This window comes from Sporosarcina sp. JAI121 (genome assembly GCF_013408665.1).
GTDB lineage: Bacteria > Bacillota > Bacilli > Bacillales_A > Planococcaceae > Sporosarcina.
Map to the genome: position 1 here is coordinate 1 of NZ_JACCCL010000001.1, position 57671 is coordinate 57671.

General features: G+C 42.2%; 63 protein-coding genes and 1 rRNA gene (1 of these 64 running past the window's edge). 36 read left to right on the plus strand and 28 right to left on the minus strand.

From position 1 onward, the window contains the following. The 5 genes from rrf to HDC33_RS00025 all read left to right on the plus strand — a co-directional run. Positions 1 to 95: ribosomal RNA gene (rrf, locus tag HDC33_RS00005) — 5S ribosomal RNA — on the plus strand; the annotation flags it as partial. Between the two features lie 415 nt (positions 96 to 510). Next, the gene (locus HDC33_RS00010; protein WP_179390503.1) at positions 511 to 1338 is read left to right on the plus strand and encodes a YihY/virulence factor BrkB family protein; all 828 of its coding nucleotides are present in this window, start codon (positions 511 to 513) and stop codon (positions 1336 to 1338) included. After that, a complete protein-coding gene (locus tag HDC33_RS00015) occupies positions 1338 to 2009 on the plus strand; it encodes a response regulator transcription factor (RefSeq protein WP_179392549.1) in 672 nt (223 codons plus the stop codon). Before HDC33_RS00010 ends, HDC33_RS00015 begins: the two co-directional genes overlap by 1 nt. After that, the gene (locus HDC33_RS00020; protein ID WP_179390504.1) at positions 2006 to 3385 is read left to right on the plus strand and encodes a sensor histidine kinase; all 1380 of its coding nucleotides are present in this window, start codon (positions 2006 to 2008) and stop codon (positions 3383 to 3385) included. Before HDC33_RS00015 ends, HDC33_RS00020 begins: the two co-directional genes overlap by 4 nt. 75 nt (positions 3386 to 3460) lie before the next feature. Further along, complete coding sequence (locus HDC33_RS00025) at positions 3461 to 3859, plus strand: hypothetical protein (RefSeq protein WP_179390505.1); 399 nt, start codon at positions 3461 to 3463, stop codon at positions 3857 to 3859. A 79-nt stretch (positions 3860 to 3938) separates the two neighbouring features. Here HDC33_RS00025 and HDC33_RS00030 read toward each other — a convergent pair whose 3' ends face one another. The 9 genes from HDC33_RS00030 to HDC33_RS00070 all read right to left on the minus strand — a co-directional run bounded on the left by HDC33_RS00030 (position 3939) and on the right by HDC33_RS00070 (position 15465). After that, the gene (locus HDC33_RS00030) at positions 3939 to 4283 is read right to left on the minus strand and encodes a MaoC family dehydratase (RefSeq protein WP_179390506.1); all 345 of its coding nucleotides are present in this window, start codon (positions 4281 to 4283) and stop codon (positions 3939 to 3941) included. Beyond that, complete coding sequence (locus HDC33_RS00035) at positions 4280 to 4675, minus strand: FAS1-like dehydratase domain-containing protein (RefSeq protein WP_179390507.1); 396 nt, start codon at positions 4673 to 4675, stop codon at positions 4280 to 4282. The genes HDC33_RS00030 and HDC33_RS00035 overlap by 4 nt, the downstream gene beginning before the upstream one ends. After that, the gene (locus tag HDC33_RS00040) at positions 4672 to 5769 is read right to left on the minus strand and encodes an acetyl-CoA C-acyltransferase (protein ID WP_179392550.1); all 1098 of its coding nucleotides are present in this window, start codon (positions 5767 to 5769) and stop codon (positions 4672 to 4674) included. Before HDC33_RS00040 ends, HDC33_RS00035 begins: the two co-directional genes overlap by 4 nt. Further along, a complete protein-coding gene (locus HDC33_RS00045) occupies positions 5765 to 7231 on the minus strand; it encodes an AMP-binding protein (RefSeq protein WP_370457382.1) in 1467 nt (488 codons plus the stop codon). Before HDC33_RS00045 ends, HDC33_RS00040 begins: the two co-directional genes overlap by 5 nt. Before the next feature lie 158 nt (positions 7232 to 7389). Next, the gene (locus HDC33_RS00050; protein ID WP_179390508.1) at positions 7390 to 7941 is read right to left on the minus strand and encodes a biotin transporter BioY; all 552 of its coding nucleotides are present in this window, start codon (positions 7939 to 7941) and stop codon (positions 7390 to 7392) included. A gap of 164 nt (positions 7942 to 8105) precedes the next feature. Beyond that, a complete protein-coding gene (locus HDC33_RS00055; protein ID WP_179390509.1) occupies positions 8106 to 10247 on the minus strand; it encodes a type IA DNA topoisomerase in 2142 nt (713 codons plus the stop codon). A 209-nt stretch (positions 10248 to 10456) separates the two neighbouring features. Next, positions 10457 to 10873, minus strand: a complete 417-nt coding sequence (yiaA, locus tag HDC33_RS00060) for an inner membrane protein YiaA (RefSeq protein ID WP_370457443.1) — start codon at positions 10871 to 10873, stop codon at positions 10457 to 10459. A gap of 1049 nt (positions 10874 to 11922) precedes the next feature. Beyond that, the gene (locus HDC33_RS00065) at positions 11923 to 13407 is read right to left on the minus strand and encodes a DHA2 family efflux MFS transporter permease subunit (RefSeq protein ID WP_179390511.1); all 1485 of its coding nucleotides are present in this window, start codon (positions 13405 to 13407) and stop codon (positions 11923 to 11925) included. Between the two features lie 570 nt (positions 13408 to 13977). Further along, positions 13978 to 15465 (minus strand): peptide MFS transporter, encoded by a 1488-nt coding sequence (locus tag HDC33_RS00070; RefSeq protein ID WP_179390512.1) that lies wholly within the window; start codon positions 15463 to 15465, stop codon positions 13978 to 13980. 813 nt (positions 15466 to 16278) lie between these two features. Between HDC33_RS00070 and proS the strand changes: the two genes are divergently transcribed. From proS to HDC33_RS00085, 3 genes are all read left to right on the plus strand, one after another. Continuing rightward, on the plus strand, positions 16279 to 17718 hold the full coding sequence (gene proS / locus HDC33_RS00075; RefSeq protein WP_179390513.1) for a proline--tRNA ligase: 1440 nt from the start codon (positions 16279 to 16281) through the stop codon (positions 17716 to 17718). A 204-nt stretch (positions 17719 to 17922) separates the two neighbouring features. Further along, the gene (locus tag HDC33_RS00080) at positions 17923 to 18657 is read left to right on the plus strand and encodes a sulfite exporter TauE/SafE family protein (RefSeq protein WP_179390514.1); all 735 of its coding nucleotides are present in this window, start codon (positions 17923 to 17925) and stop codon (positions 18655 to 18657) included. A 127-nt stretch (positions 18658 to 18784) separates the two neighbouring features. Next, the gene (locus HDC33_RS00085) at positions 18785 to 19384 is read left to right on the plus strand and encodes a short chain dehydrogenase (RefSeq protein WP_179392552.1); all 600 of its coding nucleotides are present in this window, start codon (positions 18785 to 18787) and stop codon (positions 19382 to 19384) included. A gap of 252 nt (positions 19385 to 19636) precedes the next feature. Here HDC33_RS00085 and HDC33_RS00090 read toward each other — a convergent pair whose 3' ends face one another. The 6 genes from HDC33_RS00090 to HDC33_RS00110 form a co-directional block, all read right to left on the minus strand. Next, positions 19637 to 20455, minus strand: coding sequence for a purine-nucleoside phosphorylase (locus HDC33_RS00090; protein WP_179390515.1), 819 nt, complete (start codon positions 20453 to 20455; stop codon positions 19637 to 19639). A gap of 85 nt (positions 20456 to 20540) precedes the next feature. Further along, positions 20541 to 20804, minus strand: coding sequence for a hypothetical protein (locus tag HDC33_RS00095; RefSeq protein WP_179390516.1), 264 nt, complete (start codon positions 20802 to 20804; stop codon positions 20541 to 20543). Between the two features lie 17 nt (positions 20805 to 20821). Then, the gene (locus HDC33_RS16730; protein WP_370457383.1) at positions 20822 to 21331 is read right to left on the minus strand and encodes a DHHA1 domain-containing protein; all 510 of its coding nucleotides are present in this window, start codon (positions 21329 to 21331) and stop codon (positions 20822 to 20824) included. After that, a complete protein-coding gene (locus HDC33_RS16735; RefSeq protein WP_370457384.1) occupies positions 21295 to 22023 on the minus strand; it encodes an alanyl-tRNA editing protein in 729 nt (242 codons plus the stop codon). Before HDC33_RS16735 ends, HDC33_RS16730 begins: the two co-directional genes overlap by 37 nt. Before the next feature lie 89 nt (positions 22024 to 22112). Next, entirely contained in the window at positions 22113 to 23108 is a 996-nt protein-coding gene (locus HDC33_RS00105) for a bile acid:sodium symporter family protein (protein ID WP_179390517.1), read from the minus strand. Further along, positions 23105 to 24505, minus strand: coding sequence for an FAD-binding oxidoreductase (locus tag HDC33_RS00110; RefSeq protein ID WP_179390518.1), 1401 nt, complete (start codon positions 24503 to 24505; stop codon positions 23105 to 23107). Before HDC33_RS00110 ends, HDC33_RS00105 begins: the two co-directional genes overlap by 4 nt. A 189-nt stretch (positions 24506 to 24694) precedes the next feature. Between HDC33_RS00110 and HDC33_RS00115 the strand changes: the two genes are divergently transcribed. Then, a complete protein-coding gene (locus HDC33_RS00115; protein ID WP_179390519.1) occupies positions 24695 to 25408 on the plus strand; it encodes a FadR/GntR family transcriptional regulator in 714 nt (237 codons plus the stop codon). An 810-nt stretch (positions 25409 to 26218) separates the two neighbouring features. On the opposite strand, the gene HDC33_RS00120 is transcribed toward HDC33_RS00115, so the two are convergent. Both HDC33_RS00120 and HDC33_RS00125 read right to left on the minus strand, forming a co-directional pair. Beyond that, complete coding sequence (locus HDC33_RS00120; RefSeq protein ID WP_179390520.1) at positions 26219 to 26971, minus strand: hypothetical protein; 753 nt, start codon at positions 26969 to 26971, stop codon at positions 26219 to 26221. Beyond that, complete coding sequence (locus HDC33_RS00125; protein ID WP_370457385.1) at positions 26968 to 27504, minus strand: RNA polymerase sigma factor; 537 nt, start codon at positions 27502 to 27504, stop codon at positions 26968 to 26970. Before HDC33_RS00125 ends, HDC33_RS00120 begins: the two co-directional genes overlap by 4 nt. Positions 27505 to 27691: 187 nt before the next feature. Between HDC33_RS00125 and HDC33_RS00130 the strand changes: the two genes are divergently transcribed. After that, complete coding sequence (locus HDC33_RS00130; RefSeq protein WP_179392554.1) at positions 27692 to 28237, plus strand: NADPH-dependent FMN reductase; 546 nt, start codon at positions 27692 to 27694, stop codon at positions 28235 to 28237. Between the two features lie 56 nt (positions 28238 to 28293). On the opposite strand, the gene HDC33_RS00135 is transcribed toward HDC33_RS00130, so the two are convergent. Together HDC33_RS00135 and HDC33_RS00140 are read right to left on the minus strand one after the other, a co-directional pair. Further along, positions 28294 to 28857, minus strand: coding sequence for a GNAT family N-acetyltransferase (locus HDC33_RS00135; RefSeq protein WP_179390521.1), 564 nt, complete (start codon positions 28855 to 28857; stop codon positions 28294 to 28296). Between the two features lie 92 nt (positions 28858 to 28949). Then, entirely contained in the window at positions 28950 to 29837 is an 888-nt protein-coding gene (locus HDC33_RS00140) for an EamA family transporter (protein ID WP_179390522.1), read from the minus strand. Positions 29838 to 30042: 205 nt separating this feature from the next. Between HDC33_RS00140 and HDC33_RS00145 the strand changes: the two genes are divergently transcribed. From HDC33_RS00145 to HDC33_RS00160, 4 genes are all read left to right on the plus strand, one after another. After that, positions 30043 to 30981 (plus strand): carbohydrate kinase family protein, encoded by a 939-nt coding sequence (locus HDC33_RS00145; protein ID WP_179390523.1) that lies wholly within the window; start codon positions 30043 to 30045, stop codon positions 30979 to 30981. 184 nt (positions 30982 to 31165) lie between these two features. Beyond that, on the plus strand, positions 31166 to 31366 hold the full coding sequence (locus HDC33_RS00150; protein ID WP_179390524.1) for a PLDc N-terminal domain-containing protein: 201 nt from the start codon (positions 31166 to 31168) through the stop codon (positions 31364 to 31366). Beyond that, on the plus strand, positions 31363 to 32262 hold the full coding sequence (locus tag HDC33_RS00155; RefSeq protein ID WP_179390525.1) for an ABC transporter ATP-binding protein: 900 nt from the start codon (positions 31363 to 31365) through the stop codon (positions 32260 to 32262). The genes HDC33_RS00150 and HDC33_RS00155 overlap by 4 nt, the downstream gene beginning before the upstream one ends. Next, positions 32262 to 33044: an ABC transporter permease gene (locus tag HDC33_RS00160; RefSeq protein WP_179390526.1), complete on the plus strand. Its 783-nt coding sequence runs from the start codon at positions 32262 to 32264 to the stop codon at positions 33042 to 33044. The genes HDC33_RS00155 and HDC33_RS00160 overlap by 1 nt, the downstream gene beginning before the upstream one ends. A gap of 209 nt (positions 33045 to 33253) precedes the next feature. Here the strand turns inward: HDC33_RS00160 and HDC33_RS00165 are convergent, their stop codons facing one another. Continuing rightward, positions 33254 to 33502, minus strand: coding sequence for a hypothetical protein (locus tag HDC33_RS00165; protein WP_370457386.1), 249 nt, complete (start codon positions 33500 to 33502; stop codon positions 33254 to 33256). 157 nt (positions 33503 to 33659) lie between these two features. Between HDC33_RS00165 and HDC33_RS00170 the strand changes: the two genes are divergently transcribed. Beyond that, the gene (locus HDC33_RS00170; protein WP_179390527.1) at positions 33660 to 34127 is read left to right on the plus strand and encodes a YflT domain-containing protein; all 468 of its coding nucleotides are present in this window, start codon (positions 33660 to 33662) and stop codon (positions 34125 to 34127) included. A gap of 54 nt (positions 34128 to 34181) precedes the next feature. On the opposite strand, the gene HDC33_RS00175 is transcribed toward HDC33_RS00170, so the two are convergent. Next, on the minus strand, positions 34182 to 34373 hold the full coding sequence (locus HDC33_RS00175) for a CsbD family protein (protein ID WP_179390528.1): 192 nt from the start codon (positions 34371 to 34373) through the stop codon (positions 34182 to 34184). Positions 34374 to 34581: 208 nt separating this feature from the next. Between HDC33_RS00175 and HDC33_RS00180 the strand changes: the two genes are divergently transcribed. From HDC33_RS00180 to HDC33_RS00205, 6 genes are all read left to right on the plus strand, one after another. Beyond that, a complete protein-coding gene (locus tag HDC33_RS00180; RefSeq protein ID WP_179390529.1) occupies positions 34582 to 34989 on the plus strand; it encodes a hypothetical protein in 408 nt (135 codons plus the stop codon). Positions 34990 to 35210: 221 nt separating this feature from the next. After that, entirely contained in the window at positions 35211 to 36362 is a 1152-nt protein-coding gene (locus HDC33_RS00185) for a betaine/proline/choline family ABC transporter ATP-binding protein (protein ID WP_179390530.1), read from the plus strand. Between the two features lie 13 nt (positions 36363 to 36375). Continuing rightward, complete coding sequence (locus tag HDC33_RS00190) at positions 36376 to 37032, plus strand: ABC transporter permease (RefSeq protein WP_179390531.1); 657 nt, start codon at positions 36376 to 36378, stop codon at positions 37030 to 37032. Between the two features lie 13 nt (positions 37033 to 37045). After that, the gene (locus HDC33_RS00195; RefSeq protein WP_179390532.1) at positions 37046 to 37960 is read left to right on the plus strand and encodes an osmoprotectant ABC transporter substrate-binding protein; all 915 of its coding nucleotides are present in this window, start codon (positions 37046 to 37048) and stop codon (positions 37958 to 37960) included. 18 nt (positions 37961 to 37978) lie between these two features. Further along, complete coding sequence (locus HDC33_RS00200; RefSeq protein WP_179390533.1) at positions 37979 to 38665, plus strand: ABC transporter permease; 687 nt, start codon at positions 37979 to 37981, stop codon at positions 38663 to 38665. A 96-nt stretch (positions 38666 to 38761) separates the two neighbouring features. Beyond that, complete coding sequence (locus HDC33_RS00205) at positions 38762 to 38983, plus strand: hypothetical protein (protein WP_179390534.1); 222 nt, start codon at positions 38762 to 38764, stop codon at positions 38981 to 38983. 461 nt (positions 38984 to 39444) lie between these two features. Here the strand turns inward: HDC33_RS00205 and HDC33_RS00210 are convergent, their stop codons facing one another. Then, entirely contained in the window at positions 39445 to 40455 is a 1011-nt protein-coding gene (locus tag HDC33_RS00210; RefSeq protein ID WP_179390535.1) for a PQQ-dependent sugar dehydrogenase, read from the minus strand. A gap of 175 nt (positions 40456 to 40630) precedes the next feature. Here HDC33_RS00210 and HDC33_RS00215 point away from each other — a divergent pair, with 175 nt between their 5' ends. From HDC33_RS00215 to tatC, 4 genes are read left to right on the plus strand one after another with little or no spacing between them, the layout of a single operon-like run. After that, positions 40631 to 41389 (plus strand): gluconate 2-dehydrogenase subunit 3 family protein, encoded by a 759-nt coding sequence (locus HDC33_RS00215; protein WP_179390536.1) that lies wholly within the window; start codon positions 40631 to 40633, stop codon positions 41387 to 41389. A gap of 14 nt (positions 41390 to 41403) precedes the next feature. After that, positions 41404 to 43116 carry a GMC family oxidoreductase gene (locus HDC33_RS00220; protein WP_179390537.1) on the plus strand — a complete coding sequence of 571 codons (1713 nt, stop codon included), beginning with the start codon at positions 41404 to 41406 and terminating at the stop codon, positions 43114 to 43116. A 21-nt stretch (positions 43117 to 43137) separates the two neighbouring features. Next, positions 43138 to 43338, plus strand: coding sequence for a twin-arginine translocase TatA/TatE family subunit (gene tatA / locus HDC33_RS00225; RefSeq protein WP_179390538.1), 201 nt, complete (start codon positions 43138 to 43140; stop codon positions 43336 to 43338). Between the two features lie 12 nt (positions 43339 to 43350). Then, a complete protein-coding gene (gene tatC, locus HDC33_RS00230) occupies positions 43351 to 44193 on the plus strand; it encodes a twin-arginine translocase subunit TatC (protein WP_179390539.1) in 843 nt (280 codons plus the stop codon). Between the two features lie 78 nt (positions 44194 to 44271). Here tatC and HDC33_RS00235 read toward each other — a convergent pair whose 3' ends face one another. Together HDC33_RS00235 and HDC33_RS00240 are read right to left on the minus strand one after the other, a co-directional pair. After that, the gene (locus tag HDC33_RS00235; protein ID WP_179390501.1) at positions 44272 to 44478 is read right to left on the minus strand and encodes a hypothetical protein; all 207 of its coding nucleotides are present in this window, start codon (positions 44476 to 44478) and stop codon (positions 44272 to 44274) included. Positions 44479 to 44605: 127 nt separating this feature from the next. Further along, positions 44606 to 44749 (minus strand): hypothetical protein, encoded by a 144-nt coding sequence (locus HDC33_RS00240; protein ID WP_179390540.1) that lies wholly within the window; start codon positions 44747 to 44749, stop codon positions 44606 to 44608. 167 nt (positions 44750 to 44916) lie between these two features. Between HDC33_RS00240 and HDC33_RS00245 the strand changes: the two genes are divergently transcribed. The 7 genes from HDC33_RS00245 to HDC33_RS00275 all read left to right on the plus strand — a co-directional run bounded on the left by HDC33_RS00245 (position 44917) and on the right by HDC33_RS00275 (position 50968). Continuing rightward, complete coding sequence (locus tag HDC33_RS00245) at positions 44917 to 46497, plus strand: ABC transporter substrate-binding protein (protein ID WP_179390541.1); 1581 nt, start codon at positions 44917 to 44919, stop codon at positions 46495 to 46497. After that, the gene (locus HDC33_RS00250; protein ID WP_179390542.1) at positions 46487 to 47455 is read left to right on the plus strand and encodes an ABC transporter permease; all 969 of its coding nucleotides are present in this window, start codon (positions 46487 to 46489) and stop codon (positions 47453 to 47455) included. The genes HDC33_RS00245 and HDC33_RS00250 overlap by 11 nt, the downstream gene beginning before the upstream one ends. After that, a complete protein-coding gene (locus HDC33_RS00255) occupies positions 47456 to 48268 on the plus strand; it encodes an ABC transporter permease (protein ID WP_179390543.1) in 813 nt (270 codons plus the stop codon). Beyond that, positions 48261 to 49010 carry an ATP-binding cassette domain-containing protein gene (locus HDC33_RS00260; protein ID WP_179390544.1) on the plus strand — a complete coding sequence of 250 codons (750 nt, stop codon included), beginning with the start codon at positions 48261 to 48263 and terminating at the stop codon, positions 49008 to 49010. The genes HDC33_RS00255 and HDC33_RS00260 overlap by 8 nt, the downstream gene beginning before the upstream one ends. Before the next feature lie 18 nt (positions 49011 to 49028). Then, positions 49029 to 49760 (plus strand): ABC transporter ATP-binding protein, encoded by a 732-nt coding sequence (locus HDC33_RS00265; RefSeq protein WP_179390545.1) that lies wholly within the window; start codon positions 49029 to 49031, stop codon positions 49758 to 49760. A 237-nt stretch (positions 49761 to 49997) separates the two neighbouring features. Further along, complete coding sequence (locus HDC33_RS00270) at positions 49998 to 50333, plus strand: L,D-transpeptidase (RefSeq protein ID WP_179392556.1); 336 nt, start codon at positions 49998 to 50000, stop codon at positions 50331 to 50333. Between the two features lie 116 nt (positions 50334 to 50449). Next, positions 50450 to 50968, plus strand: a complete 519-nt coding sequence (locus tag HDC33_RS00275; protein WP_179390546.1) for a P-loop NTPase family protein — start codon at positions 50450 to 50452, stop codon at positions 50966 to 50968. A gap of 46 nt (positions 50969 to 51014) precedes the next feature. On the opposite strand, the gene HDC33_RS00280 is transcribed toward HDC33_RS00275, so the two are convergent. Next, the gene (locus tag HDC33_RS00280) at positions 51015 to 52448 is read right to left on the minus strand and encodes an MFS transporter (protein WP_179390547.1); all 1434 of its coding nucleotides are present in this window, start codon (positions 52446 to 52448) and stop codon (positions 51015 to 51017) included. 169 nt (positions 52449 to 52617) lie between these two features. After that, positions 52618 to 52950, minus strand: a complete 333-nt coding sequence (locus tag HDC33_RS00285; protein ID WP_179390548.1) for a winged helix-turn-helix transcriptional regulator — start codon at positions 52948 to 52950, stop codon at positions 52618 to 52620. A 96-nt stretch (positions 52951 to 53046) separates the two neighbouring features. Here HDC33_RS00285 and HDC33_RS00290 point away from each other — a divergent pair, with 96 nt between their 5' ends. Together HDC33_RS00290 and HDC33_RS00295 are read left to right on the plus strand one after the other, a co-directional pair. Further along, positions 53047 to 53892, plus strand: a complete 846-nt coding sequence (locus HDC33_RS00290) for a VOC family protein (protein ID WP_179390549.1) — start codon at positions 53047 to 53049, stop codon at positions 53890 to 53892. 108 nt (positions 53893 to 54000) lie between these two features. Further along, positions 54001 to 55080: an AI-2E family transporter gene (locus HDC33_RS00295; RefSeq protein WP_179390550.1), complete on the plus strand. Its 1080-nt coding sequence runs from the start codon at positions 54001 to 54003 to the stop codon at positions 55078 to 55080. A 47-nt stretch (positions 55081 to 55127) separates the two neighbouring features. Here the strand turns inward: HDC33_RS00295 and HDC33_RS00300 are convergent, their stop codons facing one another. Further along, entirely contained in the window at positions 55128 to 55457 is a 330-nt protein-coding gene (locus HDC33_RS00300; RefSeq protein WP_179390551.1) for a CHY zinc finger protein, read from the minus strand. Between the two features lie 83 nt (positions 55458 to 55540). Between HDC33_RS00300 and HDC33_RS00305 the strand changes: the two genes are divergently transcribed. Then, entirely contained in the window at positions 55541 to 55819 is a 279-nt protein-coding gene (locus HDC33_RS00305) for a hypothetical protein (RefSeq protein WP_179390552.1), read from the plus strand. A 10-nt stretch (positions 55820 to 55829) separates the two neighbouring features. Here the strand turns inward: HDC33_RS00305 and HDC33_RS00310 are convergent, their stop codons facing one another. After that, entirely contained in the window at positions 55830 to 56540 is a 711-nt protein-coding gene (locus HDC33_RS00310) for a hypothetical protein (RefSeq protein WP_179390553.1), read from the minus strand. A gap of 124 nt (positions 56541 to 56664) precedes the next feature. On the opposite strand from HDC33_RS00310, the gene HDC33_RS00315 reads away from it, so the two are divergent. Continuing rightward, a protein-coding gene (locus HDC33_RS00315; RefSeq protein ID WP_179392557.1) for an acetyl-CoA hydrolase/transferase family protein crosses the window boundary here: on the plus strand, positions 56665 to 57671 show its 5' portion. Its footprint extends 253 nt past the window's final position; 1007 of the gene's 1260 nt are visible here — the first part of the coding sequence; it begins with the start codon at positions 56665 to 56667; the stop codon falls past the right edge of the window.

Genomic DNA, 57671 nt, shown 5'->3' on the forward strand with positions numbered 1-57671 from the left:
GTCACACCCGTTCCCATACCGAACACGGAAGTTAAGCTCTTCAGCGCCGATGGTAGTTGGGGGTTTCCCCCTGTGAGAGTAGGACGTCGCCGGGCACAATGAAAGAAAGGTCATTACCACTAGGTAATGGCTTTTTTTTGTTTTCACTTTAAAATTGATGGACGCTTCGAGTTTTTATTCGCAATGGGATAGGCGTGATATAGTCGATCTTGATTGCAATATGATTGGTCAGCCTGGTTTTATGGTCGGACAGGATTACGATATGATTGGTCGACTAAGCTATATGATCGGTCAGGATTACAATATGATTGGTCGACCAAGTTATATAATCGGTCTGTCATAAAATATGGTCGGTAACCTCATTTATAAAGTCACACGCAACCTCTCTCCATCGTAAATCCTCGTATAATTTATTTTCCACAAAAAGATTTATCTATTTATCAATTTTCCTTTGTGGTTATCCTATGGCTTTGTTCGGAATAGGGTATATTGAAAGGGGGAGGTTTGCAGATGACAATCATTAAAAATGTATTGGTACGCTTTTTCAATGAACGTTTTTTTGATCAGGCAGCGCAGACGGCATATTATCTCCTACTGTCCATGTTTCCATTTTTCCTCTTCATCCTATCCTTGTTAAGTTTATTTCCAGTTAATGAAGAGATGCTTCTCACATTTCTGAGACCTTTCACGCCTGTTGAATCGTTCGCTATAATAGAAGAGAATGTGCAAGCGGTTCTTAGTAAAGGGCATGGAAATGTACTGTATGCAAGCCTTATCGCGGCATTCTGGGTTACTTCGATGGCAGTACAATCGCTAGCGCGTTCACTTGATTTGGCGAATGGCTATGTACGCCGTTATGCATTTTGGAAAGTGCTGATACGTGATCTTGGCGTCACACTTCTCTTTATGCTGGTTATTCCACTATCCTTATTCCTTCCAATTATTGAGAAGGCGTTATTTAGAGTAGTAACTTATTATGATACGATTGAGGAATGGCAAGGTTGGTTTTATATATGGCCGAATGTTAAATGGGGGCTCGGGTCTTTGTTTCTGTTCCTGTTTTTCCTTTTATTTTATAAAGTCGTACCAACTGGTAAGATGAAGTTAAAAGAAGCATTTCCGGGAGCATTCTTTTCCGCATTTGGTTGGCAGTTATTTTCACTTGTGTTCGGCGGCTATGTTTCGAACGTTGATTATACCCGTTTATATGGTCAACTATCGGGGATTATTTTGCTTGTTATTTGGTTCTATTTAACAGCAGTCATTATTTTGCTTTCAGGTTTGTTAAATGCGGAGTGGAGGAAGTCGTCCGATAGGAAAAGGAGGCGTGTGACTTGATGAAAATACTTGTGGTGGATGATGATCCGAATATTTTAGAGCTGGTCAGTATTCAACTGTCACAGGCTGGCTATGGGGTTATGAAAGCGTCAGACGGTTTTGAGGCGCTAGCACTGCTAGAGGAGGAATTACCGGACTTGGCGGTGGTTGACGTGATGATGCCACGGATGGATGGGTATAAGTTGACAAAGAAGCTTAGGGCGGAGATGGATATCCCGGTTTTATTGCTGACGGCCAAAGGAGAGCTGGAAGATAAGGAAAAAGGGTTTCTCGCCGGTTCGGATGATTATGTCGTGAAACCGTTTGAGCCGAAGGAATTATTATTTCGGATAAACGCGATTTTGCGTAGATACGAAAAAGCGGTTGATGTGTTTATTCAAGCGGGACCGTTGAAAATAAATCGCCAGAGCTATGAAGTTTCTATTGGAAAGAAAGTGCTGCTTCTTCCTTTAAAGGAATTTGAATTACTTTCAGTTCTGGCGTCTCGCTTGAATCATGTGTTTACAAGAGAAATATTAATTGAGCGTGTATGGGGCTATGACTACGAAGGTGATGAACAAACGTTGAACGTACATATCAAACGAATCCGCGACAAGGTAGTGAAGCTGACAGATGAAGTGACGATTTCAACGGTACGAGGTGTGGGATATAAGCTTGAGGTATCATCTTGAGATCGCTTTATGGAAAGTTTATAGCGTTTACGATTGGCATTATGCTAACGAGCTCTCTGATTGCATTTCTTGCGGTCAATACATATTACCATCAGCAGTTGAAAGGGCAGAATGACGAGAAAAACATGAACATTGCCAAGAACATTGCATCGTTCATTGAATCCGATAAGGAACTAGATTTGGAAAACTACTTGCTAACGCAGTCCTCCGTAGGCTATAAGCTCTATGTTGTTGATGAACACCGAGAGGCAACTATGTATGGAGAAGCATTCCGGGTCGAAAACCTTTCAGATGAAGTTATAAATCGGGTACTGAACGGAGAAGTGTACCACGGGATGGGAAATCTACCGAGTGAAACATTTGTTACCGGGTTTTTCTCGAATGAATTAGCAAATACCGTAGGGGTACCTTTTGAATCTAGAGGAGAAATCTATGCCCTTTTTCTACGCCCTGACATTAAGATGCTCTTTACAGAAGTACATTATATCCTTGGCGGAATGGTGCTTATCATGGCGATTTTCAGTTTGCTGGCGATGTTGATCGTGGCTAAGATGTTGATTGACCCCATTACGAAATTAACCGCTGCGACGAAGAAAGTTGGGGAAGAACAGTTCTCGGGGACGCTTAATATTAACCGTAGAGATGAAATCGGGCAACTGGCAAAAAGTTTTCAGCTGATGATGAAGAAGCTCAGCGAAAATGACCGGATACGAAAAGAATTCATAAGTGATGTGTCACATGATTTCCAGTCACCGCTTCTTAATATTAAAGGGTATGCAGAGCTACTGTTGGACGATGCAATACCGGAGGAATCACGAAGAAGTTATGCATATGTTATCCAATCAGAAACGGAACGCTTATCATCATTGACGAAACAACTGTTGCTTCTTACTTCGCTCGATCAGTTAGCATCCCCGCTTGAGAAGAAGCCCTTCGACTTGGACGAGCAGTTGAAAGAGACGGTCCGTAAGTATAGATGGCTGCTGGAAGAAAAGGAAATGATGTTAGAAATGGATATCGAAGAGGTCCGTCTCACTGGCGATCCTGCCTTCCTTGAAAAAGTTTGGGAGAATCTTTTATCGAACGCGATAAAGTATACGGAAATTGGTGGAGCGATTGAAATTGTGTTAACAGATGAGGGAGAGCACGTGAGAGTTTTTGTACGGGATAACGGGATTGGAATCGACGATGTAGCGCTCGGGCGTATATTCGACCGTTTTTACCGGGCGGATAACTCTCGGACCAGGGAAACAGGAGGAACTGGTCTGGGATTATCGATCGTCCAGCAGGTCGTAAAACTACACGGAGGCAAAATCGACGTCGTTAGCAGTAAAGGCGAAGGCACAACGTTTACTATCTCTCTTCCGAAACAGTAATGTCTTGTTCATCTTCCGTTCATATAGGGAGTTTAAAATAAAGGTATATCATCAACAACATAGGAGGAATTCTACATGCAGGAAAAATGGAGTTTACGACTTATTCGCATAGCAGCAATTTTTGGATTAATCGGGACAGTATTAGGTTCGCATATGGCGGGCGCGGGATCATACGCATTCCGTCCAATCCATGCACATATTCTTTTGGTCGGTTGGTTGTCCTTATTTGCTTGGGGCGTCTTCTATCGAATATACAAAGTCCGGGCAAAAAAACTGGTTGCGATTCATGGATGGACGGGAATTATTGGGGCAATCGGTCTGACATCAGGTATGTGGCTACAGTTCATGCAACCGTTTGGAGTGAATGAAACACTATCACTCATCCTTTATATCGTTGGCGGAACCATTCTACTCATCAGCTTTGCATTGTTTGTTATTATCACATTTTTAACTGAGAAAGAAAGCAAACGATAGTGCTAAACTGGGTCTAGCCGTAAAAAAAAGTCACTTCCTATGTAAAAACAGGAAGGGACTTTTATTGTTTGATTATAATTTACACAATTATAATTGATCCTTTAATAACGATTTTCCCTTCGCATATGCCTACAACTTGAAGTCTATCTGCATCGTACACGACCTGTAAAGCTACGATGTCTTCTGCATGAATAGGCGAATAAAAGTCAAGTTCATATTTATATGGGAAGTCATTAGGTGTTAATATACTGCTTGAAACCTTACTCCAAACTTTCCCCATTATGAGCATGCCATGAGCGATTCTTCCTGAAAATCCATAATTTCTGGCTTGTTCTTCATCCAGATGGATTGGGTTATGATCACCGGAAACGCCCGCATAATTTTCGATGTCTTGCTGGGTTATAAATAATTGTATTTCGATCATGCCAATTCACCCGAAACGAGTTGAGAAATGCCACTAAAACACAAATCCCCTTCATGATTGTATAGAAAAAGCGTCTGTTTACTGAATGTATGCCCTTTGCGTACCTTTACATCAGATAAGGAGATAAAGCCGGTATATATTTCACCTATGTACATTTTTCTATGATTTATGCATTGCTGTTTACGAAGGATAACAGGGGCTTGCAACATCCATGGTATTTCGAATGATTTATAGAGGGTCATCGGCATTGCAGGAGGGACTGGGATTGTCCGAAACCCCAATTGCTGTGCACTCTCCTCGCTGTCGTATACGGGATTCAAGTCGCCAAGCACTTGGACGTATTCTTGCACGTGCTTTTTCTGGAAAATGAACGTCTGTTTTTCTGTTTTCACCCAATCACCTCAAATAGAACTGCTAGACCAACACCGCCGGCACTTCCAATGGAAGCGAGAACATATTTCATCCCTTTTCTTCGTTGAACTTCATAAAAAAGTCGGGTGACCATAATTGCACCGGAAGCCCCGTAAGGATGTCCCGTCGTCAAAGCACCACCGGAAACATTTAATTTTTTGTATGGAATCGCTAATTTTTGCGCGCATGCAACGATTTTTGAAGCGAAGGCTTCGTTGATTTCAAATAAGTCGATGTCCCCAATCGTCAGACCGTTTCGATTCAAAAGCTGCCGGATTGCTCGAACTGGAGAAATTCCGGGATAGTCAGGGTGTATTCCACTCACTGCACTGTCGGCAAATCGCAGAACGGGCTTCATATTGAGTTCCTTCGCAAGTTCTTCTTGCATGACGAGTACTGCCGCAGCCCCGTCGTTAATGCCACAGCTGTTTGCAGCGGTAACGGTGCCAGCTTCTTTTATAAAAATAGGTTTAGCGCGTTTTAGCAGCTTTTCCATATCGCGTTCTTTATAAAAGCTTTCATCTATATTCATTTTTCCAAATTCAACAATTTCTGGTTGATAAAAACCTTCACGATAAGCACTCCAGCTACGATTGTAACTGAGGAGTGCAAAGTCATCCTGGATCTCTTTAGTAATTTTGTATTTTTGTGCGACGTTTTCTGCAGCCACGCCCATATCAGGGTCACCTAAACGGTCTGGAGAAAATCGTGCTCTTCGCGGAAACGGGGAAGTGCTGGCACTTTCCACACCACCTGCGATATAACAGCTCCCTGCTTTCCCTTGAATGTAATGGCATGCTGTCCGAATGGCTTCAAGGCCCGCGCTGCATTGCCTATCAATCGTCATTCCGGTTACCGATAAAGGAAGCCCTGATTCCAATGCGGCTAAACGGGCGATATTCCCCCCGGGTCCTACAACGTTCCCGAGAATGATTTCATCTATTTCATGTGTAATCCCTGTCGATAATTCTCGGAGAAGAGGCGCTGCAAGAATATGGGGTTCGATATCCCGGAACATTCCATCTTTTTTCCCAATAGGTGTCCGTTTCGCTTGTACGATTACTGCTCTGTTAATTTCTGACCACCTCAGTTTCAACTAATTGTTGAACATGCATGCGGGCAATCTTACCGCTAGTCGTATGGGGCATCTCTTCGACGAAAAACCATTTACGAGGAAGTTTGTAAGAGGATAGATTATCCATACAGTGCTTTTTTAATTCCTTCTTGGATGCATGTCCTTTTATGACGGCAACCGGTATTTGCCCCCAGTACAGATCACTTATGCCGACTACGGTTGCTTCTTCTACATCGGGATGCCTCAGTAGGACAGTTTCAATTTCTTCAGGATACACATTCACGCCACCGTATAAAATCATGTTTTTCTCACGCCCGACGATGTATAAGTAACCGTCTTCATCTAGATAGCCTATATCATTCACTGTTACCCAATCTTCGTTATCTTTTATTGATTGAATAGTATGTGATTGGGGGTGAATATAGCCGTCAAAAACCATTTGACTCCTGACAAAAATGGTGCCTATCTCCTGAGCTGAAGCTTCATCCAGATGTGCATGTCTGATTTGAATTTCAACGTTATGAAAAGGTTTACCTACTGAACCGGGTTTGTCCCTATCGCTGTCATTACACAAAAAAGATACGAAACTTAGTTCACTCGCCCCGTAAAACTCGAACATCTTTACATGAAGGAACTGCTCCTGGATTTTTCGTTTTGAATCTTCTTCCCATTTTGCTCCCGAAGATATGATTTGTACGGGCTTATCGATGATAACATCTTCTAGAAGCATCGCCTCTATCATTGTAGGTACGACATACAGTATTGTTATCTGGTAGTTTTTGATGAAGTTCAGTGCAAGTAGGGGAGAAAACGTATCTAGTAAGTAAATGGTTCCGCCTAAGTACAATACACTGATTGCCCCGTATAGAAAATGGGAATGGATGAGTGCACCTGGAATGAGAACATGATCAGTTTTGTCTATGTGAAAATCATGCCGGCTACATTCGAAACTAGCAATCCATGAATTATGGGAACGGATAAAGGCTTTAGGTACACCGGTTGTTCCGGAGGTGAAACCCATGTAAAAAGGCATTTCTCCAGAGATATCTCCAGTCCATGAAGAATGACACTGTTGAATTTGCCTTAAAGCTTCTTCCCAAATGATGATAGTGTACGCAGTGCCAGTTATACGGTCTGCCAATTCGGCGGTTGTAATGAGGACTGACGGGGAAGAGATGGTCAAGCGCTGTTCGAGCTCAGCCGGCTTCCACTTGGCATCGAATGTGGCGGCGACACGGCCCGCCATGGCGGTACCTGTAAAGAGTTGAAGAAAAGCGATGCTGTTCGGCATGAAAATACCGATTGTGTCAGAAGTACCTGTTGTTGAATGTATCCAATTCGCTGTCTTGCAAACGACTGTATGCCACTCGCAGTATGTTATTGCTTCGGATGCTGTTTGAATGGCAATTTTATCAGGGGTGCTACGAACTTGTTGTTGGTATGTACTTGTAATTGTCGGCACATGAATTCTCCTTTTTGTAAGAAAAGCGCAAGGCGCGGTTCAGCCCCCACAGCAAAAGGGCAACGGACCGGCGAAATTTCCGGGCTGCTTATGACCCGAGGGGTTGGCACCTGGAGTATAGACACCGACCCAGGTAGAAATTTTTCACCTAATTAACTTTAGGTGAAAAGTAACTTACGGTTGAAGACAGGATACTTCTTTAATTTGACGACTAGAAATGTTGCAATGGTCGCTTTCATGATATCGCCAGGCAAGTAGACAAGACTCATCTTGACCGCAAGGAGCAAATCGATATTCATAATGAAAGCTTGTACAGGTATGCCAAACAAATAAATGAGGAAAATACCAACAGTCAGGTTGATGGGTAAAATAGTAGCAACCCGAACTTTTTTTAAGCGGGCCTGAATAGTCCCTAAGCAAAATGCTGTTATGGGATAAGATAGCAAATAACCCGCACTTGGTCCAACAAATACACTGAGACCGCCCCGACCGCCTGACAAGAGTGGAAGGCCCGCAGCAACGAGCAATAAGAATACGATTTGACTGATTGCGCCTAAACGGGCACCTAAAATACCACCGGCCAGTAGCACACCGATTGTTTGAAGTGTGATTGGAACGGGTGTAAATGTTAAGAAGATGGGGGGAAGTAACCCCAATGCTCCCATAATTGCGGCGAATAAAGCAACATGTGTCATTTCTTGAATTTTCATAAGACATCCCCATATATAGAATAATTAGTTCATATCAATTATTCTAAGCTCCACCGACTAGTTGTGTCAACACGAAATTATATATGGTTAACATATTATGATTTGGAAAAGAAAATATCCACCCCAATAAGTTTGAGGTGGATATCATTTATGGTTCAAAACGTTTAGAACTCAATGTTTATTTTCCCATTCACAAGCGTTAATGCAGCATCAAATTTCTTGTCGGAATTGGAGATAAAGCCTTTTATAATGTTCGTTTTCCCTTTTGTACAAAGTAGTTTAACTTGAGTGGGCGTGAGCTTTTTCTTCAAAAAGACAGCGGGGAATGTCTGCTTGCATCCACTTGCATATGCACTACAGCCGTAAAATGCCTTTCTTGCGACGATGACGCCTTGTTTACAGGAAGGACATGATACGATGCCGTTTTGAACGGTTCCCCCAGATGAGGAGGCAGAAGGAGAAGTCAGTTTCACATCAATCTTCTGCGATTTTAGCTGACCCGGCACTTCTTCCAATAAGCTATAAATGAACTTCGCGATGCTCCCTAGAAAACGTTCCTGCGTTCCTTCACCGTTACCGATCTTTCGCAAATATGCCTCCCATTTGGCTGTCATGGACGGGCTTGCGAGAAGATTCCCTTCGATTGCCTGACAGAGTATACGACCTTTATCGGTAATGGAAACGATGTTTTTGGTCACGTCGATATAACCGTGCCGTTTGATCGTTTCGATGATTCCGCTTCGGGTCGCTTCTGTACCGAGACCTTCAATTTCCTTCAAAATATCAGTTTCTTTTTTATCCTCTACGAGCTTCCCGCAAGTTTTCATCATTGCAATAAGCTGGCCTTCTGTATACGGTTTTGGCGGCATCGTTTTGCCCTCTTTAATGCCGATATCACTTTCAACGGGTTCATGCATCGTAAGCGGGGGCAGCGTTGGTTCTTCTTTATCCTTATCGTTTCCCTTTGCTGAACGGACAAACAACGCTTTCCATCCTTTATCGCGTTCCGTCTTACCGACCGTGAAGAAGGGGAGGTCGTTAACATCTGTCGTCACTTTCGTTTCGGTGTACAGATAATCAGTATGGAATATAGCTAGTGTGGTACGGACAACTTCTTCATATAAGTTGCGTTCAATGGTAGATAATCCAGCAAGCACCCCTTGCGCTGGGATTTTCTTCGTCGGAATGATCGCATGATGCTCCTGTACTTTTGCGCTGTCAACGTAGCGCTTTTTCGGAGCGAGTGATGCGATAGGGAAAGAGTGGCCGATAAGTTGTTGATATTCAGTCACTTGTCCGGCAAGATAGTTGAATTCACTTGGTGTGATATATCGAGAATCAGTCCTTGGATACGTCACAAGTTTCTTTTCATAAAGTCCTTGCATCGTCTTCAACACATTCGCGGGACTCGTCTTCCATAAGCGGTTTGCCGTTGCCTGCAGAGTAGACAATGCGTGCAACTGAGGCGGCGGCGTCCGTTTATCGACTGTTTCTACGGAAGTGACGACACCCGGTGATTTTGGATGAATGTTATGTTTTGCAAGAAGTTCACGGATAATTTCTCTCTTCGGTTCCTTTGCTTTCGCTTTCCCTTTGTACGTTCCGTTTTCGGCAGTAAACGTTGCTTCAATTTCATAAAACGGTTCTGAAACGAAAGCTTCAATTTCCTTTTGCCGCTGATAAATAAGGTAAACAGTCGGTGATTGTACACGCCCAATTGAAAACACGTCCCGGATTCCGCGTGCTTGCAACAGAAGTGAATAAAGGCGAGAGCCATTCATCCCGACGAGCCAATCACTGATTTGGCGGGCTTTCGCTTCCTCATACATTAAAAGGTCTTTGCGGTTGTCCTGTAAATTCGCAAATCCTTTCCGCACTTCATCGACTTCGAGCGAATTGATCCAAAGCCGCTTTATCGTTTGGTTTTTAGCGCCTGTTTGATAATAAATGCTATAGAAGATATTGGAACCTTCACGATCCACGTCGCACGCGTTAATGACAGTGTCTGTCCCTTTAATGAGCTTTTTTACAATGGTGAACTGCTTGCTTTTCCCTTTTGCAACCTGAAACTCATATTGTTCCGGCAAGATTGGCAAACTGGCGAGAGACCATTTGGCCCATTTAGGATCATACTCTTTCGGTTCTTTTAATTCGACAAGGTGACCGATTCCCCAGGTAATATATGCCCCGTCCGAAAAAATAGGGGAAGGTAAGATTTCCAAATAGCCTTCATGTCGACGCACTGAAAAAGCATCCGCATATGCTTTCGCCTGACTTGGTTTTTCAGCAAGAATGACTGGTTTCATAACAACACCCCATTTCTTTGAGCGATAAAACATTCGTTCTTATCATTAGATTATCACATAAGTAAAGGAGGTTTCCAAATTCATAGTTAGGTAGGGGGGTGTTTGGGTGATTGGTATTTTTTTTAATAAGCATAACCCCGTTCTAGATTTAGAACGGGGTTAACATATTGTTGTTTAATTCGACAATCGTCAAGTCAACGGAAAGTAACTTAATCTATTTCTCTTGCCTTCTGTGTATCTCTAACATTTTTCTGAACTGTTATCGTTGCAAATATACTTAGAACAAAAGCCATACCATAAAATCCTTTTTCACTTAAAACGATACTTCCTGCATTGTATAAACCGATGGCCATTAATAAAATAGATATGATAAGTGCAAACCAGCTAATACCATAATAAACATTTGTGACTGGTATTCCTTCATCTTTATCTCTTACTGCTTTTTGTAAAGATACAGATGAGTAGAGTCCGAATATTAAAATTGCAAAGTAGTAACCTTTTTCATTCAGTTCCATAGCTGCATTATACAAACCTAAAAGATAAGCTGATACTCCTATTAACAGCGCTGCCAAGGAAGCTCCTTTGAAAGTTGCAGTGGGTTCTCCATGTTTTCTTTCTACTTTCATCTTTGAATCACTTTGCTTTCCCTTATTAAATAGATCTTCATTATCGTTAGTCAATAAATGTTCCCTCCCCTTTAGACAATCATATCCAAACGAGTATAAATCGGCAATTTTTTAAAAAAATCCCATATTTTCTACAAATAGTCGAGATTTATTTTAATAATTCTCTTCGTAAATAAGAGTAAATAACCGTTTGATATAGCTGAATGGGGTTTTCTTATTATTGGAAACCTTATATTCGTATTTACTTGGAAGAAGCGGTAATGAAGACAAATTTCACGATACCTATTTCTTTAGTGTTCTTTAGACTCTTTTCATGAGATTTTCACAATGGTGAATCGCTTTCTTTTCCTCTTGATACCTGAAAACCATATTGTTCCGATTAGATGGGCAAACTGGCGAGGGTCCACTTGGTACATTTAGGATTGTACTCTTTCAGTACTTTCAACTTAATGAGATGGTCGATTCGCCAAGTAATATATGCACCTCCTGTAAGAGTTGAAACAAACGTGAAATTCGTTTTTGTTTGGGTGACTGCCACCCTTTCACTAATATGCGGCAACCTGTTCAGGTAGACTCCTACTTCACCAAAGGAATTGCCGTAGGGAAAACACTGAGGGGCTGGTTTGATCTGGATTATGCTTTAAAGCGTTGGTTTGGGGGATTCTCGTACAGCAGATCAATTTGACATACAAGTAATCATTATAAAGGCGGCTGGTTGAAAAATTCGGAAGGTCAATTGAATGGGAGGGGCGTCAGTTTTGGATTTTTCCTGAAGCGAAAGACATTGCTAACCTGACAATTGAAGACATAGCCCCGATAGCTGATGTCGGGTTGCATATTGCAATTAAACATGTAACAGGTGCAGAAGAGAAGCCGACGAAAGAAGAAATATTGAAACTAACTGCCTTCGGTAAGGCTGGAGATTCTATGCGACTTTTCATTTTTTGGCGATTTTTGTATTGAATTAATACGAGTACATCTTTTATTGAAATTAAAAAAGCCTTTCCTCCAACATCTAAGTCGTGGGAAAGGCGCTTGATATGTCATTATCAATTATTCTTTTTGGTTGGTTCATCCATTTCTCTGAGCTCTGCACGATAAACAGTAAATGCCAAGATAACAGCTACGATAGATATGGCAAAAGCGATGAAATAAACAAGTTCGACACCCGCTACCATTGCTTCTCTAATTGTAGCTGGGTCATTAGGTGTATCTGCTTGTTGTAAAAACTTAAGTTGCCTAGCATTCATGATACTAATAAACACGGATACACCGATTGCACCTGCCACAGGCTGTAATGTCGACATAACTGCGGTTCCATGTGGGTATAGTCGTTTAGGCAACTGGTTTAAACCGTTTGTCTCAGCAGGCATCATGATTGCCGAAACTGCTAACATTAATAAAATATAACCGACGATGACAACCCATAAAGAAGTTTCAGTCGTCAATCTACTCATCATAAACATTGTTCCGCTTAAAACAAGTGTTGCAGGAATCATCAACACTCTAGGGCCGAACTTATCAAAAAGATGCCCCATAAACGGTGACATAATTCCATTCAAAATACTTCCTGGTAGGAGCACGAGTCCCGCTGTAGCTGCACTTAAGGCTAAGGGACCTTGCATATAAATCGGCAAAATAATCTCTGACGCGAACATTGCCATGATAATAATTAAAAACATCAAAACTGCATGTGTAAACATAGGGTATTTAAACACCCTTAAATCCATGACAGGTTCTTCAAGTTTTAATTGCCTTATTACGAATAATGCAATCCCAGCGACTCCAGCAATGACCGCAATCAACACATTTGTACTCAAAAATCCATCCGCACTTTCTCCCACTGAACTAAAACCATAAACAATGGATCCGAAACCAATTGTTGAGAAAATAATGGATATGATATCAATCTTCGGCTTGGTTACTTCTGAAACATTAATTAAATATTTGTAAGCAAAGAAAATGGAAAACAAAGAAAATGGAATGACAATAATGAACAAATAGCGCCAACCTAAGTATTCAACAATAACACCAGAAAGCGTAGGTCCAATTGCGGGTGCAAACATAATGACAAGTCCTACTAAGCCCATAATTTTCCCGCGGTTATGTGGTGGGTAAATGAGTAAAAATACATTAAAAATGATAGGCATTAATAATCCCGTTCCAATTGCCTGGATTAATCGACCGACTAACAAAATTGAAAACGTTGGTGCACTCGCACATATAATTGTCCCTATGGTGAAAATAATCATTGTACTTAAAAATAATTGTCGGGTTGTATACCATTGGAGTAATAATGCGGATACAGGGATTACAACTGCCATCACAAGCATGAAACCTGTCGCCATCCATTGAACAGTCGTTAACGGTATTAAAAACTCTTCCATCAATGTGACGAGCGCAATATTTAATAGCGTTTCGTTTAATATCGCGAAAAAAGCACCAATAATTAGGGAAAGCATAATAGGTATAACCTTGACGTTCGGGTTATCCGCCAAATACTCGTACTTCTTTGGTTCTTCATTATCTATCATATACAAAGATCTCCTTCTGTCCGTATTATTTTTTAATCACAATTTCTAGCTTGTGTTCTAAGTAGACGAAAAGGAGTATATCTACATAATTAATCCGGGACGAGAACATTTTTCATCTTACAATAAGAATAGAGAGATGGATATGTTTAGAACAAAAAAAGAGAGAGTAGACCCTCTCCCTGTTTAATCTGGTTGAATTCCCCAAAAGTCAGACCTATTCGAATTCTGCACACAAGTAGAGACTTCATAGCTATTCACTAAGCCAAGCAAAGTGAATCGAAACCATACAGCTGCCGTTTTAATCCAATACTGAGTTCGAAAATTGTAAGATAATCCTATCATAACTTAATTTTGATAGCAATAACGTAGTTGGTCGGTTCATGAATGAATGAGTGACAGAGACCCAAAATAACTCATTTACAACTGTTATGATAGCGCAATAGGTGTGTAACCAAATTTGGTTACACACTCACTAGCATTGCGTAGTATCCAAATCAAAAAAGAATTGAAGGGGCTATCCCATAAGTCGTTGAATTCTCGACTTATGGGATAGCCCCTTTTTTCACTTTATTAACGAATGCCCCTCATATACCGCTGAATGATGGGCGAAGCTAGATAGAGAACGATACTAAGGATAATCGCAATCCCACCGATGATTCCGAAGTACATCATTTCCGTTTCTGCTGAATAGAACTTGACGATTTGTGCGTTTAGTGCCTGTGCGGCTGCATTGGACAGGAACCAGAGGCTCATTGTCTGTGCGGAAAACGCGGCAGGTGCCAACTTCGTCGTTGCTGACAAACCAACGGGGGACAAGCATAATTCACCTATCATGACGATGAGGATACTAAGCACGAGCCAAAGAGGATTGACAAGTGTATCCGTTCCTCCGAAATAGCCAGGTAACAGAATAACAATGAACGATAATCCTGCAAATAATAACGCTAATGAAAACTTCTGCGGAATTGAAGGCTGACGGTCGCCAAGTTTAACCCATAGCCAAGCGGCCACTGGGGCAAGTAAGACAATGAACAGTGCAGGTAAAGATTGGAACCAAGCTGGAGAAATCTCGAATCCCATAATATTGAGTTGCGTCCGCTTATCCGCATAGAGCGCAAGAATCGTCGAACCTTGTTCAGCAATCGCCCAGAACATGACAGAGGCCAGGAAAAGTGGAATATATGCGATAATCCGAGATCGCTCAACTTCATTTGTTTTCGGACTTCTGTACATGACAACGAAATAGATTGTCGGAATCAGGAATCCCAGAACTCCGACAAATGTGACGAAAGATGCGATTGTAAGGAAACCGATTGAACTGGCAACTATAACGAGTGCAGTAATTGCAACTGCAGCGATTGAGAAAATGGTGAATACTTTTTTCTTCTCAACCGGTGACATTGGATTTGGGACTTGTGTACCTGCAAGCCCTAGATTTTTTTTCGTTAAAACAAACACAACTAAACCCAAAAACATCCCGATGGCAGCAATACCGAATCCAAGATGGAAACTTTTTTTCATCAGGCTACCGATAATGAGCGGTGCAGTAAATGCGCCCAAGTTAATTCCCATATAAAAAATACTGAACCCAGAGTCGAGCCTGTTATCGTTTTCTGGATAAATGTCGCCCACCATACTCGATACATTTGGCTTCAATAGGCCTGTCCCAAGAACGATTAGCACCATAGAAGCGAAGAACATTGAAATGTTTCCGGGAATCGCAAGCGCAATATGTCCGAGCATAATTAGGATTCCGCCATAGAAAACCGCTTTTGACGTACCGAATAGCCGGTCTGCAAGCCAACCTCCGATAATCCCCGACATATAGACGAGTGCGCCGTAAATGGACATGATCGATAGTGCCGTCGTCTCATTTATTCCGAGACCGCCTTTTGTTACTTCGTAATACATATAATATACAAGGATTGCTCTCATTCCATAATAGGAGAAGCGCTCCCAAAATTCTGTGAAGAATAACGTAATTAAGCCTTTAGGGTGTCCAAAGAAACCTTTTTGAGGGACACTTTCTGCTATCTGTTGTCTGTTTAAGTTGGGCATACCGAATTCTCCTTATGAATTTTCTCATCATACAATAAAGCGCTTTCATTTATTGGATAGTAATGAAAGTTTTGAGTGAAAAAGTGTGTATGGGCCTTTGTAAATGGAACCTTTATTCCCCAGTGGCTTCCTGCTAGAGGAAAGAATAGTGATGTAGTCATTGTCCCCTTATCTACAATAGAGCTTTTTATTATTTTTACAAGCATTTATTTTGAATGTTCGTGTTAGCGTGGAAGTCTGTTGAAATATCCCGTTTTTTCTAATATATTCATCAATTTATGGCAAGTTTGTATAGGTCGCGATTATTTGTTATATTATAAGTAATATAAAATCTTTGACGTGACCAAGTAAATAAGAATTGTGAAACAGAAAGTATAGCGACTTACTGAGAGCTATACCACCGCTTCTTGTTGAAACCTACCACTGAGATGTTATGACAACATAACCGAGTCGTTTTCGTTACCAAACGTTTTAGAGGGCTTAACATGTCGTTAAGCTAAACGAAGGTGGTACCACGTCTACTCAGCATAAAGACGTCCTTACATGAGGGCAGCTTTGTGTTTTTTTGTGTCCAGATTCAGAGCGCCCTGCGCTTTACTACTCGGTTCGCTGTCTAGACTCCAGGCGCCAACCCCTCGGGTCATAAGCCGTTTTGCTGTGGGGGCTGAAGTACGCCTCCTCGTGCCTGCGAGGAGGCAGGTATGCAGTCGTTGCGACAGGACGTCGCGATCTTAGACTGCCTTCCATTTCACTTATGCCTGTCGGGGATGGACGGCGCCTTACGCTTTTCTAATTATAGGGGAGGTACTACTAATGACCAATCAACAGAAAAATGATTTCACAAGTTGGTATATCGACACGATTCAAAAGGCGGATTTAATGGATTACACACCAGTCCGCGGATGTATTGCATTCAAACCGGATGGCTATGAAATTTGGGAGCATATTCAAGCTGAGATGGATAGGCGTTTTAAAGAGACGGGGCATCGTAATGCCTATTTCCCGATGCTGATTCCGGAATCGTTCTTCCAAAAAGAGAAAGACCATATCGAAGGATTTTCACCGGAGCTTCCATGGGTCACCGAAGCTGCAGGCGAAAAATTAGAAGAGCGTTTAGCACTTCGTCCCACTTCTGAAACGATGATCGGACATCTGTATTCGGATTGGATCAAAAGTTATCGAGATCTACCTGTGTTAATCAACCAATGGGCGAACGTCTTCCGCTGGGAAAAGAAAACACTTCCATTTATTCGGACGTCTGAATTTTTATGGCAGGAAGGGCATACCGCTCACGTCGATGAAGAGGAAGCACGTACAGAAACAATGCAAATGCTCAACATCTATAAAGAAGTCGTAGAAGACCTATTGGCTATTCCAGTATACGACGGTCAAAAGACACCTTCCGAGCGTTTTGCAGGAGCTGTGGATACGTATTCCATCGAAGCGATGATGAGGGACGGAAAAGCGGTTCAAGCAGGGACTTCACATTACTTAGGAACAAAGTTTGCAGAAGCATTTGATATTAAATATTTAAATAAAGAAAACAAGCATGAATTCGTCCATACAACTTCTTGGGGGACTTCCACACGATTGATCGGTTCTGTCATTATGGTTCACGGGGATGAACAAGGTCTCGTATTACCACCCCGTGTCGCGCCAACACAAGTTGTATTAATTCCAGTAGGGCCGTGGAAGAAAAACCCTGAAATTATGGAGAAATTAGATGAAGTTTATGCGGAACTAAAAGCGAAGGGGATTCGTGTGCGCTTGGATGATTCCGATCAATCACCTGGGTACAAATTTAATGAGTGGGAATTGAAAGGCGTGCCAGTTCGAGTGGAATTAGGACCTCGTGACTTGGAAAATAACCAAGTGATACTAAAAGCACGCGATGAGGAAGAGAAAGTATCCGTTGATCTTCCAACTGTAGCGGACTGCATTGAAGGCGCATTAAACACGATGCAAACACGCTTATTAGAAAAAGCGCGTGCATTCCGTGATAAGCATTCCCATACACATGTCGATTCACTAGCGCAATTAACAACCCATATTGCGGATTCAACGGAAAGCGGAGAAATCCCTGGATGGATCCTAGCGGGATGGTGCGGAAATGACGCTTGTGAAGAACAAGTGAAAAAAGAAACGAAGTTCACAACACGCAATATTCCATTCAACCCGCCAGCTACGAAATCAACATGCATCAATTGCGGACAAGAAGCAAAACACACCGTTTGGTTCGGTAGAGCCTATTAACTCTGTGGTGACAGGCACTTGGTTAATCGTGAAAGTTCAAACAATCATGTTTGTTTGAACTAACATGATTGTTTTGGTGCCTGTCACCATTTCTCGTCTCATTAGTTTTTCGAATGGACTTTCATTCATACAATTGAATTTATTTATGAGTCAATGAAGAATATGCTAGTCATATAGAGGTTTTCAGGGAAAGAAGGATACTATATGGAATACATTATGCTTTACTTCATCGGCTTTGCTGCAACAACGCTTGGAACTTTGGCAGGGGGCGGTGGACTCATCAGCTTACCGGCTATGTTGTTGATGGGATTACCGGTACATTCTGCAATCGGGGCGAATAAAGTATCAAACACAGTAAGCTCATTTTCGAGTTTTCTTGTAATTTATAAAAATAAAGAAGTAACGGTGAAAGAAGCGCTTACGGTTGTCCCTATCAGTCTTGCTGGCGGAATTACCGGCGGGGTTATTGCGTCCTTCTTAAAAGAGGAATGGATGATTGTTATCGCGATTGTACTTTTAACATTTGCGTTCATCACATCTTTTCTTGGAAAAGCGGACTTTGATGGCAATGAGCCATTTCGTGTAACTAAAAAAAGTGCTTCTTCATTATACGGAATCGGTATATACGATGGGGTTTTTGGTCCGGGAAGCGGGACGTTAGCATTATATTTATATGCCCGATTACAAGTTTCTTATTTGAGGGCGGTCGGACTGTCACGTATCATGATTTTTTCGAGCTGTTTTGGAGCATCGATCAGTTATATTTCGACGGGGAAGATCATATGGCCGCTCACGATTGCATTAATGCTGGGTTCGATAAGTGGTGCGCAGCTTGGTGTACGCCTCGCACGTAAGTTGAAAAGTGAGCATGTTAAACCAATCCTTCGTACTGTCACGGTCCTTCTAATCATGCAAATTGTTGTGGAGTATTTTGGATGAGTTACTAGAAGTACAAAGTAGCGCATCCAACTTATATTCCGGGAACATTTTTCATAATTAATGCATCTGTTAAGTATCATGGAAGAATAACTAGATGACGCTAGAAACTTAAAAAGGAGGATTACATATTAAAATACTTGTCGTGGGTGCAAGTGGAACGATTGGAAAAGCAGTGACGGAGGAATTAGAAAAAAATCACGAGGTGATTCGCGCGGGGCGAAATGGTGCTGATGTATCCGTTGATATTACGTCAGTGGAAAGCATTAAGAAGATGTATGAACAAATTGGCAAAGTTGATGCGGTAATAAATGCGGCAGGACGTGCCCATTTTGATGCAGTTACGGATATGACTCCCGAGTTGAATGAAATAGGAATTGATAGCAAATTGAAAGGGCAAGTTAATCTAGTTCTATTAGGTTTTGATAATATGAATGATGGTGGAAGTTTCACGTTAACGACGGGCATTATGATGGATGATCCAATTGCGAAAGGAGCTTCAGCGGCTTTGGCAAACGGCGGCGTCAGAGCGTTTGTTAAAGCTGCGGCTATAGAAATGCCAAGGGGGATTCGCATTAATAGCGTAAGTCCTAATGTGTTACAAGAGTCAATGCATAGGCTTAGTGGTCTTTTTCAAGGGTTTGATGCCGTACCTGTAAAGCGTGTAGTTCTTGCTTTTGAAAAGAGTGTGTTTGGTTTACAAACAGGTCAGAATTTTGAAGTCTATTAATAGTTGTATACTTGAAAGTATACGAAAAACCTTCTGGGAAAGAATCTCAGAAGGTCTATTTCATTCATATTATTAATGTATCTTTCTATTTGAGTTAATTTTATAATAGCTTATTCTAACTGAAAATACGTATGTTCATCTAAAATTATATCGATTTATTCGTTAATACAGGGTTCGAGTTATGTTGATTGGAGCGGAAAGCAACTTTTTTCGGATTTTAATGCTTGTTTCCCTATTGTGAAATTGACTCATTTAAATACTTTTCAAGATGTTTTTAATTAAATGCACAAATGTATTTCGAGACTTAGCGGCAACTTCAATTACTTCCTTATGACTTAATGGTTCATCTAAAATCCCGCATGCCATATTTGTTAAGCAAGATATTCCTAACACCTTAAGCCCAGCATGAATCGCAACAATAGCTTCGGGTACTGTTGACATGCCAATTGCATCTGCACCTAAAGTGCGGATCATACGAATTTCAGCTGGTGTTTCGTAAACAGGACCACTCCACCAGCCATATACGCCTTCTCTTAATGTGATATCATTCTCACGAGCTACTTGTAACGCCGTTTTTCTCATTTCCCGATTATAAACTTCAGAAACATCTGGGAAACGCGTTCCTAAATCATCATTGTTTTTACCAATCAATGGATTAATACCAACTAAATTAAGATGATCAGTTAGTAACATTAATTCGCCAGGATTAAAATCTGTATTTACCGCGCCACAAGCATTTGTAATAATTAGTTTGTCTATACCTAATGCTTTCATCACCCTTACAGGAAAGGTGACTTCATCTAAGGAATACCCTTCATAAAAATGATAACGACCTTTCATAGCCACTACTGTTTTACCTTCTAAATTCCCGATGACTAACTCATTTGCGTGACCAACTGCATCTGATTTTGAGAAAAAAGGAATGTCCCCGTAAGGAATGACAACTCCGTCTTCTATCTCATCTGCAAGGCCACCCAATCCGGAACCTAGGATAATGCCTATTTCGGGAACTACATTAGTTTTACTGAAAATGTAGTTTTTTGCCTCTACTATTTCTTCTGCTTTATGCATTAGTAATTACCCCCTGCTATATTTGGTGAATGTTTTAAAAGATGTTAATTAGTTAAGTTTAGTTTTTTTATAAATATCCGTCAGTTTACGACCTTAGAATAGCATTCTTCGCATTTGAATTTCTCCCCGATTTTTGCGATAGGTAGTAGGCAATTGTCGATGAAAGGAAGATAAATATGAACGAGAAGGGAATGCTGGAAGTCCTTTCAATAACCACTTCTTGACCGGCAATAGCCTGTACAGAAGATAAGTCCGGCTTAAAGAGAAGCGTAAGAATTGCCCCTGATGAAATTTGGAGCAATAGATACAGCGCTGCAAAACTACTGATGAAAATCATATATTTTTTCATTGTTTTCACCTCTTCATCTATTTACGACTCGGATTAACTAAGGTTTCATTTATTTTAGTCAGGAACTGTTCTGCAGTTACCAACGGTTCGCCTCCACCCTGGACAAAAGCATCATTCCCGCCGCCTTTTCCATTGATGAGGGGAAGTGCAACGGATGAAATTTGCTTCATACTCGTCTCAACAGAAGCTCCACGGGCAGCGACAAACTGTAGTCGATTACCGTTTTCAGTAACGAGAAGTACAATGATATCATCTGATCCAGCTACAAGGGATCGGGCAAGTTTCTGCAATTGCTGAACAGTTCTCTCCGTAAATTGAGCTTTCACAATGCCATGCTGCTGTTGGCCCAATAAAATTTTCGCTTCAACTGCTAACAGTTCTTCTTGCGCATCTGCCAGGGATTTCTCTAGTACATGATTTGTTTCCAATAACTTTCGCACCACATCCGCAATGCCATTATCGGGTGCACTTAACAATCTTGATGCTACCGTCAATTCCTGGTTTTTTCGTTGTAATTGCTGTAACACCCGCCCGCCGCAAACGAAATGTACGCGCAATTTGCCCCGATGTTTTCAGTCGATAATATTTTCAGCATACTTACCTGTCCCGTTGTACTAGGATGAGTACCGCCACAGCCGTTGTAATCATAATTCGGGATGATGACAAGCCGGATTTCACCTGTCACCGCAAGTTGCTTGCGAAGGGGGTAGTTATGAAGATCAGTTTCCGTCACCCATTTCATTTCAATTTGCCTGTTTTCCAAAATTATATCATTCGCTGCTTGTTCCACCGCGTCTAATTGCTCAGCGGATACTTCCTCTATGTCCAAATCAATCGATACAACATCTTGTCCCAAATGGAAACTTACCGTCGGAAAGCCGAAAAGTTCAACAAATGCAGCCGACAAAATATGCTGTCCTGCATGCTGTTGCATATGGTCAAATCGTCGTTCCCAATTGAGAACGCCCTCCACTTCAGCGACGGAACCGAGACTTTCAGCAACAGTATGACGGATTTCATCACCCACCGCCTCCACATTTAGCACCGCGACGCCATTCAACGTCCCCGTATCATGCGGCTGACCTCCACCTGTCGGATAAAAAGCTGTATTGTCCAAAATGACATAGTGGTTTCCTTCTGTATCTTTTGTTGCTTTAATAATCTGAGTCGTGAAGAATTTGCAATACGGATCTGTATAATACAAACGGTTTTTTAACATACAATCGACTCCCATGGCTTTTTTCTATTTTATCATGAAAAGTGAAAAAGAGTGCCCAATCCACTGGGGATTGGGCACTCTCTTCCTGATTACTCTTGAATCTTTCCGGCAGGGGATAAAACGTTAGCTTGGAGTACGTCTGTATCATCATTCTCGTCAACAATCGGTTTTTTCGACCAGATTGTAGCTAAAATCGGACCTGAAATGTTATGCCAGATAGCGCCCCATACACTCGGAAGTGCCGCGAGCGGGCTGAAGTGTGCAGTCGCCAGCGCCACGCCTAATCCAGAGTTTTGCATGCCGACTTCAATAGAGATGGCTCTTCGATCATTTTCGTTCAGGCCGAGCATTACCGCTGTCAAGTAGCCAAGCAGTAGACCGAATCCGTTATGAAGGAATACGGCGATGAAAACGATAAGTCCCGAACTTGCAACATTACTTGCATTGGCGGCAGTGACGGCTGACACGATGATTAAGATTGCCAGTACTGAAATGAGGGGGACGACCGAAACGCTTTTCTCGACTGCTTTCGGGAAAAAATACTGGACGGCAAGCCCTAAAACAATCGGGATGATAATCACTTGCACAATCGACTTGAACATTAAAACCGGATCAACTGGCAGCCATTGCCCTGCAAGGATTAGCAGCAAGAGCGGTGTTACGACTGGAGCCAATAAAGTGGATAGGGAAGTCATTGCAACTGATAGCGCAAGGTTCCCTTTTGCAAGATAGACCATAACGTTGGAAGCTGTACCACCTGGAACACACCCGAGAAGAACTAAGCCCGCTGCCAATTCAGGAGGCAACTTGAGCAAGTGAGCTAACGCGAAAGCGACAAGGGGCATGATAACGAATTGAGCCCCAACACCGATAAATACGGGCAACGGTTTCGTCAGAACAATTTTAAAATCCACCGGCTTTAGCGTTAGTCCCATTCCGAACATGACGACGCCTAGTAAAATTGTAATATAGCCGCCTAATCCTAAAAAAGGTGTCGGAGCCATGAAGGCAATAACGGCAATGATGATGACCCAAATGGCAAAGTATTTTCCAGCTATTGTACTAAGTGTTTCAAGTGTCTTCATAGGAGATTTCCTCTCTTGTCCATCTTCATGATTTTATTTGGATTCAGTAAATTGTCTGGATCAAGTGCTTTTTTTATTTTTTCCATGACGAGAAGTGCCACACCGTGCTCTTGCTCCTGATATTTCTGTTTGCCGCTACCAACGCCGTGCTCTCCTGTACATGTACCGCCGCGTTCAAGTGCATAGATGACGATTCGTTCATTCAACTCATCGGCCTTCGCAAGTTCTTCGGCATCATTCATATCCATCATAAGCAGTACGTGGAAGTTACCGTCACCAACGTGACCGACAATTCCGCCGGTCAGTCCAAGTGACTCAACCGTTTCACGGGCATGTTCGACTGCACCCGCCAACTCCGAAATTGGAAGACAAACATCAGTTACCATCATTTTTTTCCCGGGATAGCCGTGGATAAAGGCATATGCCAAATTGTGCCGCGCCTCCCATAGTCTGATGCGTCCTGCGTTGTCCGTTTCGAAGTCGATATCCTCGCAATGATGATCCTCGACAATTTCTTTTGTAAATTCAACGTCTTGTTTCAACCCTGCTTCATTTCCATGAAACTCCAAGAATAGCGTCGGTTTTTCTATATAGTTGGTTTCACTGAACAGATTCGCCTGTTTTATAGAGGGCTCATCGACCAACTCAACCCGTGCAATCGGAATACCGGCCTGCAAAATAGATACAACAGCCTCAACGGCATCAATGACAGTAGGAAAGGAAGCCCGTGCTGCCGTGACGTGTTCTGGAATTCCGTATACTCGCAGTGTCAGTTCCGTAAAGCAGCCAAGCGTACCTTCAGAACCTATGAAAAGACCATTTAGATGGAGACCGGATGCAGATTTTGCGGCCATATTACCGGTGTGGATAATCGATCCATCCGCCATAACAACTTCCAAATCACGGACTTGATCACGCATGACGCCATACTTGACGGTCGTCGTTCCACTGGCGTTCGTTGCCGCCATACCACCTAATGTGGCATCAGCTCCCGGATCGACCGAGAAAAACAACCCGTACTTTTTTAACTCCTTATTTAACTGTGTACGGGTTACGCCAGGTTGTACTTTAACAAGGAAGTCATTCTCTCGGACTTCCAAAACCTTATTCATAAGCGAAAAGTCAATCGTGATTCCACCTTTGGAAGGGATTATATGTCCTTCCAAGCTAGAACCGAGACCGAACGGTACAACGGGGATTTGGTATTCATTTGAAATTTTCATCACGTTACTTACGTCTTTAGTCGATTCCGGGAAAACAACAATGTCTGGAAGACTTGCCGCATGATAGGATTCATCCTTTCCGTGTAGCTCTCTTACGGTTTCATTGATGGTCACCTGATCGTCCTTAAGCACGCTTTTCAGTACTGCAACTATATTTTCTGTTGCTATTGTCATTTCAATTTCTCTCCTTCTGTTAGGCAAGTGGTCATACCGATAGTTTATGTAATTTAGAATTGTTAGTTTTTGGTCCAACCAATGTTTATAATTATACCTAATAATCTGAACAATACAATACTTATTTCGGGTTATTGATTATTCTAATATTGGTTGGTATCGTTTAAAGTACGGATTGGGGTGAAGCAGTTGTTTCCACAGAAGAAAAAGACCTATGAACTAATTGTTGAAAAAATAGAAGAACTCTTTTTAAATGGAGGACTAAAACCAGGTGATAAACTGCCGCCTGAAAGAGAACTGGCAAGTCAATTTGGGGTGAGCAGAACTTCTGTGAGGGAGGCTCTCCAAGCATTGGAAATTAGCGGTTCTATTGAAATCAGACAAGGTGGGGGGAGTTTCATTAAAACGCCTGAAGTTCGAATGGTAAGCGATGTACTCTCCACTAGGATTATTGAAGCCGAGAACGATTTGGTTTATGAAATGTTGGAAGTACGCCGTGCATTAGAAGTCGAGTCCGTCTCACTCGCCGCACAACGTGCAACTTCTGCAGACTTGGAGAAGATTCGCCAATCATTAGAACAGATGGCTGCGTCCGGAGAAGATGCAGAGGAAGGAGTGCAGGCTGATCTCCATTTCCATCTGCAAATTGTAGAAGCTACGCATAATCAATTACTCATCAATCTGGTCCAAACACTAACTGAACGAATGGAAGATACAATTCGCGCAACACGGAAACACCGGTTTTTAGAAGGAAATCGCTATAAGGATACATTTGAGGAACATAAGGATATTTACGTGGCTATCGCATCAGGTAATGCCCAGGAAGCGAAGAAACTGATGGAAGAGCATATTTCGCGTATCCGTAGAGAGTTGAGCACACATTTTTCACCGACATTAAGATGATGGGGAGGCAAGATATGTGAAAAAATAATTGAACAAGGAAGAGAGAAAAGAAGTTTATGGGGCTAAAAGATCTGGTTTAATTTGCATAGATACGTTCAGCTTTCAAGCGCCGGAGTTTTATCAAAAGAATCGTTATGAAGTTTTCGGTGTAATGAAAGATTATCCAAAGGGGTGTAACCAATGTTTTTTGCAGAATAGATAGATTTTAGAGTAAAGAAAAGATACGGCTAATGAATAGCCGTATCCAACAATGTTGACGATCGTATTATTACCGCTACCTGGTTTTCGGAAAGCGTATTTCCTTTAATTGAAAAGAAAATATCCAGGTTATTATTTTATCGTAGTTATCTTTCCATCGTTTTTTCATTATGAATGTCAAGAACAACAGGGATAGCAAAAGTAGAAAAGAGATTATGGTTGTTAACCGGAAAAAAAGAGTTTCTTGAAACCCGCCATAACCGACGCAAATAGCGACGCCACTTACAAATATTATAGCCAGCACAGGTAACAATTGAAAAAATATGTCGTAATTTCTATTCTTGATAACTCGCATTATATGTGGAGAAATCAAAGCAATTAGTAGGATATAAGATAGTATAACAAGTGTGTCGATTATAACTAAGAATAAATCCATCTCTTTCCAAAACCTCCCTTTTTAAATTCCCTGACAGAATGACTCTCTCGGAAAAAGCTATATACATAATCTATACCCTTCCATTTCCACAGTTATGCCTAGAAACATATAAATTCCTCACTCAGAACATAAAAAAAAGAGGATGACTGTAATGCCAACCTCTATTACTAATAGTGTTACTCTATTATTTCAAAGCTCTCCAACATATGGTGGAACCTGGCGCCGTGACCTTCCGCTGCCTCCAGGAAATAGTTTTCCGTAATGACGAAGCTTCCTTCTTTGCCGTTGCTGATGATATAAGCGGTGACGACTTTACTGTCCCACTTGCTTCCAGTCGTGCCATGCAGCCAGTAGCCTTCGACCGGTTCTGTCACTGTTTCAACCGTCCGTAATTCAGGAAAGTCTTTCTTCAATTCTGCTTCGATTTTTCCAACAAGATCTTCCGGTTTTTCGTTAGCCACTTGTTTAATTTCCATTGTTACTTCTGGATATTTTTCAGGTAATGGATCAATCGTCGTAATAACGTCTGTCTCTTTTCCATTGATCATTTTGTAACGTGTTTCATCGACATAAATGATGTACTCGGAGTTGGTTCCTTCATTTAAGTTAACTTTAGTAGCTTCATCTTGGCCTTCGATGCTTTGATTAATTTCTTTTTCAGGGACGAACATATCTTTAATACCTTTAATGAACGCCATTCCCGTATCTGTTTGTAGGCTGAATGCGATGGCGAGGGCAGCGGCAGTTGTAATGATAATTGGAATTACACGGTTTTTCTTCTTCATTGTCTTCATTTCTCCTTTGTTTGCTTGCTCATCACTGAATAATTCTTTTTCTAAGCTACTCCATATTTCATCTTTGAGACCAATCGTTTCTAGTTCAGTCCGTTTTTTGAGCTCTTTATCTACTCTTTTGTCGAATTGACTCATTGAAAATCATCCTCCTTAATCATCGGGACAAGCTGTTCTTTCAGTCGTTTCCTTCCTTTAAACAACCGTGATTTCACTGTGTTGACATTCAATCCCAGAATATCCGCAATCTCATTTTCTGTGAAGCCTTTCACATATTTTAAAATGAGCGGTATCCGGTGCATGTCATCGAGCGATTGAATCGTATTGTATAAATCAGACAGATGATCGAAAGACTCTTCGGCAAGGGACGGATCGTTTTCCAAGTCGGGATGTTCAAACTTTGAAAGTGACGATTCTTTCTTCAAGAACCTAAGGCATTCATTCGTCAAGATTCGATAAAACCACGGATCAAAAGGTAACTTGGGGTTGTAGCTACCAATTTGTCGATACACGCGGATGAATGTCTCTTGCACGGCATCTTTCGCCATTTCACGGTTGCGCGTAATTGCGGAAGCGGTTCGGATTGCATAATCCGCGTATGCTTCGTAAAAGATACGGAAAGATTCTTTGTCGCCATCTTGTATGTTTCGTATCATTTCTTCGTTTTTCACTTCGGTTTCACTCCTTCGGAAACAACAGTATTTTGTTACTCATACTATACTTACCCTTGGAAACATGAAAAAGTTTTCGTGCATGCAATATTATTTTCAAAGCTGGGTCGAATGATATATGTGAATGAAGGGTATCGTGTAAGATACACGCTAAAGCATACAATTGTAAAATAGAGGAGAGAGATTGATGAAAGTTGTGGCGATTGTCGGAAGTTTGCGGAAAGATTCATTCAACATGCAGCTAGTGAAAACGATTGAAATGAGATATAGTCACTTTTTTGAAGTGGAGATTGCTGATATCGGAAATCTTCCATTCTTTAATGAAGATGAGGAAAAAGCACCTCCGGAAGTAGTACGGAAATACAAGAAAATGATAGCTGAAGCAGATGCTGTACTCATCAGCACACCCGAATTCAACTGGTCCATCTCCGGCGTTTTGAAAAGTGCATTGGAATGGCTGTCAAGGGTCGACAAAGTGATAGCAGGGAAGCCGGTCTTGCCAATGGGCGTTTCGCAAGGAGCACTCGGAACGGTGAGGGCACAGTTGCACTTACGGCAAATTTTATCGAGTATCCAAGCAATAACTATGCCCCCAGCGGGAAATGAAATCTTCATCGGCTCCGCCGGTCAAAAGTTCCAAGATGGTCAATTGATAGATGAAGCGACGCTCAAGTTTTTGGATCTAGTCGTCGATAAGTTTGTTACTTTCGTTAAAGAGCAGGACATGAAATAAAAAAACCGCCTTTTGGATTTATAATTGAAAAATCGATAGGGCGGTTTGTATAGTAGTTAAACAATTTTGACCATATGATGAAATGGTTCACCAATGATCGTCCATGGCGAGACAATCTCATAACCAAGCCGTTTGTATAGGCGAATGGCTGGTTCTTTTTGTGTTTCAACGTTTAAAGAAAGCTTTGCGATGTTTTTTTGTTTCGCGATTACTTCAGCATGCTGAAGTAATTGGGTGCCAATTCCTTTACCACGAAACGCGGGATCAATACAGACAGTATCGATGTAAAGTTCATCAGCTAACGATTCTGCGTCCACTTCGGAGTTGGCAGCACCTTTTTTAGCGAGCCATTCACTAAGATTCTGGTCAAGTTCAGTGGCATCTGCACCCGCATACAACACCATAAGTCCAGCCACTTTTTCATCCAGTTCTGCAACGTATGTATGGAGATGGGAATGCCGGTTATCTTCACGCCTGAACAGTGCACAAAGTTCCTTCTCCACCTTTACCCATTCCGTTTCGCCTGTCATTCTTTTAGCGATATCGCCGATAGCGTCAATTATGAGTGGTGCTGCCTGTGTGGCATCAGCCGGTTGTGCTTGACGAATCGTTATCTCCATTGGAAAAACCTCCTTCTATATCTCATTATTATATCAAATGTTGCTTCCTAATTAACAAAACCGCCCGTTGCAATTGCAGTAGGCGGTTTATCTTATCTGGAATATTTTAATCTACGCTGCGCAATAGTCGGTAAGGTCATACCGATTACGATGACAACGATACCAATTACTTGCAAAATAGTGAGCGCTTCACTCAATAAAATAACAGATGCAGTGACAGCGACCGGCAGTTCCGCCGCACTTAAAATTGATGTCATCGCTGTTCCTACTTTCGGGACAGCGATTGAAAATAGATAAATCGGAATGACAATCCCGAACAATCCAAGAATCAAGCCGTATATCCACAAACCGCCGCTGAACAATGTCCCGTTCCAGACAATTTCTGGCGTTTGGAAAAAGAAGATGGCAATTGCTGCGAAAAACGATGTGAAGAGCAGACGTGTTTCTGTATCCATTCCTTCAACTTGTCTTGAATTAATCATAACGAATGATGCAAAGCTGACAGCTGATGCCATGCCCCATGCCCAACCCTGCCAAGGAATACCGCTGATATCTGCATCTATAATCCCCGCTGCAAGTATAGTACCTCCGAATAGAAAGAGAAGTGAAATGACTTCAATTCGTTTAGGCAGTCGCTTTTTGGCGATACAATCGAACAACATCCCCACCCAAGTGAATTGAAATAGCATGACAACGGCTAGGGAAGCGGGCATGTATTCAATTGCCTGTCCATACACGGTGCCTGTCGTTGCCGTAAATAAACCTGCAAGAAGAAGCGTAAAGCCACCACCGAATTTCGGAACTTTACGTCGTACGAAGGAGAAAATGACCAAAGCTATAAAAAATCCGACGAAGTATTGGCTTGTCACTGCTTCCGCAGCAGTGAAGCCGTCTTGAATCGCCAGTTTAATGATTGTTGAAAGAATTCCGTAACAGCTCGCCGCAAAGACGATAAGCAACGGATATATCCATTGTTTCATAAAATAAATCCTCCTATTCCATTAGAACAGTATATCATGATAAGGGAAAGGTTGACAGGTCAGAAGTCTGACGACTAGGAAGGGTGCAATTACGAGGTTGTTAATATTTGTCCCTACATTGTAGTTATCTATATATACCTTCGCTATTTCTGTAAATCGTGTTCCATGATAAGATAGAAAAAATGAAGTTTCGGGGAGTTTACCAATGATTGATTCAAAGAAAAAGCATGTCCTTATTTACGGCGATGCATTCGTCGATTATATTGCGGAAGACCAGTCCAATACGGCATATACAACGTTTCTTGGCGGGGCAACGGTCAATGTGGCAGCGGGCATTTCCAGGCTTGGCGCACCGTCCGCATTCATTACTGTGACGGGAAATGACGCGACTTCCGAATTCGTTCGAGATGAATTGCGAAAAGAAGGCGTGGATTTGAAGTTCGCAAAATTGGAGAATGGTAAACGGGTGAGCGGAGTTTACATTCATTTGACGGAAGATAACGACCGTATTTTCCAGACTTATATCGATGAGACACCTGATATCCAGGTGGAAGCTTCCGATTTGTCTGTGGAGGCGTTCCAGCATGCGTCCGTATTACATATTTGCTCGGGTACAATGTTCCATCCGACTGCTTTGAAAACGACACGGGAAGCGGTGCGTCTTGCCACGGTTTCGGGAGCACTTCTATCGATTGATGCAAATATCCGGCCGCTCCGGTGGGATAGTGAAGAACTTTGCCGTAAGACGATCATGTCATTCGTTGAAGAAGCCGATCTGTTAAAATTGACAGAAGAGGAGTTTTTCTTCCTGACAGAGACAGATACGCTTGAAGACGGAATCGCCAAGTTGACGCCCTATCGAATTCCCGTCGTACTGGTGACTGCTGGCGAACTTGGCACATTTGCAGTTATAGAAGGTAACACTACACATGTAGGTGTTGAACCCGTTGTGCCTGTCGATACAACGGGAGCTGGCGATGCGTTCATCGCAGGGATTCTACGCCAGATCCATTTAAAAGGACAGCCGGAAACGCGTAATGAATGGATTGACTATATCTCCTTTGGCAATAAACTTGGCGCACTTTGTGCGACCAAACCGGGTGCGCTGTCAGCCATGCCCCGGCTTGAAGAAATAGAAGAATGATAAAATCCTCCCTTTTTTACTGGGAGGATTTTTTGTTGTGAGAAATAAATATGACTTTGACAGCTTTTCATGAATTGTAAATAGCTAAACACTTTTGTCATATTACACTCTCTTGTTATATACAATATAGAACAGTGTTGTTATACTGGATTTACTAGTAAAGAGGAGAAAGGTTGTGAAGTTTATGGCTGAACTCGCGAATATTCCATGGAATCTCATTTTGCCGATCATTGTCTTACAACTAATTCTGATGACTATCGCACTTATCGATGTCATCCGCCATCAGCGTACGAATGGTCCATTTATCATGTGGATTTTCATCATCGTCTTTGTGAATTTGATCGGTCCCATTCTATACTTCGTTTTTGGGAGGCGGCAAGTATGACAACATTGCTTCAAGCGAGTGATCTGACAAGGAAATATGGGGATAGCATAGCAGTAGACGCTGTTTCTTTCGAACTTGAGGAACATACAGCGACTGCTTTGATAGGACCGAATGGGGCCGGGAAAACGACGACACTTTCTATGTTGGCGGGTTTGGTTTCACCGTCGCAAGGAGCGATTCGGTTTTCGGATAATGAAAAAAAGGATATCCGGTCAATTATCGGATTTCTCCCACAGTATCCAAAATTCTTCCCTTGGCTATCCGCACTAGAATTTACAGAAATGGCTGCTCGGCTAAGCGGGGTAGATACAAGACAAGCGATAAGGGATGCGAAAAATACATTGGAATTTGTCGGTCTAGGCGATGCGATGAACAAGAAGACCGGCACATTCTCTGGCGGGATGAAACAGCGTCTGGGCCTAGCGCAAGCAATTGTCCATAAACCGAAACTACTCTTGCTTGACGAGCCCGTTTCTGCACTTGATCCTGTTGGGCGCCGGCAAGTGATGGATCTTTTGAAAGAGCTCCAGCAGGAAACGACAATTTTATATTCGACTCATATTTTAAATGATGCGGAAGAAATGACGGATCAGCTACTGTTCTTGCGACAAGGTAAACTTGTGGAACAAGGATCGCTTAATGAAGTACGTGCACGCTATGCTGAACCGCGGATCATCATTGAATTTGAATCGTTGCAAGAGTTACAGCGATTCACGAAAGCAACTGAGTGGAAAGTGACATCAAAAGGGTTGATTGCGTCAATTGACGTTCAAACAGAAGGGGTTGATATATCTTCAATCCTGTCCGTGTTGTGCACGGGGCTATTTATGGTTCGTAAAGTTGAGCGCCAGACAGCGAGCCTTGAAGAAATCTTCATGAAAGTGGCGGTGATCTGATGAAAGGATTAAGTGTATTGTTACAAAAGGAATGGCGTGAACATATAAGGAATTACAAAGTTCTATGGATTCCTATTGTCTTTATTGTGTTTGGGATACTTGAGCCTGTCACCAATCACTTCTTGCCTGAAATTATGAAAAGCGTTGGCAATCTCCCTGAAGGGGCTGATTTTACTTGGCCGGAGTTTAAAGGAGAGGAAATCTTTGTTTCATTACTCGGGCAATATCAGCTTATTGGCGTACTCGTTATTATTCTAGCATTCATGGGTACGATTTCTGGAGAGCGGAAAAATGGGACGGCGACACTTCTTTATGTTCGGCCGGTATCATTCCGTTATTATTTTTTAAGTAAGTGGATTGTTGTAAATGGAATTGTGCTTGGGAGTGTCTGGCTCGGCTTTATGGCTGCATGGTACTACATTGATGCTCTCTATAATCATGTAAACGCATTACCGGTACTCGGGTTTATTGCAACATATAGTATATGGCTTATCTTTGTTGTCACAGTTGTCTTGGCGTTAAGCGCTTGGCTTCCGACAGGCGGTGCCGCGGGTTTGGCGATTCTTGTTACATTGGTCTATCAGGTCATCGATTCGTTAATAGGTGCCTATTGGTCGGTATCCCCGTGGAAATTGTCGATGTATGCATCATATTGGTTCAATCCGGATTCCGAACTGTCGGATTTGTGGATGAGTTTATGTCTTACGGTTATACTCATCGCAATACTAGTGTTGTTTGGCATCTTTATGTCGAGAAGGAATGCCGCCAAAACAACGGTGTGAATAAGTTCAATTAAAATACTATCTATTAAAGTGATTACTTTTTGAGCTTATCGGCTAAGAATATTATGTTTTGTATTTCAGATAACTTGACAGATATAAGCATTTCCCGGGAAATGACGACACTTATCGACATTCATTCTGATAAAAAATGCACGTAGATTTCAAAAAAGCTGTGCTCCATTCAAGTTATGTGAATGGAGCACAGCTTTTTAGTATTTCTTAACCCCGGACCCGGGGAATTTCTCAACACTGGATGAATTACTTTTCGAATCACGAGCATGTTTTTGCTCTTCTAATTCCATTCGTGCATCCTCAAGAGGTATCGAATCTACAGTTTTCATATCTTCATGCATATCGTAAATACTTTCCTTATCAGTTCGGAGGTTTTCGGGATTATCCATATATGGCCCCTCAGCATCTTTTCGGTCACGTTCAGTAAATACTTTCTTGTTAGTCACTATAAACAGACTCCCTTCATTTTCGATTTTGCCGTGTCCTTCTATTATTCACTCTTTTATAGAAACTAAACATTATAAGTCGATGAGTTTCTTAAGGGGACAGGTGGGTACACTAACAAAAAAGGGTTACTACACCGACAAGGAGGAATTTAAATAAATGAAAAATAAGACACACAGCGGCTCATACCAATCGATTGATGAAGCTTTACACAAAATCACAGAGATGATTGCACTTGGCTATAACGAAAGCGATATATATGTCGTTTCAAACACAGCAGAGAATATTTCAATGTTTAAGGGAAAATCGGATGTTGAACACCTTGAAACAGCTGATGAAGATTGGTTAAACAGATTTACGTTATTTTTGAATGGTGAAGAATCTATTTTGAATGCTCTTGCGCAAATGGGATTTTCTGAACAACAATCAAGAAGCTGTTACAATGAAGTGGAAAAGGGCGGGGTAGCGCTCTTCATTGAGGGCGGCACAACGAAACTACAGCCGGACGAAATGGATAGCAGTGCAGAACTAGGTTTGAGCGAAGAGGTATTGGATGGTCAAGATGAAAATCAGCATATGACTGATAACGAAGCTACAGTTCCGAGACTCAACACAAGAAACTTATAAGAGGTAGGATAAAAAAAGCTGTTTCCTATTGTAAGGAACAGCTTTGTAACTTTACTATCTATCATTATCATCAAGTTTGTCTTTCAATTCTCCAACTTTTTTCTGTGCTTCACCTTTCAATTTATCAAACTTGCCTTCTGCTTGTAGTGAAGCATCATTTGTAGCATTACCGATTTGATCCTTTGTTTCACCTTTGACTTTACTCACTGTGCCTTTGACTTTATCTGAGAAACTACTGTTAGTCATTTAAATACCTCCATTATTTTCTTGTTAGGTAATATATACCCGATAGAATAGACGTTAAACGTGAGAGGAAAAAGTGGAAATGAATGAGTTGTGTCAAGATATGGTTCAAAGTGCCTGTATTGATTGATGAAAACGTGACGAAAAATGTATACACAATCTTCCGTAATTTTTGTATAATAGGTACACAATAAAAAGTAGGGGGGATGAAATGATAAGAAAAGGCCGTTTTGCGTTATGGAGTGATAGGGAGTTTGAACTTGTTTCATATCAAAGACAATACTATTTGCAGTCAGATGATTCTTTGGATTTGAAGAACGACTTTCAAAAGATGAACGGCAATGGAAAGATTTTTGTTAAACAGGTCTCACTTAAAGATCTGGAGGATGCATATGAAATCATTCCGTTTGCGATGATTGAGGGTTATCGCTTTGCAGTAGAAGGATTTAATGAAAAAAGCGGAAAAGTTACGCTCGTGACAAATAATCCATTTGTCAAAGAGAAGATGGATGTTCGTCCTTATGGGAAGTTTGAGTATATCGTTGAACTACCTTTAGGCGAGATTGAAGTGGAGGAAGATCGAGTACCAATACTCGGATTCGAAGGGTTGTACCCATGATAAGGCAATCGTGTATGTCGATAAACGACACACAGGATTGCCTTTTTCTATTGGTAGGATACTGCGCCATCATTATTAGCTCGACAGATGATTTTTATTTTATTCTAATAAATTGCTTGAAAAAGGTTTGGAAAACTGAAAGGGGGGAATCTGTTACTAGGGTATACGTTCACAGTACGTCTAATAATAGACTAACAGTTTAAACCTAGGGGGAGAAAATAGTGCTTGAATTTAAAAATGTGTCAAAAATTTATCCGGGGGGGAAAAAAGCTGTCGATAATTTGAACCTTCATATTAATGAAGGTGAATTCATTTGCTTCATCGGGCCAAGTGGGTGTGGAAAGACAACAACGATGAAAATGATCAACCGATTGGTGAAACCGTCAGAGGGGAAAATTCTGATTAAAGGCGAAAATATTATGGAAAAGAACATCGTGAAATTGCGGCGTTCAATCGGGTATGTCATTCAACAGATTGGTCTATTTCCTCATATGACCATTCGAGACAACATTGCATTAGTACCGCGGCTTATGAAGAAACCGATTGAAGAGCGCAACAGCAAGGCCGACGAGCTGATCAAGCTCGTGAATATGCCAAAAGAATTTTTGGACCGCTATCCCCACGAACTTAGCGGCGGGCAGCAACAGCGTATTGGCGTGCTTCGCGCGTTAGCAGCCAATCCTCCCCTTATCCTTATGGACGAGCCATTTGGCGCGCTTGATCCGATTACCCGCGACTCCTTGCAGGCGGAATTCAAACATCTTCAGAGGGCGCTGGGGAAAACAATCATATTTGTTACGCATGATATGGACGAGGCCATTAAACTGGCAGATCGAATCGTGATCATGAAGGATGGAAAGGTTGTACAGATGGGAACACCGGATGAAATTTTGAGAAATCCGGCAAATGAATTTGTAGAGGATTTCATCGGGAAAGATCGCCTACTGCAAGCTCAACAACATATTCAGACAGTTGGACAAATCATGAATCCAAACCCTATTTCCATCCAAACGGAAGGAACGCTTTCACAGGCAGTTCAGCTGATGCGGGGACGTCGTGTCGATTCACTCCTTGTCGTTGATGAAAATAATGTACTAAAAGGCTTGTTGAACGTGGAGATGATAGACAGGGGCCGTAATATGGAAACTTCGGTCATGGATGTCATGTCAACCGAATTGACTGTTGTTCATGAAGACACCCTTCTACGCGAAGCAACACGCAATATTCTCATTCGCGGTTTGAAATATGTAGCCGTTGTAGATGAAGAGCGGCGTTTGGTTGGATTAATCACAAGAACGAACCTGGTGGATATCGTCTATGATTCCATTTGGGGAGAAGGCGATATTGAAGAGAAAACACTGGGTCAGGTGTAAAGGGGGGGTATAAATGAACGGACTTATTGAGTTTTTCTCGGAATATGGAAATCAGCTTGCTATTAAGACGTGGGAACATCTTTACATTTCCTTTATCGCACTTTTTCTAGGTATCCTCGTTGCAGTGCCACTTGGCATACTGCTTACAAGAGTTCCTAAAATAGCCGACTTTGTATTGGGAATCGTCGGTGTCATCCAAACATTTCCGAGTCTTGCAATCCTAGCTTTCTTCATTCCGCTTTTGGGAATCGGAAAAACGCCAGCAATTGTTGCATTATTCCTTTATTCAATGTTGCCAATCCTAAGAAACACATTCATCGGTGTGAAAGGGGTCAATCAAAATCTGGTGGAAGCGGGACGTGGTATGGGAATGACGGCGTTCGAGCGTACGATGAATGTTGAGCTCCCCTTGGCAATCCCGGTTATTATGGCTGGGGTAAGGTTATCTGCGGTCTATCTGATCGGCTGGGCAACACTTGCTTCTTTCATAGGAGGAGGCGGTCTTGGGGATTTCATCTTTGATGGTTTGAATCTGTTCCGGACAGATCTAATTATCGGCGGTGCAATACCGGTTACATTACTTGCACTTTTAGTGGATTTCCTGCTTGGACGTTTTGAGTTATTCGCTACACCAAAAGGACTGAGAGAAAGCAGAAAAGTGGTTTCTTGAGGAGGGAAAAATAATGTTTGGGAAAAGTATAAAAAGATTGGTACTTCCGATTTTGGCTGTCACGCTGCTTATTGGCGGTTGTTCGCTTCCAGGTCTTGGAGGAGGTAATGATACAATTCGAATTGCAACACTAACACATACGGAGACATCGACACTTGGTCATATGATTCGTCTTATGATTGAAAAAGAGACTGATTTGAATGTTGAAATGGTGGAGAACCTGGGAACGTCAATCATTCAACACCAAGCTTTGACGAACGGGCAAGTCGATATCACTGCGGCGCGCTACACGGGTACCGATATGGCAAGTATTTTGGAGATGGAACCGATGGCGAATCCCGATGAGGCAATGGCGGTAGTACAGGAAGAGTTTGATAAACGATTTGACCAAGTATGGTACGAATCATACGGTTTCCAAAATACATATGCTCTCACAGTAACAGCCGCCCTTGCTGAAAAAGAGGGGCTTGAAACCGTCTCGGATGTTGAAAAAGTAGCTGATGATTTAACGCTGGGCGTGGATAATTCATGGTTGAACAGGGCGGGGGACGGTTATGAAGGATTCGTTGATACATACGGATTTGCCTTCGGAGAAGCGTTGCCGATGTCTATTGGACTTGTCTATCAAGCGGTGAATAGCGGAAAAATGGATGTTGTACTTGCATACAGCACTGACGGAAGGCTGAAGGCATTTGACTTGAAGACACTTGAAGATGATAAGAACTTCTTCCCGCCGTATGAATGCTCGCCTGTGACACGAAAAGACGTTATTGACAAGCATCCTGAAGTTGATGTCATCCTGAAAAAGCTTGCGGGCAAAATTGACGGGGCAACGATGACGCGTTTAAATTACGAGGCAGATGTCAATAAAAAGGAACCTGCAATTGTAGCAAAAGAATTTTTGGAAGAACATAATTATTTCAATTGAACCGACGGGGGTGAATAAATGGAAACGTTACAAGATCTTTGGGCGTATTACACAATGAATGGGACATACGTATGGGATCAGTTTATAAGACATTTCCTTATGTCTGCATACGGTGTCCTATTCGCGGCGATTGTCGGTGTTCCAGTAGGAATACTCATTGCCAGGTTTGGGAAATTGAGCGGTTGGGTGCTGTCGCTGACAAACATCATTCAGACCATTCCGGCGCTTGCCATGCTAGCAGTCCTGATGCTTGCTATGGGGTTAGGACCGAACACGGTCGTTATGAGTTTGTTTTTATATTCCTTGTTGCCGATCATAAAAAACACATATACAGGCATAAAAAGTGTCGAAAAACATGTTTTGGAGGCCGGACGTGCTATGGGGATGACCCGCAGTCAAATGCTGTTCATGGTTGAACTTCCTCTTTCGATGTCCGTTATCATGGCAGGTCTGCGGACGGCACTTGTCATTGCCATCGGCGTTGCAACGATTGGAGCATTCATAGGCGGAGGGGGGCTTGGTTCCATTATTATACGGGGAACGAATGTAACGGACGGCGCAGCCATCATTTTGGCAGGAGCGATTCCGACTGCTTTAATGGCGGTAGTCGCGGACCTTTTGATGAGCTGGCTTGAACGTATGTTATCTCCAGCAAATCGGAAAGTCGTAGCTGAGAAGACAACATCAGCAGAAACTGCAACGTAAATGAATTTTAATCGTCAAGTAAATAATGGTCGGGACTTGTGCATGATAGATAAGAATGTGAATCTGCAAATAAGCGACCCAATTGGAGGAGACAACATGATCGAGAACTTTAATGTGAGAAAAGAAATATTCGAGGATACGCAATATGAAACGTTACATTTCGAGTTAACGATGGACGGCAAGGAATATCAAGGACATTATAAAGACGATGAAGTGAACTGGTTTCAAATGCAGCCTGACCAAGAAAATCACGGAATGCTGCTTGAAGATTTAGAAGCTGAAGTGAGGAAACGTATTAAGGAATGGGAAGATAATTGAATTAGGAGTCATTCGGATGCCACCTATAATACTAGGTGGTTTTTTGATGGCATGAATAAATGAGGGCAGCCTTGTCATGGTCAAAAACTGCCGCCATTTTTGAGTTAATTTCACAATAGGGAAACAAGTATTAAAATCCGAACAAAGTTGTTTTCCGCTCCAGGCGGACGCTTTCTGCGGGCTTGGCTTCAGCCTCCTCGTCGCTCATTACGTGCTCTCAACACTAACGCTTTTGTTCGCAAAAGCCGTTCTGCTTGACGGCTTTTCCTATGGGGTCTTCAGCTCAAGCTATTCCCGTAGGAGTCGCCGCCTTCTACTCCAATCAACGTAACTCGCAATTTGTATTGACGAATACTTCGATATAGTTTCAGATGAACATTCTTATTTTTAGTTAGAATAAGCAATTATGAAATTAATTCAATTATAAATAGTGCCAAAGAACCTGTGAGTATCTACCAATATTAATTTCTCGTCAAGCGATATAAAACATCATCTTCGTCTGTAGGTTTTCCACGCCCATCAGTATTATTTGTAATGAAGTAAAGTGATTTTCCGTCTGAAAAGACATCACGGATACGACCAAAACCTTCAATTCTATCAACTACCTCACCGCTCTTTGTATCCAACACAAGAATTGCTTCGCCGCGAAGCGCTGCAACATATAGCAATCCTTTATGAAATACCATGCCCGACGGCGCCCAAGTTTTCCTTGAACCTGATGTTAGAAATGGGGTTTCCAATCCGTCTCGCGTTTCTGTCCCCTCGATTACTGGCCAACCATAGTTTTTGCCTCTTACAATGATATTTACTTCGTCATTTGCAGATTGCCCATGTTCTGAAGCAAACAATTTTCCATCTTTATCCCACGCGAGCCCTTGAGGATTCCGATGCCCAGAGCTAACAATTTCAAAGGTGTTTTCTTTATTCAAACGAAGGATTTTCCCATTGAATGAATTCAAGTTTTGAGCAGAATCTGGATTCGCACCATCCCCAATCGTCGCGTACAAAATATTGTCAGGTGAGAATGCGAGACGGCCACCATGATGGACTGGTCCGGATTCAATACCGTCCAATAAGATTTCATTTTCGTACCAAGAGCCTCCGTCATACTGTAGCGTTACGATTCGGTTGATCGGAGCACCTCCCAAATCATATGTGTAGTAAGCGTAGGCCTTGTGTGATTCTCGAAAATCTTTGTCCAAAACGAAACCTAGTAAGCCAGATTCGGCTACATTCGATAAAGGTGCTGAAAGATGGACATCCTCACGTATCAATTTTCCACCCTGCCTGACCTTAACAATCGTTCCCGCTTTCTCGGAAATGAAAAAGGATTCACCATCATAGTCAATTGACCACGGTGAAATCAGATGAGTAACAACTTTTTCTACTCGGTCATGATTCGAAGCTAAAGATGCTTCCTGATTGCACCCTGCCGGCATGATCAAAAAGAGCAACAGTAGAAGGCGTTTCAAGGCGGATTCCCCTCTTTCATATTTCATTTTCACTAGTATATAACGGTATGCAGATGGAAGGTAAAGAAACCCATCAAATATATCAAGTTGCATTGTATAAAAATGGGTTAGGACTGGCATGCTTACTTGTAGAAATCATAATAGATTTGGATAGCAGTTCGAAGGAGGATAAAGAATGGCAGAAGATAAAAAAGGCCTATCAAGAAGGGATTTCCTGAAGACGACCGGAATAGCGACCGGGGCTCTCGTAGGAGGAGGTCTCATTGGAGGTCTTGTCGGTTACAACGTCAACAAAGAAGGTCAAGTTGCCGGAACGGGCGGACATAAAGGAGCAGGCAGCGAGCAAGGCGGCGCAAGCAATCGAGGCCTGATGTTCTTTACGAACATGGGAGAGTTCAATGTATTGTCTCAAGCGGTTGAACGAATCTTCCCGGAAGACGACCTCGGCCCTGGTGCAATTGGACTCGGTGTTCCATATTTCATCGACAACCAACTGGCGGGCAATTACGGAAGTAACGCGAAGGAATACATGATAGGACCGTTCTTTGCGGGAGAGGCGACGCAAGGCTATCAAAGCAGGCTGACGCGTGCTGAGATCTTTAAACAAGGAATTGCGAAGATGGAAGAGGAAGCGAAAGGGCGGTTCGATAAAAAATTCGTCGATTTAGAGGGCGGTCAAATGGACGAAATCATCACCGCTTTCCAAAAAAACGAAGTGGACATGAAAGGCGTGTCATCGGAGTTTTTCTTCAAACTACTTCGACAGGCAACACTGGAAGGCGCTTACGCGGATCCGATTTATAACGGAAACGTGAACATGGATGCTTGGCGTATGAAGGAATTCCCTGGCAATCAAATGACCTATATCGCCGAAATAGAAAACGATAAGTTTATGAAATACGAACCAAAATCACTAAGCAGTATGGAACATTAAAGGGGGAATAACGAATGGCAACAACGTTGGATAAAGTGGATGTCGTTACAGTTGGAGTTGGATGGGGAGGCGGCATCATTGGCGCAGAATGTGCAAAGGCCGGTTTAAAAGTCCTCGGACTGGAGCGGGGGAAATCGAGAGGTACAGAAGATTATCAATTAATCCATGATGAGTTCCGCTACGGAGTCCGTTACGATTTGATGCAGGATCTTTCGAAAGAGACGATTTCGTTCAGGAACAATCGTAAAATGCGTGCCCTTCCGATGCGGCAAATGGGATCATTTCTTCTTGGCGAAGGCCTCGGCGGTTCGGGGACGCACTGGAACGGTCACACTTGGCGTTTTCTACCGTATGATTTTGAAATCAAATCGATGACGGATAAGAAATACGGGAAAGACAAACTTTCAAGTGACTACCTTCTTCAAGACTGGGGTGTGACATATGACGAGTTGGAACCTTATTTCGAAAAATTCGAAAAGACAGCCGGCATATCTGGAGAGGATGCAAATCCTTTTTGGGGGAAGCGCAAATCGGATTTTCCTACACCTCCGATGAAGAAGACACCGATTCTGAAAAAGTTTGAGAAGGCAACAAGCAATCTTGGTTATACACCTTTCATGTTACCATCAGCCAATCTATCCGAACCTTATGAAAATCCTGACGGTGAATCGATCATGGCATGCCAGTATTGCGGATTTTGCGAGCGGTTTGGCTGTGAATACGGTGCAAAAACGTCTCCTGAAATCACTGTCGTTCCGACTGCAAGAAAAACGGGGAACTACGATGTCCGTTTCCATGCGAATGTCGTCGAGGTGTTAAAGAAAGGCAATAAAGTGACTGGTGTGAAGTATATCGATACGCAAACGGGTGAAGAATTCATCCAACCGGCCAATGTCGTTGTTCTCACAAGTTATGTAATGAATAACGCGAAGCTTCTCATGGTGTCGGGCATCGGAGAAATGTATGATCCGGAAACCGGAAAAGGCACGCTTGGCAAAAACTATGCATACCAGATTCTGCCGGGGGCGACAGGTTTTTTTGATGAGCAGATGAATGTCTTCATGGGTGCCGGCTCACTTGGGATGACAATTGATGATTTTAATGGTGATAATTTCGATCATGGAAATTTGGATTTCATTCACGGAGCAAGCCTCTCCATTGTTCAGACGGGAGTGAGACCGATTGCGTCTAATCCACTTCCTCCGGATACGCCTGTTTGGGGTGAGGAATTTAAGAAGGCATCAATTCATAATTATACGCGCACACTGAATATCGGAGGCCAGGGAGCATCTATTCCACATAAGGAAAATTACTTGACACTTGATCCGAATTATAAGGACGCGTACGGAGTGCCACTGCTACAGTTGACATACAATTTCACCGAACAAGATAAGAACTTACACAAGTACTTAACTGAAAAGACCGCGGCCATTATGAAAGAGATGGGCGCAAAGACGGTCATGGCCGGAAGTCCGATTACAAATTATGATATCGTACCGTACCAGACGACGCACAATACCGGTGGCACGATTATGGGAGTGAGCCCGGATAATAGTGTTGTTAATTCACAATTACAGCACTGGGATGCCGAAAATCTGTTTGTCGTCGGAGCTGGGAATTTTGCGCATAACGGTGGCTACAATCCAACAGGGACAGTTGGTGCACTTGCCTATCGGGCTGCAGATGGAATTGTTAAATATAGTAAAAACGGTGGATCACTTGTGTGAAAATGAAGGGAGTCCTATGCAATGAGTTTAGCGAGTATCGGCGTACCTGGTTTGATTATCATCCTTGTTATTGTTCTCATCTTGTTCGGCCCGAAAAAGTTACCTGAAGTGGGAGCTGCGGTGGGGAAGACGCTTGCTGAATTTAAGAAGTCAGCAAAGGATATTATGGAAGACGAAGAACCGGTGGTCCAAAAGGAAACGAAGAAAACGGAACAACTATAAGCAGGTGAGGGTATGGATCCATATGGAGATCACAATCGAAAAATTGTCAGTCCGCTTGATAAAGTCCGTACCGAAATTGAGGAGGCCATAGCGGAGAGTGAAGGTGAAGAAAGCGCCAGTAAGGTAGCAAATGAAGAAAATGAATTGGTGCTGGAGTCTGATCCGTCCCTTGTCGACCATCTCACGGACTTGAGAAAACAGCTCGTCAAAAGTGCGGCCGTTTTCCTTTTCTTCCTAATCGCGGTGTTTTCCAGTATCAATCTTTGGTTCCCGTATATTACCCGGGATCATGAGCTGATTATTCTAGGTCCATTGGAAGTTGTGAAGTTTTATATGTCGATTTCAACAGCACTCGCGTTCGGTTTGTCGATACCTTTTCTCTGCCACTTTCTATGGCAGTTCGTCAAACCGGGACTTAACGAACGGGAAAGTCGTTTCCTTAGTCTATACTCACCCGTCATGTTATTGCTTTTCCTAATAGGTGTGTCATTCGGCTATTTTATCGTCAATCCCCTTAGTTATAAGTTCCTCGTCTCATTAGGAGCAGTTAATTTTAATGTAATGGTGTCAGCGCAGGAGTACATCAGTTTCTTGCTCATGACGACAATGCCGATTGGAATATTATTCGAGTTGCCGATAGTAGCGCTGTTTTTGGCGGCAATCGGATTACTTACTGCGGACTCTATGAAAAAAGTGCGCAAATGGTCGTATCTTGCTATCGCAATCATTTCAGCTTTGATTACGCCGCCGGATTTTGTGAGTCAGCTCATTGTGCTCATTCCAATGGCGCTGCTTTACGAAGCGAGTATCTTTCTCATCCTATATACGGAACGTAGAAATGCTGTAGCAAATTAAATTAGGTGCCTTTGAAAGGTATCCCGGCATCTTACCACAAAAAATGCTGGCATCCTAAATAGGATGCCAGCATTTTTGTTAGCCGAGGATGTTTTGCAGAAGACCTTTTTTCCGTCCTGTCGTATGTGATGAGCGTGTGTCCGAGTAGGTGCCTGTTTTATTCCCGCGCATCGGAGAGTTTCCAAAGCTATCGAATTGCTTTGACAGTTTGCCTCTTGAATCTTTGTTTCGCATTAGATAAGCGGCGCCAAGCCCGAGTGCAGTTAAAGCCATCTTCTTATTCATGAATTAATCCTCCTCAAGTTTTAGTAAATCTCTTACTAACTCTTTTCCCTTTTAACGGGAGAATAAACAAAAGTGTTATACAAGAAAAAATCAGCATCCCGTAATAGAATGCTGATTCTTCGACATGTCACGAATTGCTATGCGATTCGTTTTTCGGGGAGAATGTACCTGTGAACGATTCAACCTGTTTCATCAATTTGTTCCTGGCATTTTTATTTCTCATTAAATATGCTGCGCCAAGTCCAAGTGCTGCCATGGCCATTTTGTTCATAACGTAATCATCCTCCTTATTTTTTGGTTCATGATAATGTGCCCGATTTTCGGGATAATAACCGAGAAATCTGCAAGAAGATTGCTTAGGACTACATCGTGTTAGACATTGAACGTTCGTCTCCTTATAATTAGTTATATGGAATTACATTTTTTAGGGAGGCTCTTATGTTTAGAAGGAAAGCGAATTTATTTATTATATTAATTGCCATTTTACTCATCATTTCGGGATGCGGGAGCAAAGGGAAAGAAGATTCAAAAGCAAAAACAAAAGAAAATCGACTCGTTTATGCATCTGAAGCTGAATTTGAAGGACTGAATCCTCTACTCGAAGAGACGAATCTTGATGCACTATTATTCCGTGGCCTGATGCGATTCAATGAGAAAAACGAACCTGTCACAGATATTGCGGATTCGTATAGCCTTTCCGATGATAAGCTGACGTATTCGTTCAAATTGAAAGAAGATATTACGTTTCACGATGGTGAGCCACTAACTGCCGATGACGTGATTTTCACAATTGAAAGCATTTTGGACGACAATAATGCTTCTTTTTTGAAGTCTGATTTCACTGAAATTGATTCAGTGACAAAGATTACCGATTATGAATTTGAACTGAAGCTTAAACATCCATTCACACCAATGCTCGATAAATTGACGGTGCCAATCTTGCCAAAACATGCATTTGATGGCGTTGATATGAGGACAGCTGAGTTCAACAGTCATCCAATCGGAGCAGGTCCATACATGTTTGATAAGTGGAGTCGGGGTAATAGTCTCACTCTAAAAGCGTATAACGATTTTCATGGGACAAAACCTTCTATTGAAAAAGTGATATTTAAATTCATCCCGGATAGCAATGTCCGTGCACTGCAACTTAAATCCGGAGAAGTCGATATAGCACTTCTCGATCCTGTACAGGTTGAAGAGCTGGAAAAAGAAAAAAACATCAAGATTTACGATATTGAATCCGCAGATTACCGTGGAATTCTTTTCAATATGAAAAAAGATTTATGGAAAGATGTCAACGTAAGACGTGCATTTAGCTATGCGACGGACCGCGCGCAAATTGTCAAAGGCATTTTGAAAGGATACGGAACGGAAGCGTACTCACCGCTTCAAAAACATGCTTTCAATAATGAAAATGTGGAGAAGTATGCATACGACATTGAAAAGGCGCAAGCACTCCTTGACGATGCAGGGTGGAAAAAAGGCCAGGACGGTTACCGCTATAAAAATGATGAAAAATTGGCGTTTACGATTACGGCACCTGTATCGGATACAGTCCGCGTGAACATGGCAAACTATGTCGCTGAAGGATTCAAGAAAATTGGTGCAGATGTGAAGGTGGATGCGCTTGATTGGAGTGCCATTACGATTGAAGATACAGAAGCGTTCATGGTCGGATGGGGCAGTCCGTACGATGCGGATCATCACACGCATATCTTGTTCCACACGGATCAGTCAAGTTTGACGAGCTCGGGTTATAACTTTGGAAGCTATTCAAATATAAAAGTGGATGAGTTGCTTGAAAAAGGTCGTCTAGCGACGGATCCTGAAGAACGGAAAGCGATTTACATGGAGTTCCAGGAAGAACTCGCGAAGGACCCGGCATTCGATTTTATCGCATACGAAAATGCGGTTTATGGTATTACTAAAAACGTAAGCGGTGTAAAAGAAAGAATTCTTGGCCACCATGGGTCTGGTTTCCTCTGGAATGTTGAGGAGTGGACGTGGAATGACCGTTAAATGGATTGGGAAGCGAATGGTGATGGGGATGATTGTCCTCCTCATCGTAAGCTTCCTCTCTTTTTTCATAATGCATGCGGCTCCCGGTGATCCGGCGGCGGCTTTTTACGGCGGCAATGCTCAAACATTGAACGCGGCTGAAAAGGAACGAATCAGCCGCGTTTTTTCACTTGACCGCCCTGTCATTGCGCAATATGGTACATGGCTCGCGGAAACGGTAAAAGGGAACTTTGGGGTTTCATATAAGGAAGGTCGGCCCGTATCGACCATACTTTTTGAACGGTTGCCGAATACATTGCTTTTGTTTGGAGTCACAATGTTTTTCATTATTGTCGGGTCCATCTGGCTTGGAACCGCGGCAGGTATGAAAGCAGGATCTGTGTGGGATAAAGGATTATCGACGGTTAGCATTGTGACATCCTCAATTCCTGCATTTTGGCTAGGAATTTTATTCATTTCGTTTTTTGCGGTGAATCTCGGTATCCTTCCGTCATCCGGATCGGGGGATATTGGTGACGAGGGCGGATTTTGGGATAAATTGCGTTACCTTATCATGCCAGCAACGGTCATCATTTTAACCCACGTCGGTATTTACGCGCGTTTTCTACAAGAAAGCATTAAGGTGGAAAGCCGCAACTACTATGTGACGGTAGCACGTGCGAATGGAATAGCGGAACGGGTTATCCGGAAAGGGATTTTGCGCAACGCCTCCATTCCCTATTTGAATTATATCGGCATGACAATTCCTTCGTTTTTTGGGGGATCGATTATCGTGGAATCGCTTTTTTCATGGGCTGGACTTGGTCAATTAACAGTAAAGTCAGTTATTACAAAAGATTTTCCGCTGTTGATGGGTGGTATTTTACTGACGGGTTTGATTGTTGTCGTGAGCCTTTTCGTTATTGACCTCATTATGTATGTAGTGAATCCCAGGTTGCGGAAAGGGGATGTGCGTTAAATGAGACCACAAAAAGCGCTGACTTTCTGGTGTGCTGTCCTTGGGATTATCGTAATCTTAACGGCATGCGCAAGTTTCCTTTCATCGTATGGTCCGAACGACATGAATCTCGATGAAGTGTACGTCTCTCCTGGAGAAGACCACCTACTAGGAACGGATCACCTTGGCCGTGATGTCTTTTCACGTCTATTGGAGGGTGGTAAAGTGACGCTAACTGTTGCAAGTGTTTCTGTACTGTTGTCGCTTGTTATTGGCATACTATACGGCGGCATTAGCGGTTATGTCGGTGGAGCGGTCGATACCGTCATGATGCGGTTTTTGGAAGCGCTTATTACGATTCCATCGCTCATTATCATTTTGGCGTTTCAAGCGTTCATGCAAGGCGGTATGTGGAGTATGGCACTCATTATCGGAATCACGGGCTGGCTAGTTACCGCCCGTATCGTCCGTTCTGAGTTTATTCGATTGAAGGATGCGGAATTTGTGAAAATGGCAACAATGTTCGGAACGCCAATATGGAAAATCCTTTTTGGTCATATGCTTCGAAATAGTGTGCCCGCAATTTTCATTGTTACACTGTTCAATTTCGCAGGAGCGATATTCATCGAAGTGTCACTTAGTTTTCTAGGTATCGGTGTACCACCAGCAATCCCATCGTGGGGAAATATGCTCTACTACGCACAAAATGATATTCTGATCGGTGCCTGGTGGATTGGACTATTTCCCGGGGTTATGATTTTTGTGACAATCTTGGCTATTAACTTCATCGGGGAGGCGTTGAAAAATCCAGAGCGGAGGAGATTAGATGCTTAAGGTCGATCATTTGTCGATTGAAATCGGCGGGAAACAGATTGTCGATAAAAGCTCGTTTTTTGTTCCACGTGGAAAGATTACGTCGATTATTGGCGAAAGTGGAAGCGGTAAGAGTATGACAGTTTCCGCACTGCTCGGGATTTTACCGCCAGGAGCGAAAGCGACGGGGAAAGCTGTATTTAATGGAAAAAACTTAATTGCCGTTTCGGATAAAGAAATGGGAGAGATACGGAAAGCACATTTATTTACGATTTTCCAAGATGCAGCGAACAGCTTTAACTCTTCTGTGAAAATGCGGCACCAGTTGTACGAGTTCTCTGGAAGACGAACTGGAGACTCAAGTCAACAATTTCAGATGAAGATGAAAGCCATTTTGGATGAACTTGGCCTTTCAGCGGAAATTGTAGAACAGTATCCATTCGAACTATCTGGCGGCATGTTGCAACGATGCATGATTGCGTGTGCGTTGTATGTGGAACCAGATCTTTTGATTGCCGATGAACCGACATCTGCACTCGATATGGTGTTGCAACAGGAATTCATTGGACTGTTGAAGCGGCTGAATGAAAAGCAGGGAACGACAATTCTTCTCATTACCCACGATCTAGATATCGTCGCAGAAGCGGCACATGAAATGATTGTCATGCGCCAAGGGGAAGTGGTGGAGACGGGCAATGTGATGACAGTGTTTGAGAGACCTGAGCACCCGTATACGAGGCGATTACTTGAGAGTCGGTTTTAAGGTAAGGGAGGAGAAACGTTGTTAACGGTTGAAAATGTATCGAAAAGCTATAGTAGTGGCGGAAACGTGAAGCAGGTTTTACGTGGAATTGAGTTGTTAGTCGGTGAAGGTGAAATCGTCGGACTCGTCGGGGAAAGTGGAAGCGGAAAAAGTACGCTTTCACGTGTCATTATGCAACTTGAACCGCCGGACGAAGGTGCGATTTCATTCAACGGATTTCCTGTCGATAGGCGCTCTAGAAAAGCGTTTTACAAGGAGTGCCAACTTATCTTCCAAAACGCTTCGGCTGCGCTCAATCCATCATGGACCGTTCGTGAGATATTAATGGAACCGCTTCGAACTATGAAGGGGGATCGGAACGCATATATCCGTCATATGCTCGGGAAAGTGAAATTGGCGGAAGTGCACTTGAAAAAGCGCCCAACTGAACTTAGCGGCGGCGAAAGGCAACGTGTCAACTTGCTTAGATCGATTCTTGTCGAACCAAAGCTAGTCGTGTGCGACGAAATCATTTCCAACCTGGATCGATTGATACAGAGAGAAATTATCGATTTACTTATTGCGCTGAACCAGGAAACCGGTATGGCAGTCCTCTTCATTGCCCATGATCTGCAAGCTGTCACGTATATGTGTGACCGGGTTTATGTCATGAAAGACGGAGAGATTGTAGACGAAAGTACGAAAGTAGAAGGTGGATTTGAGTTCTCGCATCCATATTCGAAAAAGCTTTTTGGAGCTCTGCTTGGGTGACAGTCACCAAAACAAACGTGAAAGTTTAAACAAACGTGACTGTTTGAATTAACATGACTGTTTTGGTGCCTGTCACCTTTACGAGTATGTAGAGCATGTAAAGTTGCATTGATATCGCATATTAAAAGGTTCCAATACCCGAAACCTAACAATAGGGGACTAAATAATTCTAAGCCCTCTTAACTATGGCACGCCCTCATATAATAAATTAACTATATTTTGTATGGAGGCGATCTTATCAGTTTTTGGATCGATATTTCCACACGGAAACACCGATTAAACCTTTACGATGGGCATAACTTAATTAAAACGTATCCGATTGCGGTTGGGAAAATGGTTACCTCGACGCCGATGGGGACATTTAGAATTATTAATAAACAGAGCAATCCCGGTGGACCTTTCGGGATATTGTGGATGGGGTTATCCAAACGCCATTATGGAATACACGGAACAAATAACCCATCGTCTATTGGGAAAAGTGTGTCACATGGATGTATCCGCATGTTTAACAAAGACGTTCTAGAATTATCCTCTATGGTCCCCGTTGGAACAACGGTTTATATTCATAAATAATATTTGGGTGACAGTCACCAAAATAAACGTGATAGTTTAAACAAACAAGATTGTTTGAATTAACATGAATAATTTGGTGACAGTCACCTTTACAAATAGAGGGAATGGGGGATAGGATGAATCGAATTATGGTTATTGGGGTATCAGCGGGTGTAGGTAAGTCTACATTTGCACGCCGATTAGGTGAATTAACTGGAATTGAAGTTACTCATTTAGATCGCCTGTATTGGAAACCGGGTTGGATTGAAACTTCGATTGATGAATTTTGTGATGCTCAGCAACAAGCTGTCAGAAGTGACGAGTGGATTATTGAAGGGAACTATGCAAAAACCTTTGCTATCCGTGAACCGCACGCGAATACCGTCATTTATTTGGAGCTTCCACTTCTGATTTGTTTGTATCGCGTATTGAAGCGCAGGCTGCAATACCGCGGCAAGACGCGAAGCGATATGGGGGAAGGGTGCAAGGAGAAGATGGATAGAGCGTTTTTGAAATACATCGTGACGACATACGGACCGCGGAAAAGGGTAATGTCAAAGCGGATGCTGCGTTATAGGGAGGAGGGGAAGACGGTTCATTATTTGAAAACACCAGGGCAAATTGAAGAATACTTAAAAACTTACATAAAGAAATAAGCCGATTGCATGGATGCGCAATCGGCTTATTTTAAAAACTGCCGTTTTAATTAGTAGGATTCGCATAACTAGTTTTATGGACTTTCTGTTTGGAAACGTCTTGTTTAGACGAATAGGATGATTTGGGAATGAAGAATATAATCGCGATCAATGCCAATAAAGCAAAAATGACGTTGGTGATGATTCCGACAGAAGCCGCCTTTTCAATATTGCCCGATAGCGTTATTGTGCTATATACCGTGGCAGAGATGGCAACACCGAAAGAACTGCCAAGTGAGCTCGCCATTTTGTAAATACCTGACGATGAACCGACTTTGTCTTCCGGCACACTCGAGACAGCCGTGTCAGTGGATGGCGTTGCATACATCCCGAGTCCGACACCGAACAGGATGAATCCGATAAAGACGGCGATGACATAGGCCGTATCCGGTAAAAACGTCAACGCCATTAATCCGATGCCGATTGCCGCTAAGATAGAACCTGCCATCATCGGCAACTTTGCTCCGGTTCTCTGCAATATTTTTTCACCGACACGGATCATAATGAGGACTGATACTAAATAGCCGATGGATAACATCCCTGATTGAAAAGCCGTGAATCCTCGACCTACTTGCACATATGTATTCGCTACAACGAGCGTTCCAGCTACCGCATTCAATAAAAAATTGGAGATGGTAGCACCTGTATACGGTTTATTTTTAAATAAATTAAAATCTATCAGTGCATGCAATTTGCCCAATTCTATTTTAATAAAGAACAACATGCCCATTAGCGTAGCGGCAATTAAACCTAATGTTAGAAGACTTGTCCAACCAAAATCGGAACCTCTTGTGATGACAACGTTTAATGCAATCATCGTTAGCACGAATACGACTAATCCAGTAAAGTCGAAACGTGAAGAAACTTGTTGTTCCACTCTACTCTCAGGTGTATCTTTAATCAAAATCATTGCAAGGATAGCGAAAACGATTGAAAAGATAAAAATCCATCTCCAGCCCATAGAAGTCGCAATAGCCCCTCCTGCAAATGAACAAACACCAGAGCCTCCCCAAGAACCGATGGACCAATAGCTTAGCGCGCGTTGTCTTTCGGCACCTTCATAATATGTTCTCATCAAAGCAATCGTAGCAGGCATAATACAAGCAGCAGATAGACCTTGGATGATCCGTCCGATAATCAATAAGGTAGCCCCATTCGCTATGACAAGACAAAGGGATCCGATAACGCTTAATACAAGCCCGAAATAGGTCAATTTTTTCCGACCATATTTATCGGCCAATCCACCCGCGGCAACAACGAAAATCCCTGAAAACAATGCGGTTAAACTAATTGCAACATTAAGTACGCCTAATGAAATTCCTAAATCGTTTTGAATTGCAGGAACAACATTGACCATGGATTGCGCAAAAAGCCAAAACGTGATAACACCGAATACAATTCCTGTAATCATCTTATTCGTTCCTTTATAGCTTGTGGCCATGACCTTCCCCCTCATAATAGAAAGCAGCTCTCATGATAGTTATCATTAATTGTTTATATATTTCATTACTTTAGCATAATGAAGCAGAGGGGTGAAGGTGTAAATCATTATTATTTAATTTTGATTTAATGAGATTAGTGTGAATTAAAAGATAAAGTAGTCAGCTCTATTATATGTTATCTTGCACTTCCGTTTGCTCAATCCATGTTTTCGACCAGTTTTCAATTTCTTTCATGATCGGTGTAAGAGACATCCCTTTTTTTGTTAATGTATATTCGATTCGCACAGGCGTTTCAGGGTAAACATTACGAATGACAAAGTTTTGCTGTTCAAGATCTTTTAATCGTTCGGATAATGTTTTCCCGCTGATGCCGAGTTTGTCGGTCATTGTACAAAAACGCTGCGGTCCTGCCATTAATTGATACAAAATAAGAGCAGTCCAGCGTTGGCTTAAAATAGAAACAGCTTTTTCGAAACGCGGACAAAGTTCAAATTCATTCATAAAATATCAGCTCCTTTATTGACAATTCCTATTCTAACATATAAAGTTAGTTACATAAAGTAAGTTACTTACCGAATTGATATAGGAGGAATACAAATGAAATTTCATAAAGCACCGTATACGTATACAGGGGAAGTACACCTCAACGTCTTGGATCTAGACAGATCCGTCCGTTTTTACAAAGAAGTGATCGGCTTTAAAATACTTGAGCAAGAATCGAATAGAGTAGTGCTGACAGCAGACGGGAAGATGCCGCTATTAATTATCGAACAACCGGAAAATGTGACGCAGAAAGAACCACGTCGATCTGGACTGTATCACTATGCGCTTTTATTGCCAGAGAGAGCCGATTTAGGAGCTATCATTAAACATTTCGTCCAACATAATATACGAATCGGAGCTTCTGATCACAAAGTGAGTGAAGCGCTCTATTTGTCAGATCCTGACGGTAATGGCATCGAAATTTACACAGATCGTGACCCCAATGTCTGGATCTGGGAAAATGGAAAAGTTGCAATGAGTACGGATCCGCTCGACGGGGAAGATATTATTGCAGAAAGTGCAGGAAAGACATGGGATGGACTCCCTACTGGAACGGTGATGGGGCATATTCATTTGCATGTGGCAAACTTGCCTGAAACGGAAGTATTCTATAATGCACTTGGATTTGAAGTCGTGACCAACTATCCACAAGCTTTATTCATGTCGAACGGGAAATACCATCATCATATTGGCTTGAATACGTGGAATGGCGAAGGTGTAACACGCCCTAAAGCGGGAAGTGTCGGACTTCAATCATATACGCTTATTTATCCGAATGAGTCCTCAATCAAAGAAGCAGTTGTAAAAGTGGAATCGCTGGGGGCGAGGGTAGGATCGGCTGGCGGTGGATATAAGACAGAGGATCCTTCCGGAAACGGAATAGTGCTTCGTGTAGAGTGATATAATTTTTTTGGAAAACTTGAAACTTCCTTCGACGTTATACGTATAACAACGTATACTTAATACAGCGATATATTAAAAGGCTGGACTGAAAAGGAAGTGTGATATATGACAAAGAAATTATGGTTTCAAGTGGGTGTCGGGATACTGCTTGCTATGCTCATAATTAAATACTTTATGGAGATCAAAGGGATTTTAGCGCCGCTAGTTATCATTGCAAAAGCTATCTTTCTGCCGCTTCTACTTGGCGGAGTTCTATATTATATTACAGAGCCAATCCAACGATTTCTGGAAAAACGGAAAGTGCCGCGGTGGGGTAGCATTCTCTCTATCTTTGCAATTCTAATCGCAGTAGTTTGGATATTTGTGGCGATTATTGGTCCTCCAGTAACAAAGCAAATAAATAACTTGGTTGATAATGCACCTGTAATTACCAAAGAAATCACTGTAATGAAGGACATAATACTTCAACAAAAAAATGATTTACCGCCAAAGCTTGAAGAATCCATTGACAGTGCAGCTAACTCAATTCAATCCATTGCAGTCAATTTCGGAAAATGGGTTGTCCAATTTTTACAATCCTTCTTACAGGCGATGTTCTTGCTTATACTTGTTCCATTTTTCTTCATTTTTATGCTGAAAGATCACGAGAAATTTGCGCCTTTCATTTACAATTTCTTTTCGGAAAAACGGCGGGAATGGATAAAAAAAACGTTACATGATATCGATACTGTACTCCGTTCTTATATCCAAGGGCAGTTGTTAATCAGCTTTTTATTAGCGATATTGCTGTTCATAGGTTACTTGAGTATCGGTCTGGAATATGCTTTATTACTGGCGATTTTCGGTCTCTTCATGAATCTTATTCCATTCATCGGTCCCTGGATTTCGGCTGTACCTCCAATTATCATCGGTTTCATACAGGATCCAAAAACTGGCATTCTGGCTGCAATCGTCATGGTTGTTGCTCAGCAGATCGAAAGCAATCTCATTACACCGAATATCATGGGTAAAACACTGGATATTCATCCGCTAACAGTCATTACCGTCATATTGGCGGCCGGTAATATCGGAGGTTTCCTTGGAATCATCGTTGCCGTTCCGACGTATGCAGTCGGTAAAGCGATTGTCAAAAATATTTACGCCAGACGTAAAGAAATTAAAGAGGCGGCAACGTCTACAGTATAGCCTGTTAATTCAAAGAAGCACATCCCATTGTGGAATGTGCTTCTTTTTCATATCTCGAAATACAGATGCCGATGTAAGCTACACCCTGGATTAAATGCTGCGGAGCATTCGGGACATGCCGATTTACAGTCCAAATAATCGTTAATAGTCAGCTCATGACCGCAAGCACCACAAAGAATTGCTGTTTCATCAAACTTTTCTGTAGGCCAGACATCAGGTCTGCCGCAACCATCTTCTTCATGGCATTTATAACATGGATAGTAGGTATCACAACAATAGAATTTAATGGCAATCCGATCAACTTCAGAATGATAATGTGCACAGCGCGTTTCGTCATCGAGGATTTTCCCGTGAACCGTATGGCCTTTGGCTAACATGTTTATTTCCCGCCTTTCATCTTCAAGAAGTGTATTGAATCACCTTTGAAATGGATAAGCTGATATAAAAAAGGAATGATTTCATGTGGAATGAGTTCCCTATTATCCATACGAATGTCTGGGATGCTTTTTGGGCAATTCCCGTTATACTTCTAGGCGTGTTATTGTTAAAACTATTTTTCAAACTCCCTGAAAGTTGGTTTTCTACCGCGGCGACACTGATTGGGCTTGTTTTGTCGATATTCATCAGTCATCAAGGCAACTTGTCTGCAGGCATTTTCATGGGATTTTTCTATGGTGGCGCAGCCGGTGGAACGATTTATTCATTAAAAGTTTGGTCCAAGAGTTATCGGAAGGAATGAAATAAGGTTTTCATTTCAATGGGCAAAATCCGCACTGCATAAGGCCCGGGACGTCTTTAGAAAAGCAACAGGTTGTTCGTACTTCCGTATTCAAGAGTGCGGAAGGTTCGCATCCCCGTAAGTAAGTTGCGAATAATGAACGAGGTGCGATACCTTCCCAAAGTGCATCGTCTTTCAACATCTCGAGGTCTGCGCGTGCTCCCACGGAAGTAGCTGGGTTTTCCAGTAGTACGTGGTATTGCCACAGAAGAAATCCGAAAATATTCTCCCATAACGTCAACGGCGAAACAGATGTGATAGTACGAATCCGCCTGATGACGGCATCGCACTGGTCTTTTAGGATTCGTCTGATGACTATCCGACGCTCATCCTCTTCTACATATCGCCAGTCTTCCGGAGATGCGAAAATACTGACTGAAAGCTTCCCGTATTCTACCTTTGCGCCAAAATGAAGATGATTTTTAGCCCCATCCCACATTTCATCGTACGCCGCCAAGTTATAAAATTGCATCGCGGTGAACATCCCGAAACGACGCATGAAGTAAGATGATGCTACAGTTCGGTTAGGGCTACCGCTCACTGCTTGGACGACATTTAATATATCTTCCGTTTTGTTTGCATCATGCAGCGTTTCCAAGGTGAACAGGTTTTGCCCGGGCTGTTCGATGTAAATACTGTACATATTCAGTTGTCTAATTTGGTCCGGAGTTAAATTTGTCATATCTCCATTATATCGTTCCAAGTGGCAAGTCATCAAGTTGAGCGAGCGCTCAGTCTACTGTATACTTGATGAATAGGTGAATGGATGAATACTTATAGGGGTGGAAATCAAAGTGGAAAAACGAATGAATGCAGAAAAGTTCATAGATTTGATTGGGAAAAAGGCGGATATCATCGTTCCGATAGCTAATGGGGAACCTCACCGGCTGCTAGATTTATTGGAAGCGAATCATACAGAATTACATGACGTTAAAATCCATCAAATGCTAACTCTTCGGGAGCGGGATTATATAAACGGTAAAATGAAAGGTCATCTTTCACACGTTTCGTACTTTTTAAGCGGCGCAACAAGAAAAGCTTATCAAGAAGGCAAAATTGAATTAGTTCCGAATGTTTTCCATGAGGTTCCGCGCATGTTGAAGGAAGTTACCAACATGTCGATGATCATGACAGTTGCGTCGCCAATGGATGAACATGGTTATTTCTCCTTGGGCACACAGGCGGACTATATTTCTGAATTCATCGGTCATGTGCCGTTTGTCTTGGAAGTGAATAGGCATATGCCGCGGACTTATGGTGAAAACCAGATTCATATTAGCCAAATTGCGGGTTATGTTGAAAATGATATGCCTTTATCCGAAGAAAGGACACCTGTCATCGGAGTGAAGGATCTTAAGATTGCTGAATTCGTAACGAATATGATAGAAAACGGTGATTCACTTCAAATAGGAATCGGTGCTATTCCAAATGCGGTTATGAGTATGTTGAAAAACCACCGTCATCTTGGTATCCACACTGAAATGTTGACAGACGGTATCGTCGATCTTGTAAAAGCAGGAGCGGTCGATGGAACGCGTAAGTTCACGCATAAAGGAAAAATTGTAGCAACATTTGCATTTGGATCACAGCGTCTGTACGATTTTCTCCATGAAAATCCAGCGGTGGAATTTTTACCGGTAAGCAGGGTGAACGATCCACGTGAAATTGCGAAAGAGGAAAAAATTGTTTCCATTAATGCGACGACGGAAGTGGACCTTTATGGACAATGTGCTTCTGAAACTGTTGGCGGCCGTTATTATTCATCGACAGGCGGACAAGCCGATTTTGCTCGTGGCGCACGTTTTGCAAAACA

Bases quoted from the DNA above. Each gene is read 5' to 3' on its own strand.
- HDC33_RS00195 (WP_179390532.1), top strand. From the start codon at position 37,046: ATGTTTGGGAAAAGTATAAAAAGATTGGTACTTCCGATTTTGGCTGTC.
- HDC33_RS00240 (WP_179390540.1), bottom strand. From the start codon at position 44,749: ATGAACAAAATGGCCATGGCAGCACTTGGACTTGGCGCAGCATATTTA.
- HDC33_RS00245 (WP_179390541.1), top strand. From the start codon at position 44,917: ATGTTTAGAAGGAAAGCGAATTTATTTATTATATTAATTGCCATTTTA.
- HDC33_RS00300 (WP_179390551.1), bottom strand. From the start codon at position 55,457: ATGTTAGCCAAAGGCCATACGGTTCACGGGAAAATCCTCGATGACGAA.
- HDC33_RS00110 (WP_179390518.1), bottom strand. From the start codon at position 24,505: ATGACAATAGCAACAGAAAATATAGTTGCAGTACTGAAAAGCGTGCTT.
- HDC33_RS00305 (WP_179390552.1), top strand. From the start codon at position 55,541: ATGTGGAATGAGTTCCCTATTATCCATACGAATGTCTGGGATGCTTTT.
- HDC33_RS00025 (WP_179390505.1), top strand. From the start codon at position 3,461: ATGCAGGAAAAATGGAGTTTACGACTTATTCGCATAGCAGCAATTTTT.
- HDC33_RS00140 (WP_179390522.1), bottom strand. From the start codon at position 29,837: ATGAAACAATGGATATATCCGTTGCTTATCGTCTTTGCGGCGAGCTGT.
- tatC (WP_179390539.1), top strand. From the start codon at position 43,351: ATGGATCCATATGGAGATCACAATCGAAAAATTGTCAGTCCGCTTGAT.
- HDC33_RS00255 (WP_179390543.1), top strand. From the start codon at position 47,456: ATGAGACCACAAAAAGCGCTGACTTTCTGGTGTGCTGTCCTTGGGATT.
- proS (WP_179390513.1), top strand. From the start codon at position 16,279: ATGACCAATCAACAGAAAAATGATTTCACAAGTTGGTATATCGACACG.
- HDC33_RS00135 (WP_179390521.1), bottom strand. From the start codon at position 28,857: ATGGAGATAACGATTCGTCAAGCACAACCGGCTGATGCCACACAGGCA.
- HDC33_RS00070 (WP_179390512.1), bottom strand. From the start codon at position 15,465: ATGCCCAACTTAAACAGACAACAGATAGCAGAAAGTGTCCCTCAAAAA.
- HDC33_RS00250 (WP_179390542.1), top strand. From the start codon at position 46,487: ATGACCGTTAAATGGATTGGGAAGCGAATGGTGATGGGGATGATTGTC.
- HDC33_RS00215 (WP_179390536.1), top strand. From the start codon at position 40,631: ATGGCAGAAGATAAAAAAGGCCTATCAAGAAGGGATTTCCTGAAGACG.
- HDC33_RS00095 (WP_179390516.1), bottom strand. From the start codon at position 20,804: ATGAAAAAATATATGATTTTCATCAGTAGTTTTGCAGCGCTGTATCTA.
- HDC33_RS00055 (WP_179390509.1), bottom strand. From the start codon at position 10,247: ATGAAACCAGTCATTCTTGCTGAAAAACCAAGTCAGGCGAAAGCATAT.
- HDC33_RS00050 (WP_179390508.1), bottom strand. From the start codon at position 7,941: ATGAAAATTCAAGAAATGACACATGTTGCTTTATTCGCCGCAATTATG.
- HDC33_RS16735 (WP_370457384.1), bottom strand. From the start codon at position 22,023: ATGTTAAAAAACCGTTTGTATTATACAGATCCGTATTGCAAATTCTTC.
- HDC33_RS00170 (WP_179390527.1), top strand. From the start codon at position 33,660: ATGAAAAATAAGACACACAGCGGCTCATACCAATCGATTGATGAAGCT.
- HDC33_RS00160 (WP_179390526.1), top strand. From the start codon at position 32,262: ATGAAAGGATTAAGTGTATTGTTACAAAAGGAATGGCGTGAACATATA.
- HDC33_RS00310 (WP_179390553.1), bottom strand. From the start codon at position 56,540: ATGACAAATTTAACTCCGGACCAAATTAGACAACTGAATATGTACAGT.
- HDC33_RS00030 (WP_179390506.1), bottom strand. From the start codon at position 4,283: ATGATCGAAATACAATTATTTATAACCCAGCAAGACATCGAAAATTAT.
- HDC33_RS00260 (WP_179390544.1), top strand. From the start codon at position 48,261: ATGCTTAAGGTCGATCATTTGTCGATTGAAATCGGCGGGAAACAGATT.
- HDC33_RS00180 (WP_179390529.1), top strand. From the start codon at position 34,582: ATGATAAGAAAAGGCCGTTTTGCGTTATGGAGTGATAGGGAGTTTGAA.
- HDC33_RS00175 (WP_179390528.1), bottom strand. From the start codon at position 34,373: ATGACTAACAGTAGTTTCTCAGATAAAGTCAAAGGCACAGTGAGTAAA.
- HDC33_RS00235 (WP_179390501.1), bottom strand. From the start codon at position 44,478: ATGAATAAGAAGATGGCTTTAACTGCACTCGGGCTTGGCGCCGCTTAT.
- HDC33_RS00280 (WP_179390547.1), bottom strand. From the start codon at position 52,448: ATGGCCACAAGCTATAAAGGAACGAATAAGATGATTACAGGAATTGTA.
- HDC33_RS00010 (WP_179390503.1), top strand. From the start codon at position 511: ATGACAATCATTAAAAATGTATTGGTACGCTTTTTCAATGAACGTTTT.
- HDC33_RS00150 (WP_179390524.1), top strand. From the start codon at position 31,166: ATGGCTGAACTCGCGAATATTCCATGGAATCTCATTTTGCCGATCATT.
- tatA (WP_179390538.1), top strand. From the start codon at position 43,138: ATGAGTTTAGCGAGTATCGGCGTACCTGGTTTGATTATCATCCTTGTT.
- HDC33_RS00205 (WP_179390534.1), top strand. From the start codon at position 38,762: ATGATCGAGAACTTTAATGTGAGAAAAGAAATATTCGAGGATACGCAA.
- HDC33_RS00145 (WP_179390523.1), top strand. From the start codon at position 30,043: ATGATTGATTCAAAGAAAAAGCATGTCCTTATTTACGGCGATGCATTC.
- HDC33_RS00285 (WP_179390548.1), bottom strand. From the start codon at position 52,950: ATGAATGAATTTGAACTTTGTCCGCGTTTCGAAAAAGCTGTTTCTATT.
- HDC33_RS00190 (WP_179390531.1), top strand. From the start codon at position 36,376: ATGAACGGACTTATTGAGTTTTTCTCGGAATATGGAAATCAGCTTGCT.
- HDC33_RS00105 (WP_179390517.1), bottom strand. From the start codon at position 23,108: ATGAAGACACTTGAAACACTTAGTACAATAGCTGGAAAATACTTTGCC.
- HDC33_RS00130 (WP_179392554.1), top strand. From the start codon at position 27,692: ATGAAAGTTGTGGCGATTGTCGGAAGTTTGCGGAAAGATTCATTCAAC.
- HDC33_RS00200 (WP_179390533.1), top strand. From the start codon at position 37,979: ATGGAAACGTTACAAGATCTTTGGGCGTATTACACAATGAATGGGACA.
- HDC33_RS00090 (WP_179390515.1), bottom strand. From the start codon at position 20,455: ATGCATAAAGCAGAAGAAATAGTAGAGGCAAAAAACTACATTTTCAGT.
- HDC33_RS00295 (WP_179390550.1), top strand. From the start codon at position 54,001: ATGACAAAGAAATTATGGTTTCAAGTGGGTGTCGGGATACTGCTTGCT.
- HDC33_RS00080 (WP_179390514.1), top strand. From the start codon at position 17,923: ATGGAATACATTATGCTTTACTTCATCGGCTTTGCTGCAACAACGCTT.
- HDC33_RS00015 (WP_179392549.1), top strand. From the start codon at position 1,338: ATGAAAATACTTGTGGTGGATGATGATCCGAATATTTTAGAGCTGGTC.
- HDC33_RS00275 (WP_179390546.1), top strand. From the start codon at position 50,450: ATGAATCGAATTATGGTTATTGGGGTATCAGCGGGTGTAGGTAAGTCT.
- HDC33_RS00065 (WP_179390511.1), bottom strand. From the start codon at position 13,407: ATGATAGATAATGAAGAACCAAAGAAGTACGAGTATTTGGCGGATAAC.
- HDC33_RS00120 (WP_179390520.1), bottom strand. From the start codon at position 26,971: ATGAGTCAATTCGACAAAAGAGTAGATAAAGAGCTCAAAAAACGGACT.
- HDC33_RS00290 (WP_179390549.1), top strand. From the start codon at position 53,047: ATGAAATTTCATAAAGCACCGTATACGTATACAGGGGAAGTACACCTC.
- yiaA (WP_370457443.1), bottom strand. From the start codon at position 10,873: ATGAAAGTAGAAAGAAAACATGGAGAACCCACTGCAACTTTCAAAGGA.
- HDC33_RS00220 (WP_179390537.1), top strand. From the start codon at position 41,404: ATGGCAACAACGTTGGATAAAGTGGATGTCGTTACAGTTGGAGTTGGA.
- HDC33_RS00155 (WP_179390525.1), top strand. From the start codon at position 31,363: ATGACAACATTGCTTCAAGCGAGTGATCTGACAAGGAAATATGGGGAT.